This is a genomic window from Pseudomonas chlororaphis (assembly GCF_001921865.1).
GTDB classification, from domain to species: Bacteria; Pseudomonadota; Gammaproteobacteria; order Pseudomonadales; family Pseudomonadaceae; genus Aquipseudomonas; species Aquipseudomonas chlororaphis_D.
Genome location: NZ_MSCT01000023.1, coordinates 1 through 56,072, shown reverse-complemented (window position 1 = coordinate 56,072; position 56,072 = coordinate 1). Strand labels below are relative to the sequence as shown.

At 65.3% G+C, this 56,072-nt stretch carries 51 protein-coding genes and 1 pseudogene (1 of these 52 running past the window's edge); 26 read left to right on the top strand and 26 right to left on the bottom strand.

Features of this window, described 5'->3' with window-relative positions:
- From BTN82_RS28385 to BTN82_RS28375, 3 genes are all read left to right on the top strand, one after another.
- Window positions 1-797: the 3' portion of an AraC family transcriptional regulator gene (locus BTN82_RS28385; RefSeq protein ID WP_075122327.1), read on the top strand. Its footprint begins 196 nt before the window's first position; the window shows 797 of its 993 coding nt (coding positions 197-993); its start codon lies off the left edge, out of view; it ends in the stop codon at window positions 795-797.
- Between the two features lie 247 nt (window positions 798-1,044).
- Window positions 1,045-2,076 (top strand): histone deacetylase family protein, encoded by a 1,032-nt coding sequence (locus BTN82_RS28380; protein WP_075122326.1) that lies wholly within the window; start codon window positions 1,045-1,047, stop codon window positions 2,074-2,076.
- A 14-nt stretch (window positions 2,077-2,090) separates the two neighbouring features.
- Window positions 2,091-3,191, top strand: a complete 1,101-nt coding sequence (locus tag BTN82_RS28375) for a polyamine ABC transporter substrate-binding protein (RefSeq protein WP_075122325.1) — start codon at window positions 2,091-2,093, stop codon at window positions 3,189-3,191.
- A gap of 117 nt (window positions 3,192-3,308) precedes the next feature.
- On the opposite strand, the gene BTN82_RS28370 is transcribed toward BTN82_RS28375, so the two are convergent.
- Window positions 3,309-4,520, bottom strand: coding sequence for a YeeE/YedE family protein (locus tag BTN82_RS28370; protein ID WP_075122324.1), 1,212 nt, complete (start codon window positions 4,518-4,520; stop codon window positions 3,309-3,311).
- 40 nt (window positions 4,521-4,560) lie between these two features.
- On the bottom strand, window positions 4,561-6,123 hold the full coding sequence (locus tag BTN82_RS28365; protein WP_075122323.1) for a PLP-dependent aminotransferase family protein: 1,563 nt from the start codon (window positions 6,121-6,123) through the stop codon (window positions 4,561-4,563).
- Between the two features lie 108 nt (window positions 6,124-6,231).
- On the opposite strand from BTN82_RS28365, the gene BTN82_RS28360 reads away from it, so the two are divergent.
- Genes BTN82_RS28360 through BTN82_RS28350 form a run of 3 tightly spaced genes read left to right on the top strand, consistent with a single transcriptional unit; the run spans window position 6,232 to window position 8,000 of the window.
- The gene (locus tag BTN82_RS28360) at window positions 6,232-6,867 is read left to right on the top strand and encodes an FMN-binding negative transcriptional regulator (RefSeq protein WP_075122322.1); all 636 of its coding nucleotides are present in this window, start codon (window positions 6,232-6,234) and stop codon (window positions 6,865-6,867) included.
- On the top strand, window positions 6,864-7,310 hold the full coding sequence (locus BTN82_RS28355; RefSeq protein ID WP_075122321.1) for a GNAT family N-acetyltransferase: 447 nt from the start codon (window positions 6,864-6,866) through the stop codon (window positions 7,308-7,310). The genes BTN82_RS28360 and BTN82_RS28355 overlap by 4 nt, the downstream gene beginning before the upstream one ends.
- An 18-nt stretch (window positions 7,311-7,328) precedes the next feature.
- Entirely contained in the window at window positions 7,329-8,000 is a 672-nt protein-coding gene (locus BTN82_RS28350; RefSeq protein ID WP_075122320.1) for a GNAT family N-acetyltransferase, read from the top strand.
- A gap of 102 nt (window positions 8,001-8,102) precedes the next feature.
- On the opposite strand, the gene BTN82_RS28345 is transcribed toward BTN82_RS28350, so the two are convergent.
- The gene (locus BTN82_RS28345) at window positions 8,103-9,002 is read right to left on the bottom strand and encodes a homocysteine S-methyltransferase family protein (protein ID WP_075122319.1); all 900 of its coding nucleotides are present in this window, start codon (window positions 9,000-9,002) and stop codon (window positions 8,103-8,105) included.
- Between the two features lie 111 nt (window positions 9,003-9,113).
- Between BTN82_RS28345 and BTN82_RS28340 the strand changes: the two genes are divergently transcribed.
- The gene (locus tag BTN82_RS28340; RefSeq protein ID WP_075122318.1) at window positions 9,114-9,935 is read left to right on the top strand and encodes an ABC transporter substrate-binding protein; all 822 of its coding nucleotides are present in this window, start codon (window positions 9,114-9,116) and stop codon (window positions 9,933-9,935) included.
- The gene (locus tag BTN82_RS28335; protein ID WP_075122317.1) at window positions 9,932-10,768 is read left to right on the top strand and encodes an amino acid ABC transporter permease; all 837 of its coding nucleotides are present in this window, start codon (window positions 9,932-9,934) and stop codon (window positions 10,766-10,768) included. Before BTN82_RS28340 ends, BTN82_RS28335 begins: the two co-directional genes overlap by 4 nt.
- Before the next feature lie 87 nt (window positions 10,769-10,855).
- Here BTN82_RS28335 and BTN82_RS28330 read toward each other — a convergent pair.
- The 4 genes and pseudogenes from BTN82_RS28330 to BTN82_RS28315 form a co-directional block, all read right to left on the bottom strand.
- A pseudogene (locus BTN82_RS28330) lies at window positions 10,856-11,122 on the bottom strand (helix-turn-helix domain-containing protein); the annotation flags it as partial.
- Window positions 11,119-12,393: a type II toxin-antitoxin system HipA family toxin gene (locus BTN82_RS28325; RefSeq protein ID WP_075122315.1), complete on the bottom strand. Its 1,275-nt coding sequence runs from the start codon at window positions 12,391-12,393 to the stop codon at window positions 11,119-11,121. The pseudogene BTN82_RS28330 and the gene BTN82_RS28325, both read right to left, overlap by 4 nt.
- 302 nt (window positions 12,394-12,695) lie before the next feature.
- Window positions 12,696-14,504, bottom strand: a complete 1,809-nt coding sequence (oadA, locus tag BTN82_RS28320) for a sodium-extruding oxaloacetate decarboxylase subunit alpha (protein WP_075122314.1) — start codon at window positions 14,502-14,504, stop codon at window positions 12,696-12,698.
- Between the two features lie 11 nt (window positions 14,505-14,515).
- Entirely contained in the window at window positions 14,516-15,931 is a 1,416-nt protein-coding gene (locus BTN82_RS28315) for an acetyl-CoA carboxylase biotin carboxylase subunit (RefSeq protein ID WP_075122313.1), read from the bottom strand.
- Between the two features lie 190 nt (window positions 15,932-16,121).
- On the opposite strand from BTN82_RS28315, the gene BTN82_RS28310 reads away from it, so the two are divergent.
- The gene (locus BTN82_RS28310; RefSeq protein ID WP_075122312.1) at window positions 16,122-17,084 is read left to right on the top strand and encodes a LysR family transcriptional regulator; all 963 of its coding nucleotides are present in this window, start codon (window positions 16,122-16,124) and stop codon (window positions 17,082-17,084) included.
- Here BTN82_RS28310 and BTN82_RS28305 read toward each other — a convergent pair.
- The 3 genes from BTN82_RS28305 to BTN82_RS28295 all read right to left on the bottom strand — a co-directional run bounded on the left by BTN82_RS28305 (window position 17,026) and on the right by BTN82_RS28295 (window position 21,442).
- Window positions 17,026-17,238 (bottom strand): PA3496 family putative envelope integrity protein, encoded by a 213-nt coding sequence (locus BTN82_RS28305; protein WP_075122311.1) that lies wholly within the window; start codon window positions 17,236-17,238, stop codon window positions 17,026-17,028. The genes BTN82_RS28310 and BTN82_RS28305 overlap by 59 nt on opposite strands.
- A 222-nt stretch (window positions 17,239-17,460) precedes the next feature.
- A complete protein-coding gene (hexR, locus tag BTN82_RS28300) occupies window positions 17,461-18,327 on the bottom strand; it encodes a transcriptional regulator HexR (protein WP_025131545.1) in 867 nt (288 codons plus the stop codon).
- Window positions 18,328-18,577: 250 nt separating this feature from the next.
- Window positions 18,578-21,442 (bottom strand): EAL domain-containing protein, encoded by a 2,865-nt coding sequence (locus BTN82_RS28295; protein WP_075122310.1) that lies wholly within the window; start codon window positions 21,440-21,442, stop codon window positions 18,578-18,580.
- A gap of 246 nt (window positions 21,443-21,688) precedes the next feature.
- On the opposite strand from BTN82_RS28295, the gene uvrD reads away from it, so the two are divergent.
- The 5 genes from uvrD (at window position 21,689) to BTN82_RS28270 (ending at window position 26,953) form a co-directional block, all read left to right on the top strand.
- The gene (gene uvrD, locus BTN82_RS28290; RefSeq protein ID WP_075122309.1) at window positions 21,689-23,872 is read left to right on the top strand and encodes a DNA helicase II; all 2,184 of its coding nucleotides are present in this window, start codon (window positions 21,689-21,691) and stop codon (window positions 23,870-23,872) included.
- Between the two features lie 148 nt (window positions 23,873-24,020).
- Complete coding sequence (locus tag BTN82_RS28285) at window positions 24,021-24,461, top strand: EamA family transporter (protein WP_075122308.1); 441 nt, start codon at window positions 24,021-24,023, stop codon at window positions 24,459-24,461.
- Window positions 24,462-24,641: 180 nt separating this feature from the next.
- Window positions 24,642-25,520 (top strand): Tim44 domain-containing protein, encoded by an 879-nt coding sequence (locus BTN82_RS28280; protein WP_075122307.1) that lies wholly within the window; start codon window positions 24,642-24,644, stop codon window positions 25,518-25,520.
- Window positions 25,521-25,657: 137 nt separating this feature from the next.
- The gene (locus BTN82_RS28275) at window positions 25,658-26,065 is read left to right on the top strand and encodes an SMI1/KNR4 family protein (RefSeq protein ID WP_068578389.1); all 408 of its coding nucleotides are present in this window, start codon (window positions 25,658-25,660) and stop codon (window positions 26,063-26,065) included.
- Between the two features lie 129 nt (window positions 26,066-26,194).
- Window positions 26,195-26,953, top strand: a complete 759-nt coding sequence (locus tag BTN82_RS28270; protein ID WP_081375524.1) for an alpha/beta hydrolase — start codon at window positions 26,195-26,197, stop codon at window positions 26,951-26,953.
- Here the strand turns inward: BTN82_RS28270 and BTN82_RS28265 are convergent.
- Window positions 26,950-28,713: a cation:proton antiporter gene (locus BTN82_RS28265; protein ID WP_075122306.1), complete on the bottom strand. Its 1,764-nt coding sequence runs from the start codon at window positions 28,711-28,713 to the stop codon at window positions 26,950-26,952. The two genes, BTN82_RS28270 and BTN82_RS28265, sit on opposite strands and share 4 nt — an antisense overlap.
- Before the next feature lie 265 nt (window positions 28,714-28,978).
- On the opposite strand from BTN82_RS28265, the gene BTN82_RS28260 reads away from it, so the two are divergent.
- Entirely contained in the window at window positions 28,979-29,461 is a 483-nt protein-coding gene (locus tag BTN82_RS28260; RefSeq protein ID WP_075122305.1) for an acyl-CoA thioesterase, read from the top strand.
- A 96-nt stretch (window positions 29,462-29,557) separates the two neighbouring features.
- On the opposite strand, the gene pdxY is transcribed toward BTN82_RS28260, so the two are convergent.
- Window positions 29,558-30,430 carry a pyridoxal kinase PdxY gene (pdxY, locus tag BTN82_RS28255; protein ID WP_075122304.1) on the bottom strand — a complete coding sequence of 291 codons (873 nt, stop codon included), beginning with the start codon at window positions 30,428-30,430 and terminating at the stop codon, window positions 29,558-29,560.
- A 116-nt stretch (window positions 30,431-30,546) separates the two neighbouring features.
- Between pdxY and BTN82_RS28250 the strand changes: the two genes are divergently transcribed.
- Window positions 30,547-30,954, top strand: a complete 408-nt coding sequence (locus BTN82_RS28250) for a DUF3301 domain-containing protein (protein WP_075122303.1) — start codon at window positions 30,547-30,549, stop codon at window positions 30,952-30,954.
- A 122-nt stretch (window positions 30,955-31,076) separates the two neighbouring features.
- Here the strand turns inward: BTN82_RS28250 and BTN82_RS28245 are convergent, their stop codons facing one another.
- From BTN82_RS28245 to dksA, 4 genes are all read right to left on the bottom strand, one after another.
- Window positions 31,077-32,039 (bottom strand): CobW family GTP-binding protein, encoded by a 963-nt coding sequence (locus BTN82_RS28245; protein WP_075122302.1) that lies wholly within the window; start codon window positions 32,037-32,039, stop codon window positions 31,077-31,079.
- 135 nt (window positions 32,040-32,174) lie between these two features.
- Window positions 32,175-32,888: a DUF1826 domain-containing protein gene (locus BTN82_RS28240; protein ID WP_410002846.1), complete on the bottom strand. Its 714-nt coding sequence runs from the start codon at window positions 32,886-32,888 to the stop codon at window positions 32,175-32,177.
- Window positions 32,885-34,093 (bottom strand): zinc metallochaperone GTPase ZigA, encoded by a 1,209-nt coding sequence (gene zigA, locus BTN82_RS28235; protein WP_075122301.1) that lies wholly within the window; start codon window positions 34,091-34,093, stop codon window positions 32,885-32,887. Before zigA ends, BTN82_RS28240 begins: the two co-directional genes overlap by 4 nt.
- Window positions 34,094-34,125: 32 nt before the next feature.
- On the bottom strand, window positions 34,126-34,530 hold the full coding sequence (dksA, locus tag BTN82_RS28230; RefSeq protein ID WP_075122300.1) for an RNA polymerase-binding protein DksA: 405 nt from the start codon (window positions 34,528-34,530) through the stop codon (window positions 34,126-34,128).
- Between the two features lie 134 nt (window positions 34,531-34,664).
- On the opposite strand from dksA, the gene BTN82_RS28225 reads away from it, so the two are divergent.
- On the top strand, window positions 34,665-35,045 hold the full coding sequence (locus BTN82_RS28225; protein ID WP_075122299.1) for a glutamine synthetase: 381 nt from the start codon (window positions 34,665-34,667) through the stop codon (window positions 35,043-35,045).
- A gap of 158 nt (window positions 35,046-35,203) precedes the next feature.
- On the opposite strand, the gene BTN82_RS28220 is transcribed toward BTN82_RS28225, so the two are convergent.
- Entirely contained in the window at window positions 35,204-36,427 is a 1,224-nt protein-coding gene (locus BTN82_RS28220; RefSeq protein ID WP_075122298.1) for an N-acetylmuramoyl-L-alanine amidase, read from the bottom strand.
- Window positions 36,428-36,556: 129 nt separating this feature from the next.
- On the opposite strand from BTN82_RS28220, the gene folE2 reads away from it, so the two are divergent.
- From folE2 to thrS, 8 genes are read left to right on the top strand one after another with little or no spacing between them, the layout of a single operon-like run.
- Complete coding sequence (folE2, locus tag BTN82_RS28215; RefSeq protein WP_075122339.1) at window positions 36,557-37,453, top strand: GTP cyclohydrolase FolE2; 897 nt, start codon at window positions 36,557-36,559, stop codon at window positions 37,451-37,453.
- Window positions 37,450-38,118 carry a metal ABC transporter ATP-binding protein gene (locus BTN82_RS28210; RefSeq protein ID WP_075122297.1) on the top strand — a complete coding sequence of 223 codons (669 nt, stop codon included), beginning with the start codon at window positions 37,450-37,452 and terminating at the stop codon, window positions 38,116-38,118. The genes folE2 and BTN82_RS28210 overlap by 4 nt, the downstream gene beginning before the upstream one ends.
- Window positions 38,118-38,984, top strand: coding sequence for a metal ABC transporter permease (locus BTN82_RS28205; RefSeq protein WP_075122296.1), 867 nt, complete (start codon window positions 38,118-38,120; stop codon window positions 38,982-38,984). The genes BTN82_RS28210 and BTN82_RS28205 overlap by 1 nt, the downstream gene beginning before the upstream one ends.
- 11 nt (window positions 38,985-38,995) lie before the next feature.
- Window positions 38,996-39,880, top strand: coding sequence for a metal ABC transporter substrate-binding protein (locus BTN82_RS28200; protein WP_075122295.1), 885 nt, complete (start codon window positions 38,996-38,998; stop codon window positions 39,878-39,880).
- Window positions 39,877-40,314, top strand: coding sequence for a phosphoribosyl-AMP cyclohydrolase (hisI, locus tag BTN82_RS28195; protein WP_075122294.1), 438 nt, complete (start codon window positions 39,877-39,879; stop codon window positions 40,312-40,314). Before BTN82_RS28200 ends, hisI begins: the two co-directional genes overlap by 4 nt.
- Window positions 40,311-40,871, top strand: coding sequence for a carbonate dehydratase (locus BTN82_RS28190; protein ID WP_075122293.1), 561 nt, complete (start codon window positions 40,311-40,313; stop codon window positions 40,869-40,871). The genes hisI and BTN82_RS28190 overlap by 4 nt, the downstream gene beginning before the upstream one ends.
- Window positions 40,872-40,873: 2 nt before the next feature.
- The gene (locus tag BTN82_RS28185) at window positions 40,874-42,211 is read left to right on the top strand and encodes a dihydroorotase (RefSeq protein ID WP_075122292.1); all 1,338 of its coding nucleotides are present in this window, start codon (window positions 40,874-40,876) and stop codon (window positions 42,209-42,211) included.
- Window positions 42,212-42,258: 47 nt separating this feature from the next.
- Window positions 42,259-44,157, top strand: a complete 1,899-nt coding sequence (gene thrS, locus BTN82_RS28180; protein ID WP_075122291.1) for a threonine--tRNA ligase — start codon at window positions 42,259-42,261, stop codon at window positions 44,155-44,157.
- Between the two features lie 81 nt (window positions 44,158-44,238).
- Here thrS and BTN82_RS28175 read toward each other — a convergent pair whose 3' ends face one another.
- A complete protein-coding gene (locus BTN82_RS28175; protein ID WP_075122290.1) occupies window positions 44,239-44,760 on the bottom strand; it encodes a DUF3617 domain-containing protein in 522 nt (173 codons plus the stop codon).
- A 229-nt stretch (window positions 44,761-44,989) separates the two neighbouring features.
- Here BTN82_RS28175 and cls point away from each other — a divergent pair, with 229 nt between their 5' ends.
- Window positions 44,990-46,429 (top strand): cardiolipin synthase, encoded by a 1,440-nt coding sequence (cls, locus tag BTN82_RS28170; RefSeq protein WP_075122289.1) that lies wholly within the window; start codon window positions 44,990-44,992, stop codon window positions 46,427-46,429.
- Between the two features lie 10 nt (window positions 46,430-46,439).
- Here cls and cfaB read toward each other — a convergent pair whose 3' ends face one another.
- From cfaB to hflK (BTN82_RS28130), 8 genes are all read right to left on the bottom strand, one after another.
- Window positions 46,440-47,627, bottom strand: a complete 1,188-nt coding sequence (gene cfaB / locus BTN82_RS28165; RefSeq protein WP_075122288.1) for a C17 cyclopropane fatty acid synthase CfaB — start codon at window positions 47,625-47,627, stop codon at window positions 46,440-46,442.
- An 87-nt stretch (window positions 47,628-47,714) separates the two neighbouring features.
- Window positions 47,715-48,500, bottom strand: coding sequence for a DNA-binding domain-containing protein (locus BTN82_RS28160; protein WP_075122287.1), 786 nt, complete (start codon window positions 48,498-48,500; stop codon window positions 47,715-47,717).
- A complete protein-coding gene (locus BTN82_RS28155) occupies window positions 48,491-49,336 on the bottom strand; it encodes a DUF692 domain-containing protein (RefSeq protein ID WP_075122286.1) in 846 nt (281 codons plus the stop codon). The genes BTN82_RS28160 and BTN82_RS28155 overlap by 10 nt, the downstream gene beginning before the upstream one ends.
- Before the next feature lie 65 nt (window positions 49,337-49,401).
- Window positions 49,402-49,653 (bottom strand): hypothetical protein, encoded by a 252-nt coding sequence (locus BTN82_RS28150; protein ID WP_075122338.1) that lies wholly within the window; start codon window positions 49,651-49,653, stop codon window positions 49,402-49,404.
- Between the two features lie 148 nt (window positions 49,654-49,801).
- The gene (locus BTN82_RS28145; protein ID WP_075122285.1) at window positions 49,802-51,721 is read right to left on the bottom strand and encodes a cation-translocating P-type ATPase; all 1,920 of its coding nucleotides are present in this window, start codon (window positions 51,719-51,721) and stop codon (window positions 49,802-49,804) included.
- Window positions 51,718-52,776 (bottom strand): protease modulator HflK, encoded by a 1,059-nt coding sequence (gene hflK, locus BTN82_RS28140; RefSeq protein ID WP_075122284.1) that lies wholly within the window; start codon window positions 52,774-52,776, stop codon window positions 51,718-51,720. The genes BTN82_RS28145 and hflK (BTN82_RS28140) overlap by 4 nt, the downstream gene beginning before the upstream one ends.
- Window positions 52,773-53,822 carry a protease modulator HflC gene (hflC, locus tag BTN82_RS28135; protein ID WP_075122283.1) on the bottom strand — a complete coding sequence of 350 codons (1,050 nt, stop codon included), beginning with the start codon at window positions 53,820-53,822 and terminating at the stop codon, window positions 52,773-52,775. Before hflC ends, hflK (BTN82_RS28140) begins: the two co-directional genes overlap by 4 nt.
- The gene (gene hflK / locus BTN82_RS28130; RefSeq protein WP_075122282.1) at window positions 53,819-55,786 is read right to left on the bottom strand and encodes a protease modulator HflK; all 1,968 of its coding nucleotides are present in this window, start codon (window positions 55,784-55,786) and stop codon (window positions 53,819-53,821) included. Before hflK (BTN82_RS28130) ends, hflC begins: the two co-directional genes overlap by 4 nt.
- Window positions 55,787-56,072: the final 286 nt, after the last annotated feature.

Below are 56,072 nucleotides of genomic sequence, written 5' to 3'. Positions count from 1 at the left end.
TCGGCCTGGAGCTGGGTCGGCGCATGCACGTTTCCAGCTACGGCATGCTCGGTTATGCCCTGCTCACCAGTGCCACCTTAGGTGACGCTTTGCGCCTGGCGCTGCGTTATCCGGCGCTGTTGGGAACACTTTTCGAGCTGAGCCTGGAAGCCGACGGCGAGCTGATCTGGCTGACCGCCGCCGACTACCGCGAAAACCCGGCGCTGGCGACCTTCAACATCGAGTTCTGCCTGGTGTCGATGAAAGTCATCTGCGACGACCTGCTGGGCCATCCGCTGCCTTTGCGCGGCGCCCGCTTCGAGTACCCCGCCCCCGACTACCAGGGCCGCTACGCCGAGCGCTTCGACTGCCCGCTGCGCTTCGACGGGCCTTCCAACGCCTTCGCCTTCGACCGGCGCTGGCTCGACCAGCCGCTGCCCCTGGCGGACGCCATCACCCACCAGGCCATGGCCGAGCGCTGCCGCAAGCAGAACACCGAATTCACCGGGCGCCAGGCCTGGCTGGGGCGCATCCGCCAGTTGCTGGCGGCGCAACTGGACGCCGCGCCGGGCCTGGAAGGCCTGGCCGAACAGATGAACTGCTCGGCGCGCACCCTGCGTCGGCACCTCAAGGACCTGGGCTGCAGCTATCAAGAACTGCTCGACGAGCTGCGCTTCGAGCGGGCCAAGCAGCTGCTGTGCGAGGACGACCTGCCGATCTACCGTATCGCCGAGGCCCTGGGCTTCAGCGAAACTGCCAGTTTTCGCCACGCCTTCGTGCGCTGGAGCGGCGTCGCCCCGAGCCAGTTCCGGCCGTGAGCCGTACCGCCACATCCCTGTAGCCGCTGCCGCAGAAGGGCCTTCAGGGGCCTCAAGAGCAACGCCTGCTGCGCAGTCGATCGCAGCCTGCGGCAGCGGCTACATGGGACGGTGTCGCCTGCGAGGGGCGAATTACGGACACATACTTTGGCCATATACATCCCCTTTTGGCCGCTCCTGCCGTTCTCCAAAGGCCCGCGCGCCGCAAGACTGTGGAACACGAAAAACAGCCTGCGGAGAACAACAAATGCTGACGATCTACTCGGACGATCACCACCTGCACCACGGCCGCTGCGAACTGATCGACGGGCAACTGATGCCCTGCTTCGAAATGCCGTCGCGCGCCGACCATGTGCTGGACCGCGTGCGCTATCGCAACCTGGGCCCGGTCGAGGCACCCAAGGACTTCGGCCTGGGGCCGATCGAGCGCGTCCACAGCCGCGCCTACCTGGACTTCTTCAAGGGCGCCTGGGACCGTTGGGCCGCCCAGGGCATCGACGGCGACCTGCTGCCCTACACCTGGCCGGCGCGCACCCTGCGCAGCGTGGTCCCCACCAGCCTGCACGGCCAGCTCGGCTACTACAGCTTCGACGGCGGCGCGCCGATCACCGCCGGCACCTGGCAAGCGGCCTATAGCGCCGCCCAGGTCGCCCTCACCGCCCAGGCGGTGATCCAGCGCGGCGCGCGCAGCGCCTTCGCCCTCTGCCGTCCGCCGGGACACCACGCCGCCGGCGACCTGATGGGCGGCTACTGCTACCTGAACAACGCAGCCATCGCCGCCCAGGCGTTCCTCGACCAGGGCCACAAGAAGGTCGCGATCCTCGACGTCGACTACCACCACGGCAACGGCACCCAGTCGATTTTCTACGAGCGCAGCGACGTGCTGTTCACCTCGATCCACGGCCACCCGGAAGCCGAATTCCCGTTCTTCCTGGGGTACGCGGACGAACTTGGCGAAGGTGCGGGCGTTGGCTTCAACTTCAACTATCCGCTACCGGCCGGCAGCGGCTGGGACCGCTGGAGCGCGGCGCTGGAACAGGCCTGCGGGGAAATCCAGCGCTACGGCGCCGACATAGTCGTGGTCTCCCTGGGCGTGGACACCTTCAAGGACGACCCGATCTCGCAGTTCAAGCTCGACAGCCCGGACTACCTGGCCATGGGCCAACGCATCGCCGCCCTGGGCACGCCGACGCTGTTCGTCATGGAAGGCGGCTACGCGGTGGCAGAAATCGGCATCAACGCCGTGAACGTTCTCGAAGGCTTTCAAAGCGGCCAGTGAAGGAAACCCGCCACATGAACAGGTTCAAGAATTACCTCGCGCCCGCGCTTTGCGCGGCGCTGCTGGGCGGTGTCGCGCACGCTGAAGAACGCACCCTGCGCGTCTACAACTGGTTCGACTACATCACCCCCAAGGCCCTGGAAGACTTCAAGGCCCAGAACAGCCAGGTCAAGCTGATCTACGACATCTTCGACACCAACGAAGCGCTGGAAGCCAAGCTGCTGACCGGCAACTCCGGCTACGACGTGGTGGTGCCGTCCAACGTGTTCCTCGCCAAGCAGATCGAAGCCGGGGTGTTCCAACCCCTGGACCGCGGCAAGCTGGCGAACTGGAACCACCTCGACCCCAAGCTGATGAAGCTGATCGAGGCCAACGACCCGGGCAACAAGTTCGCCGTGCCCTACATGTACGGCACCATCCTGATCGGCTTCAACCCCGCCAAGATCAAGGCGGCGCTGGGCGACAACGCGCCCGTGGACAGCTGGGACCTGATCTTCAAGGAAGAGAACATCAGCAAGCTCAAGCAGTGCGGCGTGGCCCTGCTCGACTCGCCGTCGGAGATCCTGCCGCTGGCCCTGCAGCACCTGGGCCTGGACCCCAACAGCCGGCAGCCGGCGGACTACGCCAAGGCCGAAGCGCTGTTGCTGAAGATCCGCCCGTACGTCACCTACTTCCACTCGTCCAAGTACATGGCCGACATCGCCAACGGCGATATCTGCGTGGCGGTCGGCTACTCGGGCAGCTTCTCCCAGGCGGCCAACCGCGCCAAGGAAGCCAGGAACGGCGTGGTGGTGGACATGCGCCTGCCCAAGGAAGGCGCGCCGATCTGGTTCGACATGCTGGCGATCCCCAAGGGCGCGAAGAACCCGGACGATGCCTACACTTTCATCAACTACTTGCTGCAACCGCAGGTAATCGCGCCGGTCAGCGACTTCGTCGGCTACCCGAACCCGAACAAGGACGCCACCGGGCTGGTCGACCCGTCGATCCGCAACAACCCCAACCTGTACCCGACCGACGCGGCGATGGGCACGCTGTACACCCTGCAACCGCTGCCGCGCGACGCGGAACGCGCGCGGACCCGGGCCTGGACCAAGATCAAGGCCGGGACCTGAGCACCCATCCCCTGTAGGAGCGAAGCTCGCTCGCGATAGCCGCGCAGCGGCGACTGGTCTGCCGCACCGCGTTATCGTTTTCGCGAGCAAGCTTCGCTCCTACAGAGGCCAGGTGCTTCAGCAGCCCGTCAGCCCTTGCGGCGCGCGCTCTTCGGCAAAGAACCACGGCCGCAGGCGCACGCCCACGCCGTTGCCGACAAAGGCCGCCACCAGCCACAGCCAGCCGTGCAGGCTGCCCGAGGCGATGCCGCTGAAATAGGCGCCGATGTTGCAGCCGTAGGCCAGGCGCGAACCGTAGCCCAGCAGCAAACCGCCGATGACCGCGGCCGCCAGCGAACGCGGGGGAATCCTCAGGTTCGGCGCGAAGCGCCCGGCCAGCCCTGCCGCCAGCAAGGCGCCGAACACGATACCGACGTCCATCACGCTGGTAATGTCCTGCCACACCGGTGCGGCCAGGGCCTTGGCGTTGGCCGCGCCCTGCCAGAACACCCAGCTGCCGACATCCACCCCCAACCCGCTGGCGACCTTGGCGCCCCACAGGGCAAACGCCGAGGTGATGCCCCAGGGCCGCCCGGCCAGCGCCAGGGTGGCGAAGTTCAGCAACGCCAGGGCGACCGCGCCCCACACCAGCGGCCAGGGCCCGCGCAGCAGCCGGCGCCAGCCTCGATGCGCGCTGTCGACCGGGGCTTGCAGCGCACCATGGCGACGCTTCTCCAGGCGCACCGTCACCCAGGCGATCAGCACAAACAGCGCAAGGCTGAGCCCCAGCGCCGGTGCCACGCCGAAGCGCTGCACGATGGACACCGGCGGCAACGACGGCAAGGCGAACCACCAGTCCACATGGTGCGTGGCGATCAACGAACCGCAGATGAAAAACGCCAAGGTCACCAGCATCCGCGCGTTGCCGCCGCCCACGGTGAACAGCGTGCCGGACGCGCAACCGCCGCCCAGCTGCATGCCGATGCCGAAGATGAAGGCGCCGACAATCACCGAGACCCCGGCCGGCGCCACCAGCCCGGTGACGGGCGAACCGAACAGCGAACCCGCCCCCAGGGCCGGGAAGAACAGCAGCACCGCCAACGCCAGCATGACCATCTGCGCCCGCAAGCCGGCGCCGCGACGGTCGCGGATAAACACCCGCCAGGCCGAGGTGAAACCGAACGCGGCGTGATACAGGGTCAGGCCCAGGGCCGCGCCCAGCAGCAACAGCCACACATGGCGCGGGCCCACCTGGGCCTGCAGGAACGCGCCGCCGGCCAGCAGCACGAGCAAGGCGAACAAAGGCGCGCCGAACGTGCGTTCGGGCGCCGCGGAAAGGGTCTGGCTCATAAGGGTTCTCGGCAAAGACAATGGCCGCGAGTATAAACCGTCACACGCCCCAGGCCCGGCGCAACCGGCGCAGGGCATCGGCGATATCGGCCTCGGGCACCGCGGCGAAGCCCAGCACCAACCCGGCGCGCCGATCTTCCGGCAGCGGCGAATCCGGCAACCAGTAGTGGCTCAGGCCGTTGATCTCGACCCCCACGGCCGCGGCCTGCGCCACCAGTTCGCGTTCCCGGGCCAGGCTGGCCACCGGGATCGTCAAATGCAGGCCGGCCGCCACGTTGGGCAACGTGCCCACCCCGGGGATATCCACCGGCCAGCCGGCCAGCAAGGCGTCGCGCCGACTCAGCGCAGCACGGCGCATGCGGCGGATATGCCGCTGGAAATGCCCGGCGGCCATGAATTCGGCCATCACCGCCTGGGTACTGACCTCCGAATGGCGCACATCCAGCGCCCGGCGCTGGGCGAACGGCTGCACCAGCGCCTGCGGCAACACCAGGTAACCCAGGCGCAAGGCCGGGAACGCGACCTTGCCGAAAGTGCCGACGTACAGCACCCGCCCCTGCCGGTCGAGGGCCGCCAGGGGCGCCAGCGGAGCGCCGCTGTAGCGGTACTCGCCGTCGTAGTCGTCCTCGACGATCCAGCCGTCGTTGCGCTCGGCCCAGGCCAGCAGCTCCAGGCGCCGGGCCAGGCTCAGGGTCACCCCGGTGGGGTACTGGTGGGACGGCGTGACATAGGCCAGGCGGCAATCGCCCAGCGCCGCCAGTGCCGCGCAGTCGAACCCCTCGTTATCCACCGCCACGCCATGCAGGCGCGCGCCGGCAATCGCGAAGGCATGCCCCGCCGCCCGATAGCCGGGGTTTTCCACCGCCACGCCGTCGCCGGGGTTCACCAGCAACTGTGCACAAAGGCTGATGCCCTGCTGCGCACCACTGGTGATCACAATTTGTTCAGCGCTGCATTGCATGCCCCGCGAACTGCGCAGGTAGGCGGCGATCAGGCCGCGCAGCCGCTCTTCGCCGGCCGAATCGCCGTAACACAGCTGACTCATATCCGGTTTTCGCCAGAAAGCCGCGCTCAGCTTGGCCCAGACCTCGAACGGGAACAGATCGAAAGCCGGAATTCCCACCCGAAAAGCCCGCGGCGGACCGCCTTGAGGCAACGCCAAATGGTGCTGTTCGACCCGCCCCAAGGCCGCGCTGTGGATAACTTTACTGGATGTAATCCCAGGTAAATCCGAACTTTTTGTGGATAACCCTGTGGGTAAGCCTGGTGATAACCCTGTGGATACTTTTGTGGATAGTTTTCCCGCGGGCTTCTTGATCGGCAGCCGGCTTTCCGGCAATTGCGCCACATAGGTGCCATCGCCGACCCGCCCTTCGATAAAACCTTCGGCGTACAACTGGTCGTAGGCGCGCACCACGCTGTTGCGGGAAATCGCCAGGGCCGCGGCCAGGTCGCGACTGGCCGGCAAACGGGTGCCGCTGGCCAACCGGCCGTCCAGTACCCGCAGGCGCAAGGCCTGGTACAGCTGGCGGCTGAGGCCCTGGCCGCGGTCCAGCTCGATACCGGCGGGGTTGAAGGAAAGCGGCAGCGTCGGACTGTTCATGGAAGGCCTCTCATCGGTCCAATGGACCCATGAAAATGACTGGAGATGGCTCTTACAACGGACCATTAGCCTGCCTAGGATGCAGCCATTCGCCAAGGATATTTTTCCATGTACGTACCCCGCGCTTTTGCCGAAGAAGACCTGCCCACCCTGCACAAGCTGATCGGGGAAACCCGCCTGGCGACCCTGGTGACCTATGGCGAGCAAGGCCTGCAGGCCAATCACCTGCCGCTGTTGTTCGCCCCGGACCAGGGCCCCTTCGGCACCCTCTACGGGCACCTGGCCAGGGCCAACGGGCAATGGCAGGAACTGGCCGGCGGCGCCGAGGCCCTGGTGATCTTCCCGGGCGCCGACACCTACATCAGCCCGTCGCTGTACCCGAGCAAGGCCGAGCACGGCAAGGTGGTGCCGACCTGGAACTACGTGAGCGTGCACGCCTATGGCAGCGCCGAGGTGTTCCACGAGCCGCAGCGCATCCGCGAGGTGGTCAGCGCCCTCACCCGGCAGCATGAAGCCGGCCGCGCCAGCCCATGGACATTCGAGGACGCCCCCGCCGAGTTCATGGACAGCATGCTGCGCGCCATCGTCGGTTTCGCCCTGCCGATCCAGCGTCTGGAGGGCAAACGCAAACTCAGCCAGAACCGCACCGCCGCCGACATCGACGGGGTGCTCAATGGATTGGCCGCCAGCGCCGATCCCCACGACCAGCACATTTCCAACCTGATGCGCGAGGAGCAGCCATGAGCCCGATCCAGATCCGTCCCGTCACCGCCGCCGACCACGCAGCCTGGCTGCCGCTGTGGCAGGCCTACCTGCGGTTCTATGAAACCGAGCTGCCCGACGCGGTGACCCGCAGCACCTGGCAACGTTTCCTCGACCCGGCCGAGCCGACCCACGCCGCCCTGGCCTGGGACGGCGAGCAGGCGGTGGGCATGGTGCATTTCATCTACCACCGCTCCAACTGGAGCATCGAAAGCTCCTGCTACCTGCAAGACTTGCTGGTGACGCCGGAGCAACGCGGCACCGGGGTCGGCCGTCAGCTGATCGAGTTCGTCTATGCCACCGCCAAGGTCGACGGCTGCGCCAAGGTCCACTGGCTGACCCACGAAACCAACGCCACGGCCATCCAGCTCTACGAGCGGATCGCCGAACGCCCGGGTTTCATTCAATTTCGAAAAGTCCTCTAAGCGTTCCAGGAGAACCCCATGCCGACCTCACTCGCCGACTGGCAAGGCGTGCCGCCGCCGTCGACCACCCTGCTCGAAGGGCGCTTCATCCGCCTGGAAAAACTCGACCCGGCGCGCCACGGCGACGACCTGTGGAAAGCCTTCCAGGGCCCGGGCGCCGACCCCAAGCTGTGGGACTACCTGCCCTACGGCCCCTTTACCGAACGCCGCGCCTTCAACGATTGGCTGAACAATCACGCGGCCCACAGCGATCCGTATTTCTTCAGCGTGATCGACCGCGCCAGCGGCGAGGTCCAGGGCATTCTCAGCCTGATGTCGATCGTTCCCGCCCAGGGCCGCATCGAGATCGGCCACGTGACCTTCGGCGCGCCGATGCAGCGCTCGCCGAAAAGCACCGAGGCGGTGTACCTGCTGGCCAAGGAAGCCTTCGCCCTGGGTTACCGCCGCCTGGAATGGAAATGCAACAACGCCAACGCCCGCTCACGGTACGCGGCCGAACGCCTGGGTTTCAGTTTCGAGGGGGTGTTCCGCCAGCACATGGTGGTCAAGGGCCAGAACCGCGACACCGCCTGGTATTCGATCCTCGATACGGAGTGGCCAAAGGTCGGCGCCGGGTTCGAGCGCTGGTTGAGCGAAAGCAACCAGAGCGGCTCGGGGCAGGTGCAAGGGTTGGCGGAGTGCCGGGGGTAAGCCGGTAGCCAGCGGGGGCTTGAGCGGGCGCTATCGCGAGCAAGCTCGCTCCTACAGGGTTCAGCACACAGCCTTGTAGGAGCGAGCTTGCTCGCGATGCTTTTACGCCAGCTTCTGCGCCAGCACGGCAATGTGCTCCGGCCCGATCCCGCAGCAACCACCCAGGTGGCTGGCGCCACGTTGCCGCCAGTCCGCCGCCCACTGCAGATAACCCGGCGGGTCGAGATCGTCGCGCAGCGGATCGAGGCCGTCGTTGGCCGTGGCTTCCTTGGATTGCGGCGGGAAGGCGTTGGCGTAGGCGCCGATATGGATCTTCACCCCCAACTGCTCGAAGGTTGCTCGTGCCGCATCGATCGCCGCACCTATCACTTCCGGCTGGCTGCAATTGAACAGCAGGGTTTGTACCCCCAGCTCGGCGGCCACCGCCGCCGCGTCCGCCACCGGTTCGCCGGAGCGTAGGCGCGGCACTTCGTCGGGATGCTCGTCGTGCAAGGTGAACGATAGCCAGAAGGGTTTGCCGTCCTTGGGCAGGCCGGCATGGATTGCCCGCGCCTCGACCGTGGAACTCTGGGTTTCCGCCAGCCACAGGTCGACGTGGGGCGCCAGACCGTCAACCAGCGGCGCCAGCAACTCGGCGGCGCGGGATGCCTGGAACAAGTCCGGACGGTAAGAGCCGAACAGCGGCGGCAGCGAGCCGGCAACCCGTACCGCCCTGCCTGAAACCTGCACCGCCCGACGCGCCAGCTCACCCGCCAACGCCGCCAGGGCCCGGCCCTCGGCGGCAAAACGCTGCTCGCCGATATGGAACGGCACCAGCGCATAGCTGTTGCTGGTGATGACGTTGGCGCCGCTTTCGATATACGCCGCGTGCACTGCCTCCACCGCCTGCGGCGCTTCGCTCAGGGCCAGCGCCGACCACTCGGGCTGACGGAACGGTGCCCCCCGCCGCTGCAACTCACGCCCCATGCCGCCATCCAGAATCACCCTGCTGTCTGCGCTCATATGCTTTTTACTCATATGCTTATGAAAATAACTCACTATCTGAGCCGTTCTTATAACTATTTAATACGCACCATTCAGTTAATAACAACCTTTTTTCCGCTCGGTATTCCCATGACATTCAAACCGCTGCTGGCCCTCGGCCTGACGCTTCTCGCGGCCTCCGGCCAGGCTTTCGCCGGCGCCACCCTGGACCGTATCGAACAGAAAAAAGAGCTGGTGGGCGTACTGATGGAAAGCTACCCGCCCTTCTCGTTCCTCAACGATCAGAACCAGCTCGATGGCTTCGACGTCGACGTGGCCAAGGCCGTGGCTGACAGACTGGGAGTGAAGCTGCGCCTGGAAACCCCGTCCTGGGACGTGATCGCCGCCGGCCGCTGGAGCGGTCGCTACGACATCTGCATCTGCTCCATGACCCCGAGCAAGGCCCGCGCCGAAGTCTTCGACTTCCCGGTGCAGTACTACGCTTCGCCCGCGGTGATCGTGGTCAACGCCAAGGACGAGCGCATCCACGGCGCCAAGGACCTGAGCGACAAGAAGGTCGGCCTCACTAGCGCCTCCAGCTACGAGAGCTACCTGAACAAGAACCTGGTGATCGAAGGCGCCGAGGACACCCGACTGCAATACCCGTTCGAGAACGTGCAGATCGCCCCCTACGACACCGACAACGTGGCCTTCCAGGACCTCGGCCTGGGCGCCGGCGTACGCCTGGACGCGATCCTCACCAACCTGGTGACCGCCCAGCCGCGCCTGGACCAGGACCCGCGCTTCAAGCTCGCCGGCGAGCCGCTGTACGCCGAGCCCAACGCGGTGGCCATCGAGAAAGGCGACACCCAGTGGAACGCCAAGGTGCGTGAAGTGTTCGCCCAGCTGAAGCAGGACGGCACCCTGGGCAAGCTCTCGCAAAAATGGATCGGCGCCGACATCAGCCAATGACTTCTTTCCCGCCAGCCCCCCAGCCACCGCAACCGGTGGCTGAGCCGCTTATCAAGCGCCTCCTGGGTTTCCGGACACGCCTGTACCTGACCTGGGCCGGAATGCTCGGCCTGTTCGGCGGTTTTTTCCTGAGCTTCGACCTGAAGTTCTCGATCATCCTCGACAAGCTGCCCAACCTGCTCGGCATCGCCCTGGCCCCCAACGGCTTCCTGCAGGGCGCGGCGCTGACCCTGTTCCTGTGCCTCTGCTCGATCGTGCTGTCGTCGCTGCTGGGCTTCGTCACCGCCCTCGCCCGGCTGTCGAAAAGCGCCGTGGCCTTTGGCATCGCCAGCTTCTATGCCTCGTTCTTTCGCGGCACGCCGCTGCTGATCCAGATCCTGCTGATCTACCTCGGCCTGCCGCAACTGGGCGTGGTGCCGGGCGCCATTGCCGCGGGGATCATCGCGCTGTCGCTGAACTACGGCGCCTACCTCAGCGAAATCTTCCGCGCCGGCATCCTCGGCGTGCCCCACGGCCAGCACGAGGCCTCCCTGGCGCTGGGCATGCGCGACCGCGTGATCTTCTGGCACGTCACCCTGCCGCAAGCCATGCGCACCATCATCCCGCCGGCCACCAACCAGTTCATCTCGATGCTCAAGGACTCGTCGCTGATCTCGGTAATGGGCGTCTGGGAAGTGATGTTCCTGGCCCAGTCCTACGGCCGCTCCAGCTACCGCTACATCGAGATGCTCAGCACCGCGGCGATCATCTACTGGCTGCTGTCGATCGGCCTGGAACTGATCCAGGCGCGGATGGAAAAGCATTACGGCAAGGGTTACGTGCGGCGCGGTTGAGGCTCAGTTGGGCACCGCGGGTCCGGGCATGCCCGGGCCCTTGTCCAGGCGCTCGAGATCATTGAGCAGCGAGCGGGCGCGGCTGGTTTTCTGCACTTTCACCACCCCCATCTGCATACCGAAGGGCTTGAACACGGCGTTCAACGACTTGAGGGTCGGATTGCCGTCGCCATGCTCGATGTGGATCAGGGTGCGCAGGGAAATCCGGCACATCCTGGCGAACTGGCTCTGATGCAGCCCCGTGACTTCGGTGCGCAGGCGCCTGACCGCATCGCCGAGCGGCAAGCGGCCGGCAGCCAGCTCCTGCTGGATGTTGTCGATCAGCGCGCCGCGCTCTTCCAGGCTTGTACTCATCGCAGTCCCCACTCCTGCAGGCGTCGATCCAGATGGCGCAAGTGAATGCGCGGGTGATTCAGGGTGACCTCGGGCAAGCCACTGGCGCTCAGCAAGTCCGGCAGGGCCCGCAGGTGTTCGGCATCCTCGCGCAGACGCGTCAGGGCGGCTTCCGGATCGAGCAGCGGCTTCAGGCTCGCGCACACCAGGCGCCAGTCCACGTCGCCCGCCACTTCCATGCGCCCGGGCCATTTGATGGTTCGGGTTATGCCCTCGTCGTCCATGACCATGGGGGCCAGATCGTAGATCGGCGCCAGCCGCACCCCGTCCTCGGTGCGGATGATCGAGGTGTTGCGCCCATGATTGTCCGAGTTGCCGAGGATCTTGTTGAGCAGGTCCCGGCGCAGGTAGTCCGCCACCAGCTCCGGAATCGACGATTCCTGGCCCGTGACTCGCCAAAGCTCGGCCAGGATCCCAAGCACCTCGGTGTGCCGCATGCCGTGGCCGTAACCGACCAGCCCCGCCAGGGAATAGATCGACTCCACCGCCATGCGCTCGACGCTTGCCCCTGCCACTCGGCGATCAAAGCGCTGCATCCACAGGCTGGGTTTGCGAGCCTCCTCCAGAGCCAGGCCCTGGGCCGGCACCGTGTCGACTCCCAGTTGCTGCAGCGCCCGGTAATAGTGGAACTCGCTCCTGAGGATGTCGCAGTCGTTCTGCGTCGCCCGGTTACGAGGAAACTTCACGAACCAGTGTTGAACCGCCAACCCATCGTCGAGTACCGCATCGGGGTACAGCAGCCCCTCATGGCTTTCGGTCAGCAGCAGTTTGGGCGCTTCCCCGCCCGCCCCCGTGGCCCCGCCAATCGCCGCGCCCTGCTCATGGGCGTACTCAAGAAAGCGGTTGTCGCGGATAACCACGTCTTCTCGCGAGAAGCCCTGGGCCGGACGTCCGCCCAGGGCCGCCAGTGACTCCTTGATCCGCAGGTTGCCGATCGGCGCTGGTGTGGATCGAGCCAACAGGAACAAATCGGGGGCCAAATCGTCAGGTCGTTCACGCCCCATGTGGGTGAGCAGAAAGCGTTTGGCTGCGCCCGCAGGGGCAATGTCATACAGGAATGCCGGGGCCTGGGCTTCTCGCCAAGGCTCCCAACCCAGAGGTATCTGCGCACTGACGGACCTGGCCAGCGGGCTGGTCACTGCCTCCAGGTTATCCACCAGATACTGCGGCACGTAACCAAAGCTGCAAGGGCTGGCCAGGCCCTCTTCAGGCCTGTCGAAGCTCAGGGTCATGGCGTCGCTCCACACCCCTGCGCAGTAGAGTTGTAGCGTCAGGCGGAGCATTAGGTCACCTGCAATTTAGTGCACTTAAACGAGCCGTCGAGTAAAATCATCTGCATTATAATACATCCGCCTAGAAGAACGGGCCAAATAAGTGCATTAAAGTGCATTTATTCCACATCTGCGCAACCAAAAATGCATTAAATTACACTCATGATCCACCATGGCCTCTGACCTCGCCTCCTGAATAACGGGCAAAAAAAAGGGAGGCCGTAGCCCCCCCGAGGTAAAACGTTGCGGATGAAGGCCTGGAATCAGCCTTCGATCTCGATCAGGATTTCGCCCGGGTTGACCCGGTCGCCCTTGGCCACGTGGATGGCGGTGACCTTGCCGGCGATGGCCGCCTGGACTTCGGTTTCCATCTTCATGGCTTCGGTGATCAGCACGGCCTGGCCAGCCTTGACGGTGTCGCCTGCCTTGACCAGCACGTCGACGATATTGCCCGGCATGGTGGTGCTGACGTGGCCCGGTGCCGAGGCTTGCTTGCGCTTGCTGCTGCCGCCGCCGACGAACTCGTTGAGCGGCTCGAACACCACTTCTTCCGGCATGCCGTCGATGGACAGGTAGAAGTGGCGCTTGCCTTCGGCTTTCACGCCAACGCCGGTGATGTCGACGCGGTAGGTTTCGCCGTGCACGTCGATGACGAACTCGGTCGGTACGCCTTCGCCGCCGGCAGAGGCGACGCCGCCCGCTTCCGGAATCGGCAGCAGCACTTCCGGGGTCAGGGTGCCGGCTTCGCGCTCTTCGAGGAACTTGCGCCCGATGTCCGGAAACATGGCGTAGGTCAGCACGTCTTCCTCGGACTTGGCCAGGGCCCCGATGTCGGCGCGCAGCTTGGTCATCTCCGGCTTCAGCAGGTCGGCGGGGCGAACGTCGATCACCTCCTCGCTACCGATGGCCTGGCGCCGCAGCTTCTCGTCCACCTCGCCCGGCGCCTTGCCGTAGCCGCCTTGCAGGTAGAGCTTCACTTCGTTGGTGATGGTCTTGTAGCGCTCGCCGGCCAGCACGTTGAAGAACGCCTGGGTGCCGACGATCTGCGAAGTCGGGGTCACCAGCGGCGGGTAGCCGAGGTCATGACGCACCCGCGGAATCTCCGCCAGCACTTCGTTCATGCGGTTCAGGGCGCCCTGTTCCTTGAGCTGGTTGGCCAGGTTGGAAATCATCCCGCCCGGCACCTGGTTGACCTGCACCCGGGTATCGACCGCGGTGAATTCGCTCTCGAACTGGTGGTACTTCTTGCGCACGGCATAGAAGTACAGGCCGATTTCCTGCAGCAGCTCCAGGTCCAGGCCAGTGTCGAATTCGCTGCCTTTAAGGGCCGCGACCATCGACTCGGTGCCCGGATGGCTGGTGCCCCAGGCGAAGCTGGAGATCGCGGTGTCGATATGGTCGGCGCCATTTTCGATGGCCTTGAGCTGGCACATCGCGGCCAGGCCGGCGGTGTCGTGCGAGTGGATGAACACCGGCAGCGATTGCTCGGCCTTCAGCGCCTTGACCAGCTCGCCGGTGGCGTAAGGGGTCAGCAGGCCGGCCATGTCCTTGATCGCCACCGAGTCGCAACCCATGGATTCCATCTGCTTGGCCTGGGCCACGAACGCCTTGATGGTGTGCACCGGGCTGGTGGTGTAGGCGATGGTGCCCTGGGCATGCTTGCCGGCGGCTTTCACCGCCTCGATGGCAACGCGCAGGTTACGCACGTCGTTCATCGCGTCGAAGATGCGGAACACGTCGATGCCGTTGACCGCGGCCTTGGCCACGAACGCCTTGACCACGTCGTCGCTGTAGTGGCGGTAGCCCAGCAGGTTCTGCCCGCGCAGGAGCATCTGCAAACGGGTGTTGGGCAGCGCGGCGCGCAGTTTGCGCAGGCGCTCCCAGGGGTCTTCCTTGAGGAAGCGCACGCAGGCGTCGAAGGTCGCGCCGCCCCAGACTTCCAGCGACCAGTAGCCGACTTTGTCGAGCTTGTCGCAGATCGGCAGCATGTCTTCGGTGCGCATGCGGGTCGCCAGCAGCGATTGGTGGGCGTCGCGCAGGATGGTGTCGGTTACGAAGATCTTCTTGCTCATTCTTATATTCCTCACAGGCCTGCGTGGGCGGCGATGGCGGCGGCGATGGCCAGGGCCAGCTCTTCGGGTTTGCGCTTGATCGAGTAGTTGGTCAGTTCGGGGTGGCTTTCGACGAAGCTGGTGTTGAACTGGCCGCTACGGAATTCCGGGTTGCGCAGGATTTCCTGGTAATAGGCGGCGGTGGTCTTGACCCCTTGCAGGCGCATGTCGTCCAGGGCGCGCAGGCCGCGGTCCATCGCCTCTTCCCAGGTCAGCGCCCAGACCACCAGTTTCAGGCACATGGAGTCGTAGAACGGCGGGATGGTGTAGCCGGTGTAGATCGCCGTGTCGGTCCGCACGCCGGGGCCGCCGGGGGCGTAGTAGCGGGTGATCTTGCCGAAGCTCGGGAGGAAGTTGTTTTTCGGGTCTTCGGCGTTGATCCGGAACTGCAAGGCGAAGCCGCGGTGCTGGATGTCTTCCTGCTTCACCGAAAGCGGCAGGCCGGACGCGATACGGATCTGTTCGCGAACAATGTCGATGCCGGTGATTTCTTCGGTGATGGTGTGTTCCACCTGCACCCGGGTGTTCATCTCCATGAAGTACACCTCGCCGTCGGCGAGCAGGAACTCCACAGTGCCGGCGTTCTCGTAGCCCACGGCCTTGGCCGCGCGCACCGACAGGTCGCCGATGTAGGCGCGCTGTTCCGGGGTCAATTGCGGGCTCGGGGCGATCTCGATCAGCTTCTGGTTGCGGCGCTGGATCGAGCAGTCGCGCTCGAACAGGTGCACCACGTTGCCGAAGCTGTCACCGAGGATCTGCGCCTCGATGTGCTTGGGGTTGACGATGCACTTTTCCAGGAACACTTCGGCGGAGCCGAACGCCTTGGTCGCCTCGGAAATCACTCGCGGGAATGCCTGTTCCAGCTCTTCACGGCTGTTGCAACGGCGAATGCCGCGGCCGCCGCCGCCGGAGGTGGCCTTGAGCATCACCGGGTAACCGATGCGGTCGCCTTCGGTCAGCGCTTCGTGGATATCGGCGACGTTGCCTTCGGTGCCCGGGGTGACCGGCACGCCGGCCTTGATCATGCTGCGGCGGGCTTCGGTCTTGTCGCCCATGCGGCGAATCACTTCCGCCGACGGGCCAATGAACTTGACTCCACGTTCAGCGCAAATGTCCGCCAGTTCGGCGTTTTCCGAAAGAAAACCATAGCCGGGGTGCAACGCGTCGCAACCGGTCTCCACGGCCAGGTTCACCAGCTTGCGCGGGTTCAGGTAACCGGCCAGGGGTTCGGCACCGATGCTGTGGGCTTCGTCCGCGCGCTTCACATGCAGGGCATGGCGATCGGCGTCGGAGAAGATCGCGACCGAGCGAATGCCCATCTCGGCGCAAGCACGCACGATACGTACGGCAATCTCACCACGGTTGGCGATCAGGATCTTTTTTATCACTTGGAGGTTCCCTTGAGCCGTTGAAACACACGACCTGCTAGACCAGGTCGGCGCGTGACCAAATGTTTCAAGCCAGTCGCAGGCCCACACTATTCCTGTCGATGAATTAACAAAAATCAATAATTATTGGGTCACTCATAAGTAAAGACTTATAGTTGATCCGAAAGCCCTCGGCGCGAGACCCAAAATAATGCGTAAGTCCTTGATGCGTATGACATTACGCCAACTTCAGGTTTTCAATGAGGTCTGCGATCTGCGCTCGTACAGCCGGGCGGCCGACGAAATGTCCCTCACCCAGCCCGCCGTCAGCCTGCAGATTCGCCAGCTGGAGGAGCTGATCGGCCAGCCGCTGTTCGATTACGTCGGCAAGAAGCTCTACATGACCGAGGCCGCCGAGGCCCTGCAACGGGCCAGCCGCGACATCTTCGGGCGCCTGGAAAACCTCGACATGCAGCTCTCGGACATGCAGGGCTCGCTGCAGGGCCAGCTGAAACTGGCGGTGGAATCCAGCGCCAAGTACTTCGTGCCGCACTTGTTCGCCGCCTTCAAGCGCCAGCACCCGGAAGTCAATCTGCAACTGACGGTGGTCAACCGCGGCCAGGTGATCCGCCGCCTCTCGGACAACCGCGACGATCTGGTGATCATGTCCATGGTCCCGCAAGACATGGGCCTGGAATTCCTGCCGTTTCTCAATAACCCGATCGTCGCCGTGGCGCCGCCCGACCACCCGCTGTGCCACCTTGGGCCTTTGCGCCTGCAAGACCTGGAACCCTACAACCTGCTGGTGCGCGAACAGGGTTCGGGCACGCGCCTGGCCTGCGAGGAATACTTCAAGGAAAAGCGCGTGCACTTCACCCAGACCCTGGAAGTGTCGTCGGCCGAGGCTCAGCGCGAGTGTGTGCGGGCGGGTCTGGGCGTGGCGCTGTTGACGCGCCATGCCCTGAACCTTGAGTTGGCGACCGGGGGGCTGGTGGAGCTGCCGGTCGAAGAGCTGCCGTTGTTTCGCAGCTGGTGCCTGGTGCAGGCCAAGGCCAAGCGCCTGTCACCGGTAGCGCATGCGTTCCTGGGGTTTATCCGCAGCGAACGGGTGCAGATCAGCGGGTTGGTTGAGCGTTTTGACGGGAAGCCGCTGACGCTGCCTGCCAGTAATTGACGGCTTCCAGCTCGGGGTAATCGTTGATTTCCTGCTGCAAGCGACGCAGCTCGCCGCGATGTTCGATCGCGCGACGGAATTCCATGCGGCGCTGGTCTTCCTGCTGACGGCGGGTCTTGACTGCGCTGCTGCTCTCTTCGTAAGGCCGGGCCATTTCGGGTCTCCCAATGCGAGTACGGGAGTTTCACGATGGACGTCGGGCATTACGGTTTGGCGGCGGGCGGATGACAGGACGATGAAAGTTGCCATTCCCGTCCTGATGCAGGAGCGAGCTTGCTCGCGAAAAATATTGACGATGACACGGTGTCGCGGGATGAACCGCCGCTTCGCGGCTATCGCGAGCAAGCTCGCTCCTACACCTATAGGGGCAAGGCATTCAGTCGTCGAGGGCTTTCACCGACTTGGGCGACAGGCGCAGGCTGCGAAGGCTGCGCTTGACGCTCTTGAGGTGGTTGACCAGGCTCGGCCCGCGGGCCATGGCCACGCCCATCGCCAGCACATCGATCACCACCAGGTGGGCGATACGCGAGGTCAGCGGGGTGTAGATCTCGGTGTCTTCATGCACGTCGATCGCCAGGTTGACGGTGGACAGCTCGGCCAACGGGGTCTGGCTCGGGCACAGGGTAATCAGCGAAGCGCCGCTCTCGCGCACCAGGTTGGCGGTGATCAGCAGGTCCTTGGAGCGCCCGGACTGGGAAATGCAGATCGCCACGTCGCTGGGCTTGAGGGTCACCGCCGACATCGCCTGCATATGCGGGTCGGAATAGGCCGCCGCGGTCAGCAGCAGGCGGAAGAATTTGTGCTGGGCATCCGCCGCCACCGCGCCGGACGCGCCGAAGCCGTAGAACTCCACGCGCTGGGCCTGGGACATGAGCGTCACCGCCCGCTGCAATTCCACCGGGTCGAGCTTCTCGCGAACCTCCATCAGGGTGTGCAGGGTGGTGTCGAAGATTTTCAGGCTGTAGTCGGCGACCGAATCGTCTTCGTGGATCGCGAACTGGCCGAAGCTGGCGCCGGCGGCGAGGCTCTGCGCCAGCTTGAGCTTCAGGTCCTGGAACCCCGAGCAACCGATGGCGCGGCAGAAGCGCACGATGGTCGGCTCGCTGATACCCACGCTGTGGGCCAGGTCGGCCATGGAACTGTGCATCACGGCCGCAGGATCGAGCAGCACATGATCGGCGACCTTGAGCTCCGACTTGCGCAAGAGATGGCGTGATTGGGCTATGTGCTGCAACAGATTCAAAGGGCTGGACTCATTGTTATTGGGGCGGACGCCCAAGGATGTAGCAATTTTGTAGTTATACTACATGAATTCGCTTTTTGCCTGCTCAATGCGTAACTGAATCACCTCGCACCCCGCTGTTTTGGCCTGACGGGCTCTTTGTAGCCATCGGCGCGGCCTATGCTCGCACTGGCCTGCGTCCCCGCCGCCGGCTTCATGAAAAGCGCTTTTCAGACATGCCTGAAAACGGTCGTGCCTGCCACTGCGACAGCTACGAGGGCTGGGCCCGCAACAACGCGGCCAGGCCCTCGGCTTCCACCGGCCGGCTGATCAGGTAGCCCTGCACTTCATCGCATTTCTGCTCCTTGAGAAACGCCATCTGCCCCGGATGCTCCACCCCTTCGGCCACCACTTTCAGCGACAGCCCGTGGGCCATGGCGATGATCGCCCGAGTAATCGCCGCGTCGGCGCCGCCTTCGGTCAGGCCACGGATAAAGGCCTGGTCGATCTTCACGTAGTCCACCGGGATCCGCTTGAGGTAACTCAGCGAGGAATAACCGGTGCCGAAGTCGTCGATGGCCAGCTTGACCCCCAGGTCGCGCAGTTGCTGGAAGGTCGAAATGATGTGTTCGACGCCGTCCAGCAGATGGCTTTCAGTCAGCTCCAACTCAAGGAAATGCGGCGCCAGCCCGGTTTCCTCCAACACATTGCGCACCAGGCTGACCAGCTTGCCCTGGCGCAGTTGATGCACCGACAGGTTCACCGACACGCGGATGGCCGGCAGCCCCTGGCGCTGCCACTCGCAGGCTTGCCAACAGGCCTGGCGCATGACGAATTCGCCGATCGGGCCGATCAGCCCGACCTCCTCCGCCAGGCCGATGAAGTCCCCCGGCGGCACCCGCCCCATGCCGGGGTGGTCCCAGCGCACCAGGGCTTCGGCGGCATTCAGGCGCCCGCTGGCAAGGCACAGCTTCGGCTGGTAGAACACCTTCAACTGGCGTTCCTCGACGGCCTTGCGCAGCTGGTTCTCCAGTTGCAGGCGCTCCAGGGTGCTGGCTTGCAGGCTGGCGGTGTAGAACTGGAAATTGTTGCCGCCCAGGTGCTTGGCGTGTTGCATGGCGATGTTCGCCTGGCTGATCAGCGCCGGCACTTCCCGCGCGCTGTCGGGCAGCAGGCTGATGCCCATGGACGCGCTGACCACCAGCTCGTGCCCGTCCACGGTGAGCGGCAAACGCAGCTTCGCCGACAACCGGGTGGCCACCCGGGTCAGGCTCGACAGGCTGCCGTAGGCATCGAACAGCACCGCGAACTCGTCGCCGGACAACCGGGCAATGGTGTCGGCCTCCGGCAGCGCGTTGACCAGGCGCCGGGCCATTTTCTGCAACAGCTGGTCGGCGACATCGTGGCCCAGGCTGTCGTTGAGCAGCTTGAAACGGTCCAGGTTGATATGCACCAGCGCCAGGCTACGACCGCCCTGGCGCACCCGCTGATGGGCTTCGCGCAACCGTTCGCGGAACAGCGAACGGTTGGCCAGGCCGGTGAGTTCGTCGTAGTGGGTCAGGTAGCGCATGCGCTCTTCGGATTCGCGCCTGGCGGAAAGATCGGCGAAGAAGCCCACTATATGGCTGACTTTTCCTCGCGAATCGCGCACTACGTTCAATTGCAGCCACTGCGGGTACAGCTCGCCGTTCTTGCGCGCCTCCACCAGTTCGCCCTGCCAGCTGCCGTGCTGTTCGAGGGCCTGGTGAATCACTGGATAGTGCCGGCGCGCATCGCGGCTGCACGGCAGGCCGACGACGTTGCGCCCGAGCATGTCCTCGATCTGGTAGCCGGTGACCCGGCTGAACGCCTGGTTGACCGCCAGCAGCACGTAATCGGGGTCGAGGATCACGATGCCTTCGCTGGCCGCCTCGAACACCGTCGCCGCCAGGCGGCGCTGCTCTTCCTGCTGCTTGCCGGCGCTGATGTCGCGCCGCGTGCCGACCATGCGCAGTACCTGGCCGCCGGTACCGCGCTCCACGGCCCGGCCGCGGTCTTCGATCCATACCCAGTGGCCATCGTTGTGACGCACGCGGTATTCCACCAGATAGTCCTCGGTGCGCCCCTTCAGATGCTCCACCAGCGCGCGCTTGAGCAGCGGCAGGTCCTCGGGGTGCAGCAGCGGCTTGAGATGGCTGAGCATCCCGCGCACGACCTCCGGCTCCAGGCCGAACAGTTCCTTGATATGGCTGTGGTGGACTTCGTCGGTCTGCAGGTTCCAGTCCCACAGCCCCAACTGGCTGGCCTTCAACGCCAGCGCCAGGCGCGCTTCGCTCTTGCTCAGCGCCTGGTTGGCCGCATCCAGCTCGCGGCTGCGCTCGGCCACCCGGTTTTCCAGGCCGACCTGGGCCTGGCGCAGCTCTTCTTCGGCGTGGCGGCGCTGCTCGACCTCGCGCAGCAGTTCACTGTTGAGCTGCTCGCTGCGGCTTTGCGCCTGTTGCAGGTGTTCGATCAAGGCCTGGTTCTGGAAACGCCGCAGCAGGCCGGTCTGGATCAGCCGGTTGACCTGCCAGGCCACCACACTCAGCGACACCAGCAGGATCAGCCCCAGCCAGCCCCAGCCGCGCTGCTGCTCGTCGCCGCCCCAGAACAGGTAGCCGATCGCCGGCAACAGGCAGGGCAAGGTAAAGGACAGGAAGGCCGGCAGGCTGACCGCGTAGGCCACGCTGGCCGAGAGGATCGCCGCGCCGATCAGGCCGAAGACCCAGGCCTGTTGCAGGAAGTTGTCGGTGGGTATCAGGGCGATGCCGGCGCCGGCCAGGGTCAGGCCGCTGACGGCGGAGCCGAGCAGGAACATGCGGCGCCAGATCGGCTGCGCCTGGCGGCTGGGGATCGCCGAGTCGAACGCCGCCACCTGGATCACGCGCAGGGCCACCAGGGCCAGCAACCAGACCATCCATACGCTGACCAGCCAGTAACGCTCAGGGCTCCACGACAGCCAGGCGCAGACCAGGCCGTTGAGCAGCATGAACAAGGTCGGCAACAAAGAGCCCTGGTAAAGCAGGCGCGTGCGTTCGACCGCCATTTCCATGGCGTAATGCTTGCGAACAATCCGAGGTTCCACAAAGGGTCCGGACGGGCCCGTGCTGAGTGTCATAGGCAGTGTTCTTATAATGATTGAGCCCGAAACGTCGCCGGAGCATACACAAGCAAACGCCCGGACCAAACAGCCTGGAACCATAAAATCGGTAAATACGCCCAAGCGTCGATCCGGGCGAAATACCTACAGCCAAGCCCGGCCAACGGCTACGGCCCGTGACCGACCGGTCGTCCCCGACGCTCTTTTATCGGCTAAAGCAAAGCTTGGTTTGCCCGGGGTGCGCCAGCCCCCTAGAATGCCCCGATGCGCGATGATCTCTCCCTCCTGTTGAACTCCCTCAACGATGCCCAACGCCAGGCCGTAGCCGCCTCCTTGGGTCGTCAGTTGGTCCTGGCCGGTGCTGGCTCCGGTAAAACCCGAGTGCTGGTGCACCGTATCGCCTGGTTGATCCAGGTCGAGAACGCCTCGCCCCATTCCGTCCTGTCGGTGACCTTCACCAACAAGGCCGCTGCCGAGATGCGCCAGCGCATCGAGCAGTTGATGGGCATCAACCCGGCCGGCATGTGGGTCGGCACCTTCCACGGCCTGGCGCACCGCCTGCTGCGGGCGCACTGGCAAGAAGCCGGCCTGAGCCAGACCTTCCAGATCCTCGACAGCGACGACCAGCAACGCCTGGTCAAGCGGGTGATCCGCGACCTCGGCCTGGACGAGCAGCGCTGGCCGGCCCGACAGGCCCAGTGGTTCATCAACGGGCAGAAGGACGAAGGCCTGCGCCCGCAACACATCCAGGCCAGCGGCGACCTGTTCCTGGCCACCATGCGCGGCATCTACGAGGCCTACGAGGCCGCCTGCCAGCGCGCCGGGGTCATCGACTTCTCCGAGCTGCTGCTGCGCGCCCTCGACCTGTGGCGCGACCACCCGGGCCTGTTGGCGCATTACCAGAAGCGCTTCCGCCACGTGCTGGTGGACGAGTTCCAGGACACCAACGCCGTGCAGTACGCCTGGTTGCGCCTCCTGGCCAAGGGCGGCGACAGCCTGATGGTGGTGGGCGACGACGACCAGTCGATCTACGGCTGGCGCGGCGCGAAAATCGAGAACATCCACCAGTATTCCGCGGACTTCCCCGATACCGAGGTGATCCGCCTGGAACAGAACTACCGCTCCACCGCCGGTATCCTCAAGGCCGCCAACGCCCTGATCGCCAACAACACCGGGCGCCTGGGCAAGGAACTGTGGACCGACGGCGGCGAAGGCGAAGCGATCAACCTGTACGCCGCCTTCAACGAACACGACGAAGCGCGCTACGTGGTGGAAACCATCGAAAGCGCCCTGAAAACCGGCATGGCGCGCAGCGATATCGCCATTCTGTATCGCTCCAACGCCCAGTCCCGGGTGCTGGAGGAGGCCCTGCTGCGCGAGCGCATTCCGTACCGCATCTACGGCGGCCAGCGCTTCTTCGAGCGCGCCGAGATCAAGAACGCCATGGCCTACCTGCGCTTGCTGGAAGGTCGCGGCAACGACGCGGCGCTGGAGCGGGTGATCAACGTACCGGCCCGCGGCATCGGCGAGAAGACCGTCGAAGCGATTCGCGAACACGCGCGCCACAGCCATGTGTCGATGTGGGAAGCGATGCGCCAGCTGGTGGTCAATAAAGGCCTGGCCGGACGTGCCGCCGGCGCCTTGAACGCCTTCATGGAACTGATCGAGCACCTGGCGACCGTCACCGCCGAGATGCCGCTGCACCTGATGACCCAGGCCGTGATCGAGCAATCCGGCCTGATCGCCTATCACGAAGCGGAAAAAGGCGAGAAAGGCCAGGCCCGGGTGGAAAACCTCGAGGAACTGGTCAGCGCCGCGCGCAACTTCGAACACACCGAAGAGGACGAGGAGCTGACGCCACTGGCGGCGTTCCTTGGCCACGCGTCGCTGGAAGCCGGCGACACCCAGGCCGACGAGCACGAAGACAGCATCCAGCTGATGACCCTGCACAGCGCCAAGGGCCTGGAATTCCCCTACGTGTTCCTGGTGGGCATGGAAGAAGGCCTGTTCCCCCACAAGATGAGCCTGGAGGAACCCGGCCGCCTTGAAGAAGAACGCCGCCTGGCCTATGTCGGCATCACCCGGGCGATGCAGAACCTGGTAATGACCTACGCCGAGACCCGGCGCCTGTACGGCAGCGAGACCTACAACAAGGTTTCGCGTTTCGTACGGGAAGTACCGAAAGGGCTGATCCAGGAAGTGCGCCTGTCCAACAGCGTCAGCCGTCCGTTCGGCGGTGGCCAGTCGCAAAGCACCAGCAGCCTGTTCGGCGGCAGCGAGATCCCGGACACCGGCCTCAGCCTCGGCCAGGCCGTGCGCCACTCGGTGTTCGGCGACGGGGTGATCCTCAACTTCGAAGGCGCCGGCGCCCAGGCCCGGGTCCAGGTGAATTTCAGCGAAGGCAGCAAGTGGCTGATGCTCGGCTACGCCAAGCTCGAAGCCATCTGAACAACCCCGTAGGTGTAGGAGCGAGCTTGCTCGCGAAAAAATCGTCAACGATGACGCGTTCTACCGAGAGAATTAGCCGCTTCGCGGCTATCGCGAGCAAGCTCGCTCCTGCAAGGGATGCTCCATTCAAGGCGCAAGGGAGTAACACATGGGCTCAGGCTTCTTTTCCTCCTGGACATTCTGGGCCCTGCTGTCGGCGGCGTTCGCCGCCCTGACCGCGATCTTCGCCAAGATCGGCATCGAAAACCTCAACTCCGACTTCGCCACCCTGCTGCGTACCGTGGTGGTGCTGTTCAGCCTGGCCTTGATTTTGTACGCCACGGGCCAATATCAGTCCCTGGGGTCGATCTCGGCCAAGAGCTACCTGTTCCTGGTGCTCTCCGGGCTGGCCACCGGCGCTTCGTGGATCTGCTACTTCCGTGCGCTGAAAGTCGGGCCGGCCTCGCTCGTCGCGCCGGTCGACAAGCTCAGCGTGGTGTTCGTCGCCCTCCTGGGCGTGCTGCTCCTGGGCGAGAAACTCGACCTGCGGCAATGGAGCGGCATCGGCCTGATCTTCGCCGGCGTCGTGGTCCTGGCGCTGAAACGCTGAGGCGTCGTCGGCGCTGAACCATCGCCGCCCGGCAACGGACAAACCCGTACAGGGCCCGCTGCCTCGACCGAAGCTGAACCCCGGCTGTCAGGCAAAAGCCCGAAACACTCTGTCGCTAGCCAGTGACACTTCACCTGTGCAACATGGCGCGCGTGCCATCCACAAATGGGAATTCCCTTTATGAAACGTTTTCTTAGCATCGCCATGGCGTTGTGCATCGGCCTGACGATGAGCCTCGACGCCAACGCCAAGCGCTTCGGTGGCGGCAAAAGCGCTGGCGCCGCGCCGACCCACCAGACCAGCCAGATGGCTCCGTCCTCTTCCGGCATGGGCTCCACTGCAGCGACCGCCGGGGCGGCCGGTGCCGCAGGCGCTGCCGCCAAGGCCGGCGGTGCTTCGCGCTGGCTCGGCCCTCTGGCCGGTATCGCCGCGGGCGGCCTGCTGGCCTCCATGTTCATGGGCGACGGCTTCCAGGGCATGCAGATCTTCGACATCCTGATCATGGCGGTCATCGCCTTCCTGGTCTTCCGCTTCATCGCCGCTCGTCGTCGCAAGCAGCAGGAGCAATACGCTCCGGCCGGCCACGCGCCGATGCAGCGTGAAGTCTTCGAGCAGAAGCCGGCCCAGGGTTCGATCTTCGGTGGTTCCGCCGCGCCTGCCGCAGCGGCCCGTCCGGTGATCAACGCTCCGGCCTGGTTCAACGAAGAGCGCTTCGTCGAAGCCGCGCGCAACCACTTCCAGTCCCTGCAGCAACACTGGGACGCCAACGAAATGGACAAGATCGCCGAGTTCGTGACCCCGCAGATGCTGCAATTCCTGAAACAGGAACGTGCCGACCTGGGCGACGGCTTCCAGTCGACCTACATCGACAACCTCAGCGTGCAGCTTGAAGGCGTCGACGACCGCGCCGACAAGACCATCGCGACCCTGACCTTCAACGGCGTGTCGAAGACCTCGCGTTTCGACCAGGGCGAAGCCTTCAGCGAAAGCTGGAACATGGAACGCGCCCAAGGCGAAAACCAGCCTTGGCTGGTTGCGGGTATCCGCCAGAACGGCTGATCCTTTGCAGTGTCACATCAGTAATCGCAAACCCCGACTTCAGTCGGGGTTTTGCATTTCACGATTGCACTTATAGCGAGCTACTGTATAAACCGCCGTCTATCAAATCGCGCCATAGAGCTAAGAGGACCCAGGCCGTGGAAGAAGTCATCGAGCAACTCCGTGAAGCCAACGAACCGGTACCCGTTCCCCTGGAACTGCCGGATGAAGACCTGCTGGTGGAAATCGAAGAACAGCTGTTCATCAACATTCCGTTCGTCTTCAAAGAGTTCCTGTTGACCGTAAGCGATGTGGTCTACGGCAGCCTCGAGCCGGTCACCGTGACCGACCCGCAATCCCACACTTACCTGCCGGAAGTCGCCGCGACCGCCTGGGACATGGGCGTACCGCGCGAGTTGATCCCGATCTGCCAGGACGGCGACGACTACTACTGCGTCGAAGAAGACGGCACCGTGGTGCTGTGGTCTGGCGAAGAAGAACTGATCACCGAAGACTCCTGGGAATCGGTGTGGCACTGGGCACGGGACGTCTGGCTGGAAAGCTGATCGGCCTTGCCCGGTTCAGCCCCGCTGGCCCAACTCCGGCAGGCGGTGTCCGCCCGCTATCGCGACATTCGCTTGATCGCCGGGTCGACGCTACTCGCCAGCAGCTTGCTGGCGGGTTGCCAGGCACCGATGGCTCGGCTGCAAGCGCTGAGCAGCCAGTACGCCCATCGGGTCGACGTCTTGCCCACCTCGCCCTTCCCCCTGGCCAGCAGCCTGCCCGTGCAACCCACGCAACAGCCGCGCCTGCGCATCTACCTCGAAGGCGACGGCCATGCCTGGGCGACGTCCCGTCAACCCAGCCTCGACCCCAGCCCACGGCACCTGCTGATGGCGCAACTGGCGCTGAGCGATCCCCGTCCGAGTGTCTACCTGGCCCGCCCCTGCCAGTTCGTCAGTGCCGCCGGCTGCACCACGAACCTGTGGACCGACCAGCGCTTCTCGTCAGCGGTATTGGACAGCCTCGACCAGGCCCTCGACCGCCTCAAGCAGCGTTACGGCAACCGGGATTTCGAGCTGGTCGGGTATTCCGGCGGCGCCGCACTGGCGTTGCTGCTGGCCGCGCGGCGAGATGACATTGCCCAGGTACAGACCCTGGCCGGCAACCTGAGCCCGCGGCTGTGGGCCGAGGCGCTGGCGCTAAGCCCGTTGCAAGGCTCCCTCGACCCGCTGGACCAGGCGCAACGACTGGCCCGAGTGCCGCAACGGCATCTGCTCGGCCAGGCCGACCGCAGCGTGCCTGCCAGCCTGTACCCGACCTATCGCCAGGCGCTGGGCCCACGGGCCGTCTGCGTGCAGTCCGTCAGCCTGCCCGAGGTCGGCCACGAACAGGGCTGGGGCGAAGCCTGGCAACGCTGGCGCGACCAGCCGCTGGACTGCGCCAGCGATTAGTGCGCGCCATCGTCCTTGTGGTTGTCCAGGGTATCCAGCAAGGCCACCTGCATGCGGGTGTGCACGCGAATGAACCAGCGCCACAGCAGCGCGGCCACCGCCGCCGTCACCACGGCAATCAGCATCAGCAGCTCGGTGGTCGGCAGGATGCTCGAAGACAGCGCCGCCAATAGCAGGAAGATCACCAGCAGCGACAACACCGGGATCACCTCGGCGATCACCCGGCGCACGCGCTGGGTGTGGCGCCCGGCCATTTCCGGCTTCACGCCCATCTCCGCCAGCAGCATCGACAGGGCCTTGAGCTTGCGATAGGCGGCGATCAGGAACGGCAGCGACACCAGCAGCGCCCCGCCCCAGATCAACGCTTTCTGCCAGCCCGGATCGCTGATCCAGTCCTGCAGGTAGCTGCCGATGCGCGCCGCGAAAAAGCCGCCGGAGAAGAAGATCGCCACCACCAGCGCCAGGTTGACCCCGACCTGCAACAGGATCCGCCGGATCATCGACGCCAGCAGCGCGCCTTCGCCATGGGGCTGGATACTGCGCAGCCATTCGCCGTACATGCCCAGCACCCGGCTCAGGCGGGTCGGCAGCACGGCGGCGAGCTTCAGCGACAGCGGGTCGGCGGCGCGGATCAGGTACGGCGTGAGCAAAGTAGTAATGGCCGACACCGCGACCGCCACCGGATACAGGAAGTCGCTGGTGACCTGCAGGGTCATGCCCAGCGCCGCGATGATGAACGAGAACTCGCCGATCTGCGACAGGCCCATGCCGACCCGCAGCGAAGTACGTCCGTCGTTGCCGGCGATAAAGGCGCCCAGGCCGCAGGACAGCATCTTGCCCAGTACCACCGCGACGGTGATCACCGCGATCGGCCAGGCGTATTGCAGGAGGATCTGCGGGTCGATCATCAGGCCGATGGCGACAAAGAAGATGGCGCTGAACATGTCGCGCACCGGCTCGATCAGGCGCTCGATCCTCAGCAGTTGCCGCGACTCGGCCATGATCGCGCCGATCAGGAAGGCGCCGAGCACCATGCTGTATTCCAGCTTGACCACCAGCAGGCAGAAACCGAAGCACAGCCCCAGCACGGTGATCAGCAGCATCTCGTTGCTTTCGAACTTGGCCACGTAGGCCAGCAGCCGCGGCACCAGCAAGATGCCGATGACCAGGGCGACGATCATGAACAGCGAGAGCTTGCCGACGGTGGAAAACACCTCCCCGGAACTGACCGTGCCGCTGACCGCGATGCTCGAGAGCAAGGCGATGATGCCAATGCCGAGGATGTCCTCGACGATCAGTACGCCGAAGATCAGCTGGGCGAAACGCTGGTTCTTCATCTTCAGGTCGTTGAGCGCCTTGACGATGATGGTGGTCGAGGAAATCGCCAGGATCGCCCCGAGGAACAGCGAGTCCATGGTGTTCCAGTCGAACCAGCGGCCGATTTCGTAGCCGATCCAGATCATCAGCACGATTTCCATGAACGCCGCGATAAAGGCCGTGGCGCCGACCTTGAACAGCTTGCGCAGGCTGAACTCCAGGCCCAGGCAGAACATCAGGAAGATCACCCCCAGCTCGGCCAGGGTCTTGATGGTGTCTTCGTCGTGGATCAACCCGAACGGCGGGGTGTGCGGCCCGATGATGAAGCCGGCGACGATGTAACCGAGGACCACCGGCTGCTTGAGCCGGTGAAAGAGGATGGTCACCACGCCCGCGACCAGCATGATCACTGCCAGGTCCTGAATAAAGCTGATGGCATGCATGGCGTGGGGCTCCTTGGGGTCATGTTCTTGCGGACGGCGCGGATCGTCGTGCGACCTGCCGGCCAGCGGGAAAAGCCCTGGGGACGGGCTTTTGAAAGATAACATCGCGACTTGTGCCAGGAAGGCGGTGCAATATATGGAAACAGATAGATCGTCGCGTGACGGCGACCGCGGGCGCAGCGTCCCGTTATCGATGGTTTGAAACCCTGACCAAGCACCCGCAGAGGTGCGCCCCGCAACCCCTGCCTAAACCCGTGAGTGTGCTATGGAACCCGGAAACGCCCAGCTGTCGATGACGGTATTGATGACCCCTGACATGGCCAACTTCTCAGGCAATGTCCACGGCGGCACCCTGCTCAAGTACCTCGACGAAGTCGCCTACGCCTGCGCCAGCCGCTATGCCGGCCGCTATGTGGTGACCCTGTCGGTGGACCAGGTGATCTTCCGCGAGCCGATCCATGTCGGCGAGCTGGTGACCTTCCTGGCCTCGGTCAACTACACCGGCAATACCTCGATGGAAGTCGGGATCAAGGTGGTCACCGAGAATATCCGCGAGCGTTCGGTGCGCCACACCAACAGCTGCTTCTTCACCATGGTGGCGGTCGACGACCAGCGCAAACCCGCCGCCGTGCCGCCCCTGCAGCCGGAAACCAGCGAAGACAAGCGCCGCTTCGTGCAAGCCCAGCAACGCCGGCAGATTCGCCAGGAGCTGGAAAAGCGCTATCAGGAAATCAAGGCCGACGCCTGATCGTCCGCACGCCCATCGCGAGCACGCTCGTTCCTACACGGCGGGTGCAAACCTGTAGGAGCGAGCGTGCTCGCGATAGGGCCGCCTCAGCGGCCATCACAAGCTGATCGGCACCGCCTCGAAGCGCACCCGCGGATGGGCGATCCGGTCCTGGGCCCGGACCAGTTGCAGCTCGTAGCTGGCGCAGGCCTGGGTTTCCAGCAGCACTTCATGCACCGCCGCCGCGGTGAACTCGAACGCCGCCACCAGGCTGTCGCCCAACAGCAGCCGGGCCAGGAACAGACCCGAAGTCAGGTCGCCGACGCCCACCGGCTGCCGTGGAAACGCCAGCAGCGGACGCCGCAAATGCCAGCTGCCTTCGGCCGTCACCAGCAGCATTTCGAAGCCGTCCGGCAGCTTGCCCGGGTAATCCAGATGCTTGACCAGCACCGCCTTCGGGCCGCGGGCCAGCAACGCCCGGGCCATGGCCAGGCAGTCGAACAGGGATTGCGGCTTGCGCCCGGCGAAGCTGTCCAGCTCGAGTTGGTTGGGGCAGAGGAAATCCGCCACGGCCGCCGCCTCCTCCAGCAGGAAATCGCTGACTTCCTGCGGCACGATGCAGCCCTTTTCCGGATGCCCCATCACCGGGTCGCACAGGTACAGGGCCTTGGGGTTGGTAGCCTTGATCCGCGCCACGCCGCTGAGGATCGCCCGCCCCTGCGCCGCGCTGCCCAGGTAACCGGAGAGCACCGCATCGCAGTTGCCCAGTTCGCCGATGGCGGCAATGCCTTCCACCAGTTCCGGGATCTGCTGCGGCGACAACACTTCGCCCGCCCACTGGCCGTATTGCGTGTGGTTGGAGAACTGCACGGTATTGAGCGGCCAGACGTTCACCCCGACCCGCTGCATGGGAAACACCGCGGCGCTGTTGCCGGCATGGCCGAAGACCACATGGGACTGGATTGCGAGCAGATGCGGTGTGCGTTTCATTCGGGTCATTCCGTAAAACGATTGAAATTCGAGCCGCGCAGTATGCGACTAAACGCAACCTGTACGACAGACCGAAGACGCAGTTAAGCTGATGCGACTTCGTTGGAGCTCACCTCATGCTGACCCTTGGAAACATTTTCGTGCTGATGCTGCTGGCGACCGGCGCCGCCTGGCTGTGGCACAACCACGGCCTGCGCGAGCGGGCGCTGGAGAGGGTCAAGCAGCACTGCGCACGGCTCGATATCGAACTGCTGGACGGCAACGTGGCGTTGAAACGCATCGGCTTCGTCAAGGACGCCAGCGGCCGTCGGCGCCTGGCCCGGGTCTATAACTTCGAGTTCACCGTCACCGGCGAAAGCCGCCACTCGGGGACCATCACCCAGTTCGGCGCCCACAGCGCGCAGATCGAACTGGCGCCCTACCCGATGCAAACCCCGACGCCCCCTCCCGTGCCGACCCACAGCGCCGAGGTGATCGAGCTGAGCCAGTGGCGCGAAGAGCGCAGCAAGCAGCATCCCCTGTAAGAGCAGCCGGTCGATTGCTCGCGACAGCCGCAAAGCGGCGATTTCTTCTGCAAAACGCGTCATCGTTGACGATTTTTCGCGAGCAAGCTCGCGATGCAGGCGATGCGGTGTATCAGGCCAGACTAAAGGCAGCACGCGGCCAGGGATGCTTGCAGGCCGGCGATATCCTGCGGCTGGCTGAAGATCAGCTCGATACGCGAATCGCGGCGCCATTCGCTGGGTTGCCACTGCGGCGCGGCATTCTCCAGGGCATTGCCCGACACCCAGCCCTGCGCGCCGTGGATCACCAGCTTGGCCCGACGCCAGTCGAGATTCGCCAACCACCGCTGCACGCGGCCGACGTCGAATTCGCGGCTCGGATGCCAGCGCCAACCGATGCTCCAGCCACCTTCCTGGGCCTGGCTCAGGCAGATGGGCTGGGCCGGATCGGTCCAGATCGCCGGTAGCTGGGCCAAGCCCTTGGGTACCTCGAAGGCCTGGGTCGCAGCCCCCGCGCGGACATCGATGCCCGGCAGGCGCTCCAGCGGCAGCTTGCCGCGGGTGGTCCAGAACAGCGGGCAAGCCGGCAGGCGCCCGACAATGCCCTGACGCAGTGACGCGTCGAGCCCTTCGTCCTTGTTCAGCAGCAACAGCCCGGCGCTGGGCAGCGCTTGCTGCTGGGCCTGGGGCAGCGGCTTGCCGGCCGCCAGCGCCTGGGCATCGAGCACCAGCACACAGGGTTGTACGGCCAGCACGTTTTGCCAGGGCGCCTCGCGCAGTTGTTGCAGCAACTGCGCCGGATGCCCCAGCCCGGAAGGCTCGATAAACAGGCGATCCGGCCGGGCCTTGCGCAGCAGGCGCCCCAGGCCCACCTGGAACGGCGCGCCGTTGACGCAGCACAGGCAGCCGCCGGCCACTTCGCCCAGGGCGATGCCGTCCGCGTCGCGGCTCAGCAACGCCGCGTCCAGGCCGATCTGGCCGAACTCGTTGATCAGCACCGCCCAGCGTTCATCGGCCGGGCGCTGGGCCAGCAGTTGCTGGAGCAGGCTGGTCTTGCCCGCGCCAAGGGGGCCGGCGATGACGTGGGTGGGGATGTTTTGCAGCATGGATGGAGCGCTCGGAAAGGAGGTCATTGATCCTACGCGCTAACCCGCGGCAACGAAATTCCTGTCGCCGCTACCGCACACGACGCCTTCCTTGGGCCTCAAGAGCGCATCGCCTGCGGCAGCGGCTACAAAAGATCAGGCCAGCCAGTCCAGGGTGAGGATCAGGCGGCGCTCGCCGGGAGCGGGCTGCGGCGAGCGATGGATCAGGCCGAAACCTTCGTTGCCCAGCCACTTCTCACCCTTGAACAAGGCCACCTCGCCGCTGGCGATCTGCTGGATCGCCGCGGCATCGCTCGGCTCGGCCTCGGCCTGGCCCAGTCGCCGGCGATCCATCGCGCCTTCGCGCAGCCATTGGCTGCCCACGCCGGCATAGGTGGTGATCAGGCGCACCGGCACATGGTCGACATGAAAACGCGGGCACATGGCCTTCTCCAGCACCCGCAAACGCAGGCCGACGCGCTTGGCGCCCAACAGGCAGGCAAAGGCACTGACCAGCCAGGCGACGTCGGCGATAAAGCCTTCGTACCCCTGCAGATCACTGAAACCGGACGCCAGGCCTCGCAGGTCGGGTTCCGCGTCCTCAGCGTCGAGTTCCAGCGACAGCGATTCGGCCAGCGGCTCGTTCAGCGACAGCAGCAAGTCGCCGAAATCGGCGATATGCGCCGGCAACCGACGCTTCCACAAGGCCAGGTTGACGCCGTCGTCCAGCACCTCGGCCAGAACGATGGGGGCCGGGCCGAAAGCGTGGCGGCGTGGCGGTTTTTGCAGGATTGGCCTCAGGATTTCTGCGCGAGCGAGCGAACGTCGACCGACGGCCTTTACCGGGCTCAAGGATAGGTACGGCATCAGGCGGCGGCCTCTTCGTGCCAGGGGCCGAACGGGTCGCGCAGCAGGCGCCAACCTTCCATGCCCTGGGCCATTTCGTCGTCGCTGAGCAGGCAGTCGTCGAGCTCGGCGGTGAGCCGGGCGAAGTCGATGTGCTGCCCGATAAATACCAGCTCCTGGCGGCAGTCGCCGGTGGCGGCGGTCCAGTTCTGCATGATCGCCGCGGTGCTTTCGGTGTCTTGCGGCCAATGCTGCTTCGGCACGAAACGCCACCAGCGCCCGGCGAAACCATGGCGCATCAGCCCGCCGGCCTGGGACCAGCTGCCCGCGTCCTGATACTTGCTCGCCAGCCAGAAAAACCCCTTGGAACGCAGCAGCTTGCCGTTGCTCCAGGGGCGGCTGATGAAATCGAAGAAGCGCTGCGGGTGGAACGGCCGGCGCGCCCGATAGGCCGTGGAGGCGATGCCGTATTCCTCGGTTTCCGGTACGTGTTCGCCGCGCAGTTCCTGCAACCAGCCCGGCGCCTGGGCGGCGCGCTCGAAGTCGAAGCGGCCGGTGTCGAGGATCTTCGCCAGCGGCACTTCGCCCATCACCATGGGGATGATTTCCGCCTGGGAATTGAGGCGTTCGAGGATCGCCACCAGCTCTTCGCGCTCGGCACTGCCGATCAGGTCGATCTTGCTGATGAGGATCACATCGGCGAACTCGATCTGCTCGATCAACAGGTCGGTGATCGAGCGTTCGTCCTCCTCGCCCAGGGTTTCGCCACGCGAGGCCAGGCTTTGCGCGGCCTGGTAGTCGAGCAGGAAATTCAGGCCGTCGACCACCGTGACCATGGTGTCCAGGCGCGCGATATCGGCCAGGCTCTGCCCGGATTCGTCGCGAAAGGTGAAGGTTTCGGCTACCGGCAGTGGCTCGGAAATCCCCGTGGACTCGATCAGCAGGTAGTCGAAACGCCCGTCCCTGGCCAGCTTGCCGACCTCTTCCAGCAGGTCTTCGCGCAGGGTGCAGCAGATGCAGCCGTTGCTCATCTCGACCAGTTTTTCTTCGGCGCGGTTGAGGCTGACATCGCGCTGCACTTCGCTGCCGTCGATGTTGATTTCGCTCATGTCGTTGACGATCACCGCCACCCGCAGGTTGTCGCGGTTGCGCAGGACATAGTTGAGCAGCGTGCTTTTGCCGGCGCCGAGAAAGCCGGACAGCACGGTAACGGGAAGACGGTCGGTCATGGGTGGGTCCTCATCGGGGCTGGGTGGCTGGCTCAGATCGCCCGTTGATGGCGTTCGCGCAGCTCTTGGCGTTCTTTGGCTTCGATACACAGGGTGGCGGTGGGCCGCAGCAACAGGCGCTTGAGGCCGATGGCCTCGCCGGTTTCGCGGCACCAGCCGTATTCGCCGCGGGCCAGGTGTTCGAGGGCTTCGTCGATCTTGTCCAGCAGCTTCTTTTCCCGCTCCAGCAGGCGCAGTTGCCACTGGCGCTGCTCCTCGGCGCTGCCGATGTCGGCGAGGTCGCTGTGGGGCTCCTGCTCGCGCAATACCGCGAACTCGCCGTCGATGCGCTCTTGCAGTTCGGCGCGCTGGGCCAGCAGCAGCTCGCGGAAATAGGCCTGCTGGGCGTCGTTCATATAGTCCGCCGCAGGCTGGGCGAGCAGTTGCGCTTCGGTCATCGGGTGCTGGGTCATGGTGGGTCACGGATCAGGCTTTATTTTATGTTATAGTATAACAATACAAATAAGCCAATCCTCTCTTGCCGCCCGCGACGAAGGGCGTGATGCTTGAGCGTCCCTCGCCGAGAAACCCCATGCGCAACGCCCTGAAATACACGCTGTTGAGCCTGTCCCTGCTGCTCGCCCAGGCCGCTACCGCCCAGGTGCCAAGCGCCCTGGCCACCTGTACCCGCAGCGCCAATCTGCTGGCCTGCGTGGATGCCCAAGGCAACGCCTACAGCGTCGCGGCGGCAGGCAGCACCACGTACCTGCGCGGCTTCGAGGTGGTGGGCAAACGCTATTGGGCCCAGACCAACAGCCGCTACGGCCAGCTGACCTTCTATACCGGCCTGGCCTCCGACGGCGAAGCCTGGGTCGGCTACAGCCAGCGCGTCGGCTGGACCACTCGCAACCGTTTTTCCAGCTCCGGCGGCAGCGGCGGCGCGTTCACTTGCAACCGGATCACGGGTTGCTGATCCACCCACTGGGAATGGACGCGGGCTGCAACTGTAGGAGCGAACTTGCTCGCGAAAAGATCGTTAACGATGACGTGAAGGTGATGGCATAAACCGCCGCTTCGCGGCTATCGCGAGCAATCGAACGTCGACCGGCTGCTCCTACAGGAAGAGCCGCATTACACCTGCGCTTTCTTCTGCTCCTGCACCCAGGCCATATAGCTGTCCACCGGCGGATTCTTCTGGAAGTAGCTCTGCAAGCCGGCGAACAACCCGTCGGCAATTGCCTGCTGGTGCCGCGCGGTGACCAGGCGCTGGCTGTCGCGAATGTTGGAAATGAAGCCGGTCTCCACCAGGATCGAGGGCACGTCGGGCGACTTGAGCACCGCGAAACCGGCTTGCTCCACACGCCTCTGATGCAGGGTGGTGATTCTCTCCAGGCTGCCCAGGACGGTGTTGCCCAATTGCAGGCTGGCGGCGATGGTGGCGTTCATCGACATATCGAGAATCACCCCGGCGAGCATCGGATCCTTGTCTTTCAGGTTGAGCAGGCTGGTGGCGCCCAGCAGGTCGGCGCCGTTCTCGCGCTGGGCCATGAAGCGCGCAGTGGCCGAGGTCGCGCCGCCCTCGGACAAGGCATACACGGAGGCCCCGGACGCCGTCAGGCGCGGCGCCGCGTCAGCGTGTACCGATATGAATATGTCAGCCTTGTGCTTGCGCGCGATCTCCACCCGCTTACGTAGCGGCACGAAGAAATCGTCGTTGCGTACCAACCTCACTGTGAAGCCTTTTTCGCGCTTGAGCCGCTTGGCCAGCAGCTGGGAGATCGCCAGCACCACGTCCTTCTCCCGCTCGCCCCGCGCACCGACCGCCCCCGGGTCCTTGCCGCCGTGCCCAGGGTCGACCACGACGACGATGTCGCGCTTGGGGTGCGCCCGATCTGCCGGCGTTTCCCGTTGCAAGGCGGGCGCGCTGGCCGCCGCGATCTGCTGCGGGGCGCTAGCGGCACTACGGCTCAAGTCGAGCACCAGGCGATGGCCCTGGCCGTCCTGGGGCGGCAGGAGAAAACTGTCGAGGCGCAACGGCTCGGCCAGGTCGAGGACGATCCGCGTGTCGCCCCGGCCGAAGTGCCCGGAGCGGATCGCACGGATCGGCGTGTCCTTCAGCGCCAACTGGCTGAAGTCGCCGCTCAGTTGCGCGCCGCTGAGGTCGATGATCAACCGCTGCGGCGCACTCAGGGAAAAGGTCTTGTACTGCACCGGTCCGCTCAGATCGAGCACCAGGCGCAGCTTGTCGGCCGAATTCCACAGCCGCACATTGCGAATCTGGGTGGCGGACGCCCCCAGCGGAAGAATCAGGGCCGCACTGGCCAGCAACAGGTTGAGCAATTGACGTCTGTGCATGACTTACACCGCAGAGTGAGGAGCGTCCGTACTCGATAAGGCTTGATGAAAAAACGTTCTGGAAAAGGCTTCATCGGCTGCATTGTTATAATATAACATGTAGAACTGTTTCCCACGATGGACCTGCTCATGAATGCGCTGACTCTGCCGGATATCGCCGCGCAGGCCGCACGCCAGGCCCTGCCCCTCGAGTGGGTAGGCATGTGCGGCATTGCCTTACCTGTGTTGTTTGACGGCCAGCGGATTGGCGCGACAGCGGATGCCGGCGTCAGCCTCGACGACGGCGAAGCCCGTGGCATTCATATGTCGCGCCTGTACCTGGCATTGGAAATGCTCGAACGGGAAAACCTCACCCCGGCCCTGATGCGGCGTTTGTTGCAACGCTTTCTCGACAGCCACGACGGCCTGGCCAGCAGCGCCTACCTGCGGATTCATGCCGATCTGTTGTTGAAACGCCCGGCATTGATCAGCCCGTTGGCCGGCTGGAAAAACTATCCGGTGAGCATCGAGGCACGCCTGAAAAACGCAATGTTCCACGTGGAACTAAAAATCGAGGTGCCTTATTCCTCGACTTGCCCCTGCTCGGCGGCGCTATCCAGGCAGCTGATCCAGCAACAATTCATCGACGATTTCGCCAACCGGCCGCTGCAACACGAAGATGTGCTGGCGTGGCTCGGTTCGCCTAAAGGCATAGTCGCCACGCCCCACAGCCAGCGCAGCAGCGCGCATCTACAGCTGCGCCTGGATGATTTCCTCGACGAGCTGCCGCTGATCGCCGCGATCAACGACACCGAAGCCGCCCTCGGCACCGCCGTGCAAACCGCGGTGAAACGCGCCGACGAACAAGCCTTCGCCCTGGCCAACGGACAGAACCTGATGTTCTGCGAAGACGCTGCGCGTCGCCTGAACCTGGCGTTGCAACGCACCCCAGGCATTCACGCCTTCCAGCTGCGCGTGGTGCATGCCGAAAGCCTGCACGCCCACGACGCCGTGGCCGAAAGCCGCTGGAACTGGGAGACCGCATGATCGGCCTGCGAGCGCTGCGTTGGGGCGCGCCCGGCCAGCCGCTGACGCCGGCGCTCGACCTGCAGTTGCCCGCCGGCAGCCTGACCGCCATCGTCGGCGCCAACGGCTCGGGCAAAAGCAGCTTGCTCAAAGTCATCGCCGGCCTGCAAAAGCCCTTGGCCGGGAAGGTCGAGTTGCAAGTGCCTCGCCGTGGCGGCTTGTCCTTTCTGCCGCAGCAGCAATACCTCGACCGGCAGTTCCCCATCACCCTGCAAGAATTGGTGGCCGCCGGTTTCTGGGGACGCCAGCACAGCTCGCGGCAACGCGCCGAACGTTTGCAGCAGGCGCTCGAAGACTGGTGCCTGAGCGGCCTGGAGCAGCGCCCGCTGATGGCCTTGTCCGGTGGCGAATTGCAGCGCGCCCTGCTCGCCCGCCTGAGCCTCGCCGACGCACCGCTGCTACTGCTCGACGAGCCCCACGCGGCCCTCGACGAACCGGGCCAGGCCCTGTTGTGGCAACACATCCACGCCTGGCACCAGCAGGGTCGCACGCAGGTCGTGGTCTGCCATGACCTCGCCGCCGTGCGCCAGCACATGCCGCAGACGCTGCTGCTCAAACCCGCCGGTTGCCTGTTCGGCGCCAGCCATGAGCTGATCATTGCGCCGCCGCGGATGCAGGTGGCCTGATGCTCGTCGCCGCCCAGCTCTGGCAACCCTTCCACGAGTTCGTGTTCATGCGCCGGGCGTTGCTCGGCGGCCTGGCGCTGGCCTGCAGCACCGCGCCCCTGGGGGTGTTCCTGATCCTGCGGCGCATGAGCCTGATCGGCGACGCAGTGGCCCACGGCATTCTCCCCGGCGCGGCCCTGGGCTTCTGGTTCGCTGGCCTGAGCCTGCCGGCCTTGACCTTCGGCGGCCTCGGCGCGGGCCTGGGCATGGCCGGCCTGGCCGCGTGGATCACCCGCCACACTGGCTTGCGCGAGGATGCCAGCCTGGCGGCCATCTACCCGATTTCCCTGGCCAGCGGTGTGCTGATTCTCGGCCTGGCCGGCAAGCGCCTGGACCTCCTGCACCTGCTGTTCGGCTCGGCCCTGGCGGTGGACGCACCGACCCTCGACGGCATGCTCTGGGTCGCCGGCTTCAGCCTGGTGGCCATGACGCTGATCTACAAGGCGCTGCTGCTGGACACCCTCGACCCGTTGTTTCTCAACAGCGTCAGCCGCCTCGGTCCCTTCGCCCACGGGCTGTTCCTGACCCTGGTGGTGCTGAACCTGGTGATCGGCTTCCAGGCCATCGGTGCCTTGATGGTGGTCGGCCTGATGATGCTGCCGGCCGCCGCCTCGCGCTTCTGGAGCCGACGCCTGCCGGCGCTGATCGCCATCAGCGCGGCGTTCGGCTGCCTCGCGGTGTGGCTCGGCCTGCTGCTGTCGTTCCACTACTCGCTGCCCAGCGGCCCGGCCATCGTCCTGGTCGCGGGCGGCCTGTACTTGCTGTCCGTGCTGTTCGGTCCGGTGCACGGTTTGTTGCGCCGCCCGCCTTCGCTCACATCCCCATGAGGTGCTTCCCGATGCGCGCTCTACTCGTGCTGTTCAGTCTGCTGCTGCCGCTGTCGCTATCGACCGCCGAGGCCGCGGACAAGCTTGCCGTGGTCACCAGCTTCAGCATCCTCGCCGACATCACCCAACAGATCGGCGGCGAGCATATCCAGGTCACCGACATGGTCGGCCCGGATGCCGACGCCCACACCTACGAACCGACCCCGGACGATGCCAAGGCCCTGCTCAAGGCCCGGCTGATCATCAAGAACGGCCTGGGTTTCGAGCCCTGGCTGGATCGCCTGGTGGCCAGCACCGGCACCAAGGCCACGCTGGTCACCGCCAGCCGCGGGGTAATCCCGCGCTCCCTGGACGAAGACGGTGAGACCGTGCCCGACCCCCACGCCTGGCATAACCTGGCGAACGCTGAGCTCTACGTGAACAACATCACCAAGGCGCTGGTCGCCGCCGACCCGACGCACCAGGCCGACTACCAGCGCAACAGCCAGGCCTACCTGCAACGCATCTACGCCCTGCTCGCCGAGGCCAAGGCCAAGTTCGGCGCGCTGCCGCCGGGCAACCGCAAGATCGTCACCTCCCACGACGCCTTCGGTTACCTGGGCCAGGCCTACGGCATCGACTTCATGGCGCCCCAGGGCCTGTCCACCGAACGCGAACCTTCGGCCGCCGAAGTCGCGACGCTGATCACCCAGATCCGCGACGCCAAGGTCAAGGCGGTGTTCATGGAAAACATCAAGGACGCGCGCCTGCTCAAGCAGATCGCCGACGAAAGCGGCGCGCGCATCGGCGGCACCCTCTACTCCGACGCCCTCGCCGCCCAAGGGCCGGCCAGCACCTTCACCGGGTTGTTCGAATACAACCTGAACACCCTGTACGACGCCCTGAGCCAGCCATGAATCCACGCCCGCCGTTGTCGATGCTCGACCTGGAAACTGCGCCTGCGGGCAGCCGTTGGCCACTAGCCGAAGTGCTCGATGCCTTGCCGTGGAACGCCGACGGCCTGATCGCCGCCATCGCCCAGCAGCACGACACCGGCGAGGTGCTGATGCTGGCCTGGATGAACCGGCCGGCGCTGGTCGAGACCCTGGCCAGCGAACAGGTCTGCTACTGGTCGCGCTCGCGCCAAAAACTGTGGCGCAAGGGCGAAAGCTCGGGGCACCGCCAACTGCTGATCGAGGCGCGCCTGGACTGCGACGGCGACGCGGTCCTGCTGCTGGTGGACCAACAAGGCCCGGCCTGCCACACCGGGCGCGCCAACTGTTTCTACAACGCCATTCGCGACGGTGCGGTACAGGTCATCGGCGCGTCGCTCCAGGAGCTCCCTGCATGATTCGCAAGAACCCTTCCGGCGATCTGCCGGTCATCGCCGAGTCGGCCTACGTCGACAAGACCGCCATCATCTGCGGCAAGGTGGTCATCGGCGAGAACGTCTTCGTCGGCCCCTACGCGGTGATCCGCGCCGACGAGGTCAACGAACACGGCGCCATGGACCCGATCGTCATCGGCGCCAACTCGAACATCCAGGACGGCGTGGTGATCCACTCCAAATCCGGCGCGGCGGTGACCATTGGCGAGTTCAGTTCCATTGCCCACCGCTCCATCGTCCATGGCCCGTGCACGGTCGGCGACCGGGTATTCATCGGCTTCAACAGCGTGCTGTTCAACTGCGCGGTCGGCAACGGCAGCGTGGTCCGGCACAACTCGGTGGTCGACGGCCGCGACCTGCCGCAGGGTTTCTACGTGCCCTCCACCACCCGCATCGGGCCGAACACCGACCTCTCGCAATTTCCCCCGGTGAGCGTCAGCGCCTCGGAGTTTTCCGAAGACGTGGCGCGCACCAACGTCGACCTGGTGCGGGGCTACAAAGCCCTGCAGAACGAGTTCTGAGCATGGACAGCGTGCTGATTCGCAATGCCCGGCTGGTCAACGAAGGACGTGAGTTCGAGGCCGACCTGCGGGTGGACCACGGGCGCATCGTGAAGATCGCCAGCAGCATCGAGGGCGAGAACGCCCGCACCGAGATCGACGTCCAGGGCCAGTGGCTGCTGCCCGGGATGATCGACGACCAGGTGCATTTCCGCGACCCGGGCGCGCCGGAAAAAGGCAGCTTCCACAGCGAGTCGCGAGCGGCCGTGGCGGGCGGCATCACCAGCTTCATGGACATGCCCAACACCCAGCCCGCGACCCTGAGCCTGGCCGCCCTGGAGGACAAGAAGCGCCGCGCGGCCATCAACTCGGTGGCCAACTATGGCTTTCACTTCGGGGTCAGCCGCGACAACCTCGACACCGTCGCCGCCCTCGACCCGAGCCTGGTGGCCGGGGTCAAGGTGTTCATGGGCGCCTCCACCGGCAACATGCTGGTGGACGATCCGCAGGTCCTGGAACGCCTGTTCGCCGAGGTGCCGACCATCCTCCTGGCGCACTGCGAACACACACCGAGCATCCTGGCCAACGAGCAGCGCATGCAGGAACGTTTCGGCGAAGCGATTCCCGCCGTCGCCCACCCGCTGATCCGCGATGCCGAAGCCTGCTACCGCTCTTCGTCGCTGGCCGTGGCCCTGGCCAAGCGCCACGGAACGCGCCTGCACGTCTTGCACTTAACCAGCGCTCGCGAACTGGCGCTGTTCGAGGACAAGCCCCTGGCACAGAAACGCATCACCGCCGAGGTCTGCCTGCACCACCTGCTGTTCGACGACCGCGACTACGCGCGCCTCGGGCACCTGATCAAATGCAACCCGGCGATCAAGACCCGCGGCGATCGCGACGCCTTGCGCCAGGCCCTGCTCGACAACCGCCTGGATGTGATCGGTAGCGATCACGCGCCGCATACCTGGGCGCAAAAACAGCTGCCCTACCGACAAGCGCCCTCCGGTTTGCCGCTGGTGCAACACGCCCTGCCCGCCCTGCTGGAACTGGTGGCCGACAACGTGCTGCCCCTGACCACCCTGGTGGAGAAAACCAGCCACCGGGTCGCCGACCTGTTCGCCATTCCCGACCGCGGCTACCTGCGCGAAGGCTACTGGGCCGACCTGGTGCTGATCCGGCCCGAACCCGAGGGCCTGGCCGTGGCCCGCCAGCCGATCCTCGCCCAGTGCGGCTGGACGCCCTTTGCCGAACGAAATTTTCGCCACAGCGTCGCCACCACCCTGGTGTCGGGGCAACTCGCCTGGCACGCCGGGCGCCTGTACGACAACTGCCAGGGCCTGCCGCTGCGCTTTACCCGCTGACCCTATCGCCCGATGACCTCCCCATGAAACGCCAAGGAACACCCTCGATGATCCGCATCACCCTGCCAGACGGCTCGCACCGTGAGTACGACCAGCCGCTTTCCGTCTACGAGGTGGCCGCCAGTATCGGTGTCGGCCTGGCCAGGGCCGCGGTGGCCGGCCGGGTCAATGGGCACTTGGAGGATTGCGCCTTCATGCTCGAGGGCGATGCCCAGGTCAGCATCGTCACCGCCCGCGAGCCCGAGGGCCTGGAGGTCCTGCGCCATTCCTGCGCGCACCTCTTGGCCATGGCCGTGAAAGAGTTGTACCCCACGGCCCAGGTCGCCGTCGGCCCGGTGATCGAAGACGGCTTCTTCTACGACTTCGCCTACGAGCGGCCTTTCACCCCCGACGACCTGCAATGCATCGAAACGCGCATGGTCCGGTTGGCGGCGACCAACCACGCGGTGCGCCGGCGCGAGCTGTCCCGCGATGAGGCCCTGGAGTATTTCACCAGCCTGGGCGAGCGCTACAAGGTCGAGCTGGTCCGCGACATGCCGCCGGGGCAGCGGCTGTCGCTGTACCGCCAGGGCGACTTCGAGGACCTGTGCCGCGGCCCGCATGTGCCGTTCACCGGCATCCTGCAAGCGTTCAAGTTGACCAAGGTCGCCGGTTCCTACTGGCGCGGCGACGCCAGGAACGCGCCGCTGCAACGGATCTACGGCACCTGCTGGGCCACGCCCAAGGACCTCAAGGACTACCTGACGCGCCTGGAAGAAGCCGGCAAGCGCGACCACCGCAAGCTCGGCCAGCAACTGGACCTGTTCCACTTCGACGACTGCGCGCCCGGCTCGGTGTTCTGGCACCCCCGGGGCTGGACCCTGTTCCAGCAGTTGCTCGGCTACATGCGTCGGCGCCAGGACCAGGCCGGCTACCAGGAAGTGAATACCCCGGACGTGATGGACCGCGGCCTCTGGGAAACCTCCGGGCACTGGCAGAACTACCGCGACCATATGTTCAGCACCACCACCGAGGATCAGCGGGTATTCGCCCTCAAGCCGATGAACTGCCCCGGCGCGGTGTCGATCTTCGCTCGTGGCCTGAAGAGCTACCGCGACCTGCCGCTGCGCATCGCCGAGTTCGGCAAGGTCCATCGTTACGAGCCTTCCGGCGCGTTGCACGGCTTGCTGCGGGTACGCCACTTCACCCAGGACGACGCCCACATCTTCTGCACCCCGGCGCAGATGCAGGCCGAATGCGAACGCACCATCGCCCTGGTGTTCGACATCTATCGCGACTTCGGCTTCGACGACGTAGCCGTCAAGCTGTCCACCCGGCCGGACCATCGCATCGGCAGCGACGCGGTCTGGGATCAGCTGGAAGGCGCGTTGTCCGGCGCCCTGGACACGATGGCCATCGACTACCGGGTCAACCCCGGCGAGGGCGCGTTCTACGGCCCGAAACTGGAATTCGTGCTGCGCGATGCCATCGGCCGCGATTGGCAATGCGGCACCCTGCAGGTCGACCTCAACCTGCCGGAACGTTTCGATATCGGCTACATCGACGAACAGGGCGAACGCCAGCGCCCGGTGATGCTGCACCGGGCGTTGTTCGGTTCGCTGGAGCGCTTCATCGGCATCCTCATCGAGCATTACAGCGGCGCCCTGCCGTGCTGGCTGGCCCCGCGCCAGGCGGTGGTGATCAACATCAGCGAGGGACAGGCCGATTACGCCCAAGCCGTGTGCGACACCCTGCGCCAGCACGGCGTGCGCGCCAGCACCGACCTGCGCAACGAGAAGATCAGCTACAAGATCCGCGAGCACAGCCTGCAAAAGGTGCCGTACCTGCTGGTGATCGGCGACAAGGAAAAGGACGGAGGATTTGTCAGTTTGCGCAGCCGCCACGGCGAAGACCTAGGGCGGATGGCAGTGAGCGAGGTGGTGGAACGCATGCGGTTGGCGTTGTAGCGAGGAGGCCATCGCGAGCAAGCCCGCTCCTACAGGGGATCACGTAGATCCTTGTAGGAGCGAGCTTGCTCGCGATGCTTTTCAGGCCCTTGGCTTGACGGTCCCGCAGTCCTGCCCCAGCCACACCGCGCGGGTGTCCATGCTGCCCTTCTGCTGGAACCCGGTGGCATTGAAGGTGCCGTTGACGTTAGTGGTGAACTCGCGGTCGCTGAGGAATTTCGCCACGCCCGAACCTTGGGCTTTCGGACAGCTGAAGCGGAATTTCCACTGGTTGGACGTCCGGTCGGTGACCTCCTGGCGGCAGCCCGATTGCGGGTCTTGCAGCGGAATGGTGTCGGACTTCACCTGCTCCGGCGTCAGGCACACACGGATGCCCTTGCCGCCCATGGTCACGCCCTGCTTCTCCAACTGCGCCCGTTGCTCGGGGGTCAGCTGTTGCTGCAACTGGCCAAGAATCAACGACAGATCCGGCAGGCTCTGGTCGTCGACTTTCATATTGCTGGTGGTCAGCTCCCACAGGCCCGGTTGCAGCATCTGGGCCTGCGCGGCCAGCGGAAGCGACACAACGGCAGCCATGGCCAAACCCAGTAGACGAAGCTTCATCGAATGACTCCTAGACAGTAGTGGCCGTTAGACGTCAAAAACGCAGCGGCGTTGCATGGGGAATTAATTAGCGACAATCGCTGTGGAACATGGTCTGTTAGGGTCTGTATGGAACGTCGGCGAGCGGCGCTCAGGCGAGTCTGCTTCTGCGTAACGCCGAAGGCGCCCAGCGCGTAGTCACTTTTCGTCCAGACCCCAGGCATTGAATCTTCAGGAGCAAGGTTGCCCCATGGATTATTTTGGCCCGCACATTTTCGGCTATCTGATTGCCACGCTGCATTTTCTCGGCCTGATCGCCGCCATCCACGCGGTGTTGACCGTCAGGACCGCCCAAGGCGCCATTGCCTGGGCCCTGTCGCTGATGTTCATGCCGTACCTGACCCTGATCCCCTACCTGGTGTTTGGCCGCAGCACCTTCGATGCCTATATCAAGGCGCGGCGCCAGGCCAACGTCGAGATGCGCAAGGCCATCAACGACCTGAACTGGCGGCCCTGGGTCGAGGAAGCGCTGAGCGCTCGCGCCTCGAAGGCCTACACCTCGCTGCGGGCCATGCCCAAGCTGGGGCGCATGCCGTGCCTGGCCAGCAACCACGTGCAATTGCTGGTCAACGGCGACGCCACTTTCGAAGCGATTTTCGCCGCCATCGAGCGCGCCCGCACTGCGGTGCTGATCCAGTTCTTCATCATCCACGACGACGACCTTGGCCGGCGCCTGCAAGCCCTGCTGCTGAAAAAGGCCGGCGAAGGCGTGGCGATCCACCTGCTCTACGACCGCATCGGCAGCCATTCCCTGCCCCACTCCTACGTGCAGCCGCTACGCGATGCCGGGGCCCAGGTGCATGCCTTCGCCACCCGCAGCGGCTGGCTCAACCGCTTCCAGATCAACTTTCGCAACCACCGCAAGATCGTGGTCGTCGATGGCCTGCTGGGCTTTGTCGGCGGGCATAACGTCGGTGACGAATACCTGGGCAAGAAGCCGCCGCTGGCCCCCTGGCGCGACACCCACGTGGCCGTCAGCGGCCCGGTGGTGGCCTGCCTACAAGAGTCCTTCGCCGAGGACTGGTTCTGGGCCTCGCGGCAATTGCCGCCGCTGATCCTGCCGGACACCTACCCCGACGAGGGCGTGTTGTGCCAGGTGCTGGCCAGCGGCCCCGCGGACCCGTACGAAACCTGCTCGCTGTTCTTCGTCGAAGCCATCCACGCAGCTACCGAACGGGTGTGGATCACCAGCCCGTACTTCGTGCCCGACGAAGCCGTCTTCGCCGCCTTGCGCCTGGCGGTGCTGCGCGGCGTGGACGTACGCATCCTCCTGCCCTCGCGCCCGGACCACCGGATCGTCTACGCGGCGTCCAGCCTGTACGCCTTCGAAGCGGTACGCGCCGGAGTCCGGGTATTCCGTTATCAACCGGGTTTCCTGCACCAGAAAGTGGTGCTGATCGACAACGAAATCAGCGCGATCGGCAGCGCCAACCTGGACAACCGTTCGTTCCGCCTGAATTTCGAGGTGATGTTGCTGACCGTCGACGACGCCTTCGCCAGCGAGGTGGAGCATATGCTCAACCTCGACTTCGAGCGCTCCCGGGAAATCGCCAAGGACGAAAGCCGGCAAACCCACCGTCTGCAACAGCTCGGCATGCGGGTCGCCCGGCTTATTTCACCGATCCTCTAAAACCGGCGATTCAGGGGTAATACAAGTCGTCGCGGGTCCAGGGCAGCTCATGACCACCGTCGGCGTGGGCCTTGACCGCGAGAATCTGGTGCAGGTTGATCCAGCCGCGAGCGAAGGCGTAGGCACAGCCGGCCAGGTACAGGCGCCAGATGCGCAGGGCCTGCTCGGGCACCATCCGGGCGGCGGCTTCCAGGTTGTCTTCCAGGCGCTCGCTCCAGTGGTCCAGGGTGCGGGCGTAATGCAGGCGCAGGCTTTCGACGTCGACGATCTCCAGCCCCGCTTCGCTGATCTCGGCCGAGATCATCGACAGGTGCGGCAGCTCGCCGTTGGGGAACACGTACTTCTCGATGAAGTCCCCGGCACCGCGGCCCACGGGCCGTCCATCGGTGTGCTTGGCGGTGATGCCGTGGTTCATCACCAGGCCGCCTTCGCGCACCGCGCCGAACAGAGTCTTGCAGTACTGCGCCAGGTTGGCGTGGCCCACATGCTCGAACATGCCGACGCTCACCACCTTGTCGAAACGCCCGTCCTGCGGCAGATCGCGGTAGTCCAGCAGTTGCAGTTCCACCTGGTCCTGCAGCCCTTCGGCGGCCACTCGCTCGCGGGCCAGCTCCAGCTGCTCCTTGCTCAGGGTGATGCCGAAGACCTTGACCCCGAATTCCCGCGCCGCATAACGCGCCAGCCCACCCCAGCCGCAGCCGACATCCAGCAGGTACTCGCCGGGCTGCAGGCGCAGCTTGCGGCACAGGTGGCGGAATTTGGCTTGCTGGGCCTGCTCCAGGCTCTCGCTGCCGGTCTCGAAATAGGCGCAGGAATAGGCCATGTCGCTGTCGAGCCACAGCTGATAGAACTCGTTGGAAAGGTCGTAATGGTAGGAAATGGCCGCCGCGTCCGTGGCCTTGTCATGGTAGGAACGCACCGGCTGCGCGTCCTCTTCCCCCGCCAGCAGGGCCTGGCTCAGTTCGTCGCAGACCCGGATGACATCGCTGATCGAACCTTCAAGCTCCAGTTTGCCCTCGACGAACGCCGCCCCCAGCGAGTCGAGAGTGGGATGGGTGAGTTGGGTAACCAGTTGCGGGTCCTTGACCACAATGGTGACGCTGGGCGCCGGCCCCAGGTTGAATTCGTGGCCGTCCCAGAGTCGCAGACGCAGCGGTAATTGCAGATTCTGTAAGGCCGGTGGAAGTTGCGCGAGCATGGATAATCCCCCCTTGTTTCAGACGTCTGAGTGAGGTTAGACCATACTGAAAAAATAGCAGGCTATCGATCTGATAGCTGAAATTCATCAATACCTGCGCTGCAACAATCCGTCGTGAACCCACTGTTTCAGCCAGCTGACCGCTTGTAACGCAGTGTCCTCCTTATAGGTGACTGCCAGCTCGGCGCACAGTTCAGCGAAGTTCCAGCCCTGCCTGGCCATGCCTGCCAGCGCCCGCGCTTCAGCCGCCGGCAGGCTGCGGTAACGACAGATCCTGGCGTCCCGCCAGACCAGGCAAACCTGAGGTTCCTCCAGCGCGACACTGCCCGGGAAAGCAGCCCCGTCCTTGAACGCGCGCCACAGCGCCACGCTGTTGAAACGGCATTCGCGCCACTGCACGTAGGGTTGCAGGTCGACCTGCAAGGTCGCCCATTCCTCCGGTTGCAGGCCCGCCATGTCCGCCAGGCTCAAGGCGGCGCCGGGCGGCGCGTCGAAGGCCAGGGTAAAATCCCACTCCAACGCCGCCAGCTCGCCCAGCGGCGCGCTCTGGCACGGCTCCAGATAGCTGCCGATGAAGGCTTCAAGCCCCTGCCCCAGCCAGCGCAGGCTGTAATGGGTCGAAGGCTGGCGACGGATATAGGCCTCGGCCAGTCGGGCGAATTCGTCGTCTCCCAACCAGTTGTGCAGGGTCGGAAAGTCGCCCCGCAGCACTTCCTCGAGCCGGGCGTGGTAAGCGTTGTGGTAGATCGCCAGCCCGGTAGCGATATCCAGGCTCGGCCCGCCGACCAGGCTGTGCAACAACGCCGGATTGGCGCTCGGGGACTCGGCCAGCAGGTAATCCTCGAACGCCGCTTGCCAGTCGCTCAAGCGCATATCCGCCTCCCGGCCAGTTCCGCCTGCCCCAGTTCCCGAGCCTTGTGCAGCTCGGCGAGCAATTCTTCCAGCGGCGGCAAATGATCGTCGCGCTCGAGCAGGGTCGCCACCGGGCCCAGGTGTTCGAGGGTCCGTCGATAGAGGTCCCAGACCGGATCGCTGACCGGATGGTCGTGGGTATCGATCACGTAGCTGCCGTAGTCGTGATGCCCGGCCAGGTGCAACTGCCGCACGCGGTGCGCCGGCAGGCCCTGGATGAAGGTCCAGGGATCGAAGCCGTGATTGCGCGAGCTGACATACACGTTGTTCACGTCCAGCAGCAGCTCGCAACCGCTGCGTTCGCTCAGCGCAGCGAGAAACGCCCACTCGCTGAACTCGTCCCCCGCGGCCCGTACATAGCTGGAGACATTCTCCAGCACCAGCGGCCGACCCAGGACGTCTTGCACCTGCTCCACCCGTTCGGCCACATGGGCCAGGCTCTCTTCGGTGTAGGGCAGCGGCAGCAGGTCGTGGAGCTGGTGGGCATTGCCCCGGCTCCAGCACAGGTGATCGGAGATCCACGCCGGCCTGACCCGTTCGGCCAGTTGCTTGAGCTGTTGCAGGTAGTCCCGGTCCAGGGCATGCGGGCCGCCGATGGACAACGACACGCCGTGCATCACCAGCGGATAACGCTCGGCGATGGCGTCCAGGTAATACAGGGCCTTGCCGCCCTGGACCAGGAAGTTCTCGGAAATGATCTCGAACCAGTCCACAGCCGGCGACTGTTCGAGAATCTGTTGATAGTAGGCACTGCGCAAACCCAGGCCATAACCCAGGCAGCTAGCGGTAGCAGACATCGCGGACTCCTCGCGAGGTGGCCGCGGCGACCGATGGCGTCGCCGCGGCAGCACTCGATCGCCGTTTACTCGCCGACTTTGCCGCCGGCTTTTTCGCAGGCCGACTGAGTCATGGCCTTGAAGCCCTGGCCTTTGCAGGCGCCCATGCCTTTGCAGGCGTGGTCCTTGGTCTTGCAGTCGTTCTGGCCCTTGCAGGCGTTCACGCCATAACAATGCACCTGGGCATCGGCAGCGGAAACCTGAGTGGCGACACCGGCAAACATCGTGGCGGCCGCAAGGGCAAGGGCAGCACCGGCAGCGGCGTTTTTCATGGTCATGTTCATATCCTCAATAATCGCTAGGGGTGTCGGCTAAAGGGTTGTTCAGTCCCGACATGTCACTAGAGAGAGGAGCCCGGCGGCCGTTACAGCCCGCCGGAAAAATTTTTCATGAACGCCACCGCTAAGGCAGCAGGGAAAAACAGCCTTAGCTCGCCGGCTCTTCCAGCTTGAGCAGGGGCTCCTGGAAACGCAGCAAGCGCCCGGCATTGCCCAGCACCAGCAAGGTGCTCAAGTTGTGCAGCACCGCGGCGATCATCGCCCCCGCCGCGCCGAGCCAGCCGAACGCGGCAAAGGCGACGATGGCCAGGGTCCAGCCCAGGCCGATGACCACATTGACTTGCAGGGTCTGGCGGCATTGGCGGCTCAGCCGCACACAGGTGCCCAAGCGCCGCAGGTCGCTGCCGATCAACACCACGTCGGCCGACGCCAGGGCAATGTCCGCCCCGCCCGCGCCCATGGCCACCCCGACCACGCCGGCCTTGAGCGCCAGGGAATCGTTGATCCCGTCGCCCACCACCATCGGCCGGAAACCGCTGTCGATTTCCCCCAGCACGCGCTGGAGCTTGTCTTCCGGCAGCGCCTGGGCTTCGACCTCGCCTATGCCGACATCCCGAGCCAGGCTGTCGGCCACGCTCCGGCGGTCGCCGGTCAACAGCAACTGACGGCCCAGGCCCAGCTCGCGCAGCTCTTCGAGGGCAAAACGGGCCTCGGGCTTGACGCTGTCGGCCAGCAGCAACCAGGCGAGAAACTCGCCGTTCAGCGCCAGCCCGGCAATCGGCCCGTCATGCACGGGCACCGCGGGCGTGGCGATGCCAAGCTGGTCGAACAGCTCGGGACGCCCCAGGGCCGCCTCGCCCTGCTCCGTCCGGGCCACCACACCAAGCCCCTGGCGTTCGCGAATATCCGCCAGCGCCAGGAACTGCTCCTGGGCCACCAGCCCGGCCAACGCCCGGCTGACCGGGTGGCTGCTGGCCGAACCGAGACTGGCCGCCAGGTTCAACAGCGCCTCGCGGTCTTCGCGCGGGCTGTCGATGGATTGCAGGCGCAAGGTGCCGAAGGTCAGGGTGCCGGTCTTGTCCACCACTAGCGAGGTCAGGTCCGCCAGCTCTTCGAGGAACGCCGAACTGCGGATCAGGATGCCGTGGCGCGCCGCCACCGCGATCCCGGCAATCGCCGTGGCCGGCGCCGACAGCACCAACGCGCAGGGGCAAGCCGCCACCAGCACCGCGAGCATCGCCTGGGCATCGTTGGTGATGAACCAGGTGACCGCCGCCAACAGCAACACCAGCACCATGTAGCTGCCGGCATACCGCTCCAGCAGGCGGGTGATCGGCGGCTTGGCGCGCTCGGCGTTCTGCATCAGGGCAATGACCTTGCCCAGGGTCGACTCGTGGCCGGTGCGGGTCACCTCCAGGCGCAACAGGCCGTCGAGGTTGATCGAGCCACCGAACACCTGCATGCCGACCCCGGCCTCCAGCGGCACCGACTCGCCGGTGATCGGCGCGGTGTCGAGGCTGGCCTGGCCGGACAGCACCAGGCCGTCGGCGGGCACCCGGTCGCCGGCGCGCACCTCGACGATATCGCCGGCCTTGAGCGTGGCGTTATCCACTTCGCGGACACTGCCGTCGGCCTCTACCCGCCGCGCATGGCTGCGGGTCAGGCGGCCCAGGGCGTGAATCGCTTCCTGGGAACCGATGACGCTGCGCTCTTCCAGCACATGGCCGAAGATCATGATGATCGGCAGCAAGGCGGCGGTCAGCAGGTCGCCCGTGGCCCAGGCGCCGAGCATGGCCAGGGCGATCAACTGGTCGGTGATGCCGTGCAGGCTCGGGTAACGCAGGCTGAACCAGGCCGAGCGCATCACCGGCAACGCGACCAGCAACGAGGCGAAACCCAGCAGCAACTGGCTGACACCGGTCTGCTGCGGAGCCAGCCAGCGCCAGGCCAGGCCCAGGCCGAGCAGCCCCAGGGCCAGCATCGCCAGGGTCAGCTGGCGCGCGGCGCTGCGTTGTTCGGCAGAGGTCAGCATGCTCGCCGGGGCGGCGGCATGGGTGTGCGCAGTCATGGTTGGGCTCCCTGAATGATCAGGCGGGAATCGTCTTGAGGGTTGACCGTGGTCACCGAGCCGGCCTGGCCGAGAATCTTCGGCAACCGTTCGCGATAGATACGCAGGAGCATTTCCGGGTCAGTGCCGTTGCGTTGCGCCTGGGCCAGGCTCTGGATGGTCGCGGTATCGGCCTGGGCCTTGGCCAGGCGTTCGCCGGCCTGGGCATGAGCCACCTGCACGCTGCGGTCGGCCTGCTCGTTGGCGGCCTGGGTGAGTTTCTCGGCTTCGGTACGGGCGTTGGCTACCGCCTTGTCGGCTTGCTGGCTGGCGGTAAGCACCGCGTTGAAGGCACTGACCGCTGGGGTCGGCAAACTCGATTGCACGTCCACCCGGGCGACTTCGATGCCGATCCCCTGCCCGGTCGCCGCCAGGTCCGCCAGACGCTGGTTGATGCCTTGCACCAGATCCCCGCGCAGCCGCTCGCGCCGCTCGGCAGCCTGATTGTCGGCGCCGATCAGCTCCGGGCGCGCCACCAGGATGGTGTCCAGATCGCGCGCGGCGGTCAGGGCCAGGGCGCTGCGCGTCACCAGTCGATCCAGCGCCGGCAGCACATGCGCGCCCTGCAAGACAAAGGCATAAGGCTCGGTGACCTTGTAGAACACCCGCACATCCAGTTGCACCACCCCGGCATCGCCGGTCAGCAGGTAACCCGAACCGGCCAGGGCATCGCTCAGGGGCACGGCGAAACTCGCCACCTTGTCGCCTTTCAAGGCCGCGTCGGAACGCAGCAGGCTTTCCACCCGCCGCTCGATCACCCGGTCGGCGGCCGGCAACAACACCACCTGCTCGAAGGGTTGCGGCCAGGCCAACAGCAGGCCGGCGTTCTGGATCCGGTCCAGGGCGCCGAAGTGCAGCACCACCGCGCGATCCTGGGGGTCGATCTGCCGCACATTGGAAAACGCCCAGGCCAGCGCGGCCAGCACGGTGACTGCATACAACGCGAGAAACGCCAGGCGCCCGGCCTGAATCCACGGGCTGCCGGATTCATCTGTTCCACGTGGAACAAAACTCATGGCTGCGCCCCGGCGGCTTTATTGCCGAGGGTCGGCGGGCCGTCCACCAGCACCCGGAACGGCGCCGCGTCGGTGCGCAGGATCAGCTTGGTGCCGGGCGTGACCACGGTGCCCAGGGTGTCCAGGGAGCGCAGCAGGTTATACAGCTGCGGCGAACCGGCGTAGGCGCGGCCGTAGATTTCAGCGGCCTGTACCCGGGACTGGGCCTCGATATCGGCGGCTTTCACCGTGGCGTCGGCCTGGACGATGCGCGCATCGCGCTCGGCGGCGGAACGGATCTGCGCCGCTTCGCGCTTGCCGATGGCCGTACGTTCGGTGGCGATGGTTTCACGCTCGGCGCGCATGCGATCGACCGTGGCGGTCAGGGTCACCGAAGGCAGGGTCAGGCGCTCGACGCCAACTTGCAGCACGCGCACGCCGTAGGTGCTGAGCAACTGTTGCTCGATCTGCTTGCGCAACTGCGCTTCGAAATCGCCGATACGTACTTTGCTGGCATCGGTGTTCACCAGGTTCGCCAGGTCGAAACTGCTGGCGGTGGTTTCCAGCGCCGAGCCGACAAAGGTGCGGATCTGCCGCGCCGCTTCGTCCGGCTGATTCTGTACCGCGCGCATGAAGCGCTTGACGTTGTCTGCGTCGCCCTGCACCTGCCACGCCACATAGGCCTGGACGATGATGCGCAAGCCGTCTCGGGTGCCGACATCCTGCAAGCCGCTGGAGGTGGTGCGCAGGCGCAGATCCACCGGGATCGCCGCCTCGAACGGCGCCGGCCAGCGCCAGCCCAGGCCCGGTTCCAGCAGCACCCGGGCCGGGTTGCCGAAACGGGTGATCACCGTGGCTTCGCCGGAGCGCACTTGCACCAGGCTCGCGGCGGCGACGGCGAACAGCACCAGCAACAGCGCCCAGCCCATGCGCCGCCAGGGAAAAGGCCCCGCCTCTTCCGGCGCGCCGTGATGGTGATGATGGTGGTGCCCATGGTGGTGATGGCCGCCGTGGCCGTGATCGTGGCCGGCGTGATCCTGATGATCGTGGGAATGGGACTGGCTCAATGGACGGCTCCTGGCTGAGCGGTTTTACCGGGCGCCGAGGGCTCGGTCGGCAAGACGAAAGTACGCAGGTCGAGGGTCGGCGCATTGGCGCCGCCCAGGCGGTGGTCGAGGATCAGCAACGTGGCGTTGCCCAGGCCCTGGCTCAACTGGCTCAGGTACTGCTCCAGCACGAAGGCCTGGCCGGCGCTGGCATAGGCTTTGCGCTCGGCGCCAAAACGCAGGTCGGCCGCTTGCGCGGTGGCCTGGGTTTCATGGGCCGTGGCCTGGGCCTGATCGCGGGCGATGCTGGCCTGCAACTGCGCCTGGTTGGTCTGTTCGCTGGCCGCGCCGCGCTCGCGGGCAATCAGCGCCTGGGCGCCGATCTGCGCGGCCTGGACACCGTGATAAGCATTGGCGGCGCCCGCCGGCGGGTGAATGGCTTCGACCACGGTGGCGAGAATCTCCACCCCGCTGTCGAGCGCTTGCAGGTCGGCCTGCACCGCGCGGCCGATGTCTTCGGCCAGGCGGGTACGGTCTTCGCCCAGCAGGCCGTCGAGGGTACGCGAGGCAAAGTCATGCACCAGGATGCGGCTGGCGGTACTGCGGATCAGCTGCGCAATGTCGGTGCTGCGATAGGTCGCCGCCAGCGCCGCCTGATCGCTCAGGCCGATGCGATAGACGAAACGCACATCCATGTTGACGATCTGGAAGCTCTGCTGGTCGGCGCCGCCGCTGGCGATGACCTGGGATTTGTCGTTGACGTGGCTGGCGTCCCATAAACGGTTGGCCACCAGCGGCGGCGGACCTTCGGCGGATGCCGGCTCGGGCGCGACAGGCGCCTCGCCGACGCTGGTGGCCAGTTCGTGCACCACGCCGTTCTCGACGCTCAGCACGCGGCCCAGCGGCCAGGGCAAACCGGCATGCAGGCCGGGGCCGAAGACTTCCACCGGCTTGCCGAAACGCTCGTAGATGCCGCGCCCCTGCAACGGCACTTCATGCAGGCCGGTGAGCAGCCAACCCACACCGAGCACCACCAGCAGCACCGGCAGCAACGCCCGACGCATATACGTGAAGGCCCAGATCTGCCGCAGGTCGATGCCGAAGCGGTTGTGCAACTCGTGCTGCAAGGCCAGCAGCGGCTGCGGCGGCCAGCGCAACAGATCGGCGACCACGCTGTGGGCGAGCATGCGCGGCTCCAGCCGTTCGCGCCGCGGGCTGAACAGCGACAACACCGCGCGCAGCAGGAACTCCAGGGCCACCAGCGCCGGCAAGGCGCCGAGCAGCACGCCCAGGCGCACCGGCCAGAGCGCCGTGTCGCTGCTGAACAGCAGGCAGAGCGCCGCCAGCGCCAGGCTGATGATCGCCACCCGCGCCAGCTGCGCCAATGGCGCGGCTTCCGGCCATTCGCCGGGATGCTCCTGGCTCAACTGGCGCTCGAACACCAGCAAACCGAACGCCAGCAACAACGCCAGCACCGCCCCGACATTGCCCGCCAGGCCCAGGGCCGCGGCGGGCAGGTTCAGGTTCCATACCAGCTCGACGACCACCAGCACCAGCAGGGCCCAGCCGGCCAGCCACAAGGTCGGCGCGCCGATCTGCGCCAGCCACCCGGACCAACGCCGGCCAATGCCGTCCAGCAGGCGCTCGTACCAGCCTTCGTCGGCCAGCGGTTCCTCGGCGACCGGCGGCAGGGCCGGCGGAGCTTCAGGCGGTCGCAATACCCCGGCGCGCCAGGCGCTGACCCAGCCTGCCGCCTGCAAACCGCCCACCAGTACCAGCAAGGCCGCGGCCAGATTGACCAGCAACGCCGGCCACAAGGATTGCGGGGCGAACAGATCGACGAAGAACGCCACCACCAACCCCACCCCGGCCAGCCCCGCCAGGCCCATGCCCCAGCGCCGCAAGCGGCGCTCGTGAAAGGCTGCCTGCTGAAACCTCGGCAAGGCTTCGACCCCCGCCCCTTCAGTCTCAAGATCGACTTGCATACCACCCCAACGCTGGTCGTTAACCCGTTTCCGGCCTGTGGATAACCCTTAGGGCAGGCCGCTGCATCCGTCACAAATCGTTACGATATAACGATAGTAGTGAAATTTTCGTCGCTTACCTATGCCTTTATTTGCCATCGGCGCGTCATAAAGGCAGGCAAAACCGGTGCTGGGCGGATGCCAGCCCGGGTTATCTGTGGCCATAATCCGCTGGCCTCTCTTCGTGACAAGGAAACGTCTCGCCATGCTCTCGATCTACCAGCTCAAACCGCGCTTCCAGAACCTG

Excerpts from the sequence above, each read along its gene's own strand:
- BTN82_RS28380 (WP_075122326.1), top strand. The coding sequence starts at position 1,045 with ATGCTGACGATCTACTCGGACGATCACCACCTGCACCACGGCCGCTGC.
- BTN82_RS28375 (WP_075122325.1), top strand. The coding sequence starts at position 2,091 with ATGAACAGGTTCAAGAATTACCTCGCGCCCGCGCTTTGCGCGGCGCTG.
- BTN82_RS28370 (WP_075122324.1), bottom strand. The coding sequence starts at position 4,520 with ATGAGCCAGACCCTTTCCGCGGCGCCCGAACGCACGTTCGGCGCGCCT.
- BTN82_RS28365 (WP_075122323.1), bottom strand. The coding sequence starts at position 6,123 with ATGAACAGTCCGACGCTGCCGCTTTCCTTCAACCCCGCCGGTATCGAG.
- BTN82_RS28360 (WP_075122322.1), top strand. The coding sequence starts at position 6,232 with ATGTACGTACCCCGCGCTTTTGCCGAAGAAGACCTGCCCACCCTGCAC.
- BTN82_RS28355 (WP_075122321.1), top strand. The coding sequence starts at position 6,864 with ATGAGCCCGATCCAGATCCGTCCCGTCACCGCCGCCGACCACGCAGCC.
- BTN82_RS28350 (WP_075122320.1), top strand. The coding sequence starts at position 7,329 with ATGCCGACCTCACTCGCCGACTGGCAAGGCGTGCCGCCGCCGTCGACC.
- BTN82_RS28345 (WP_075122319.1), bottom strand. The coding sequence starts at position 9,002 with ATGAGCGCAGACAGCAGGGTGATTCTGGATGGCGGCATGGGGCGTGAG.
- BTN82_RS28340 (WP_075122318.1), top strand. The coding sequence starts at position 9,114 with ATGACATTCAAACCGCTGCTGGCCCTCGGCCTGACGCTTCTCGCGGCC.
- BTN82_RS28335 (WP_075122317.1), top strand. The coding sequence starts at position 9,932 with ATGACTTCTTTCCCGCCAGCCCCCCAGCCACCGCAACCGGTGGCTGAG.
- BTN82_RS28325 (WP_075122315.1), bottom strand. The coding sequence starts at position 12,393 with ATGACCCTGAGCTTCGACAGGCCTGAAGAGGGCCTGGCCAGCCCTTGC.
- oadA (WP_075122314.1), bottom strand. The coding sequence starts at position 14,504 with ATGAGCAAGAAGATCTTCGTAACCGACACCATCCTGCGCGACGCCCAC.
- BTN82_RS28310 (WP_075122312.1), top strand. The coding sequence starts at position 16,122 with ATGCGTAAGTCCTTGATGCGTATGACATTACGCCAACTTCAGGTTTTC.
- BTN82_RS28305 (WP_075122311.1), bottom strand. The coding sequence starts at position 17,238 with ATGGCCCGGCCTTACGAAGAGAGCAGCAGCGCAGTCAAGACCCGCCGT.
- BTN82_RS28295 (WP_075122310.1), bottom strand. The coding sequence starts at position 21,442 with ATGACACTCAGCACGGGCCCGTCCGGACCCTTTGTGGAACCTCGGATT.
- uvrD (WP_075122309.1), top strand. The coding sequence starts at position 21,689 with ATGCGCGATGATCTCTCCCTCCTGTTGAACTCCCTCAACGATGCCCAA.
- BTN82_RS28285 (WP_075122308.1), top strand. The coding sequence starts at position 24,021 with ATGGGCTCAGGCTTCTTTTCCTCCTGGACATTCTGGGCCCTGCTGTCG.
- BTN82_RS28280 (WP_075122307.1), top strand. The coding sequence starts at position 24,642 with ATGAAACGTTTTCTTAGCATCGCCATGGCGTTGTGCATCGGCCTGACG.
- BTN82_RS28270 (WP_081375524.1), top strand. The coding sequence starts at position 26,195 with ATGGCTCGGCTGCAAGCGCTGAGCAGCCAGTACGCCCATCGGGTCGAC.
- BTN82_RS28265 (WP_075122306.1), bottom strand. The coding sequence starts at position 28,713 with ATGCATGCCATCAGCTTTATTCAGGACCTGGCAGTGATCATGCTGGTC.
- BTN82_RS28260 (WP_075122305.1), top strand. The coding sequence starts at position 28,979 with ATGGAACCCGGAAACGCCCAGCTGTCGATGACGGTATTGATGACCCCT.
- pdxY (WP_075122304.1), bottom strand. The coding sequence starts at position 30,430 with ATGAAACGCACACCGCATCTGCTCGCAATCCAGTCCCATGTGGTCTTC.
- BTN82_RS28250 (WP_075122303.1), top strand. The coding sequence starts at position 30,547 with ATGCTGACCCTTGGAAACATTTTCGTGCTGATGCTGCTGGCGACCGGC.
- BTN82_RS28245 (WP_075122302.1), bottom strand. The coding sequence starts at position 32,039 with ATGCTGCAAAACATCCCCACCCACGTCATCGCCGGCCCCCTTGGCGCG.
- zigA (WP_075122301.1), bottom strand. The coding sequence starts at position 34,093 with ATGACCGACCGTCTTCCCGTTACCGTGCTGTCCGGCTTTCTCGGCGCC.
- dksA (WP_075122300.1), bottom strand. The coding sequence starts at position 34,530 with ATGACCGAAGCGCAACTGCTCGCCCAGCCTGCGGCGGACTATATGAAC.
- BTN82_RS28225 (WP_075122299.1), top strand. The coding sequence starts at position 34,665 with ATGCGCAACGCCCTGAAATACACGCTGTTGAGCCTGTCCCTGCTGCTC.
- BTN82_RS28220 (WP_075122298.1), bottom strand. The coding sequence starts at position 36,427 with ATGCACAGACGTCAATTGCTCAACCTGTTGCTGGCCAGTGCGGCCCTG.
- folE2 (WP_075122339.1), top strand. The coding sequence starts at position 36,557 with ATGAATGCGCTGACTCTGCCGGATATCGCCGCGCAGGCCGCACGCCAG.
- BTN82_RS28210 (WP_075122297.1), top strand. The coding sequence starts at position 37,450 with ATGATCGGCCTGCGAGCGCTGCGTTGGGGCGCGCCCGGCCAGCCGCTG.
- BTN82_RS28205 (WP_075122296.1), top strand. The coding sequence starts at position 38,118 with ATGCTCGTCGCCGCCCAGCTCTGGCAACCCTTCCACGAGTTCGTGTTC.
- BTN82_RS28200 (WP_075122295.1), top strand. The coding sequence starts at position 38,996 with ATGCGCGCTCTACTCGTGCTGTTCAGTCTGCTGCTGCCGCTGTCGCTA.
- hisI (WP_075122294.1), top strand. The coding sequence starts at position 39,877 with ATGAATCCACGCCCGCCGTTGTCGATGCTCGACCTGGAAACTGCGCCT.
- BTN82_RS28190 (WP_075122293.1), top strand. The coding sequence starts at position 40,311 with ATGATTCGCAAGAACCCTTCCGGCGATCTGCCGGTCATCGCCGAGTCG.
- BTN82_RS28185 (WP_075122292.1), top strand. The coding sequence starts at position 40,874 with ATGGACAGCGTGCTGATTCGCAATGCCCGGCTGGTCAACGAAGGACGT.
- thrS (WP_075122291.1), top strand. The coding sequence starts at position 42,259 with ATGATCCGCATCACCCTGCCAGACGGCTCGCACCGTGAGTACGACCAG.
- BTN82_RS28175 (WP_075122290.1), bottom strand. The coding sequence starts at position 44,760 with ATGAAGCTTCGTCTACTGGGTTTGGCCATGGCTGCCGTTGTGTCGCTT.
- cls (WP_075122289.1), top strand. The coding sequence starts at position 44,990 with ATGGATTATTTTGGCCCGCACATTTTCGGCTATCTGATTGCCACGCTG.
- cfaB (WP_075122288.1), bottom strand. The coding sequence starts at position 47,627 with ATGCTCGCGCAACTTCCACCGGCCTTACAGAATCTGCAATTACCGCTG.
- BTN82_RS28160 (WP_075122287.1), bottom strand. The coding sequence starts at position 48,500 with ATGCGCTTGAGCGACTGGCAAGCGGCGTTCGAGGATTACCTGCTGGCC.
- BTN82_RS28155 (WP_075122286.1), bottom strand. The coding sequence starts at position 49,336 with ATGTCTGCTACCGCTAGCTGCCTGGGTTATGGCCTGGGTTTGCGCAGT.
- BTN82_RS28150 (WP_075122338.1), bottom strand. The coding sequence starts at position 49,653 with ATGACCATGAAAAACGCCGCTGCCGGTGCTGCCCTTGCCCTTGCGGCC.
- BTN82_RS28145 (WP_075122285.1), bottom strand. The coding sequence starts at position 51,721 with ATGACTGCGCACACCCATGCCGCCGCCCCGGCGAGCATGCTGACCTCT.
- hflK (WP_075122284.1), bottom strand. The coding sequence starts at position 52,776 with ATGAGTTTTGTTCCACGTGGAACAGATGAATCCGGCAGCCCGTGGATT.
- hflK (WP_075122282.1), bottom strand. The coding sequence starts at position 55,786 with ATGCAAGTCGATCTTGAGACTGAAGGGGCGGGGGTCGAAGCCTTGCCG.